Annotated in this window: 61 protein-coding genes (1 of these 61 running past the window's edge); 26 read left to right on the top strand and 35 right to left on the bottom strand. The window is 69.7% G+C overall.

Features of this window, described 5'->3' with window-relative positions; genetic code table 11:
* Positions 1–792 carry the final stretch of an AMP-dependent synthetase/ligase gene (locus G398_RS0100315; RefSeq protein WP_026852099.1) on the top strand. Its footprint begins 1008 nt before the window's first position, so only the last 792 of its 1800 coding nucleotides appear in the window; the start codon falls outside the window, past its left edge; it ends in the stop codon at positions 790–792.
* A gap of 13 nt (positions 793–805) precedes the next feature.
* Here G398_RS0100315 and G398_RS0100310 read toward each other — a convergent pair whose 3' ends face one another.
* A complete protein-coding gene (locus G398_RS0100310) occupies positions 806–1210 on the bottom strand; it encodes a VOC family protein (protein ID WP_026852098.1) in 405 nt (134 codons plus the stop codon).
* Between the two features lie 97 nt (positions 1211–1307).
* Positions 1308–1928 carry a hypothetical protein gene (locus tag G398_RS0100305; RefSeq protein ID WP_026852097.1) on the bottom strand — a complete coding sequence of 207 codons (621 nt, stop codon included), beginning with the start codon at positions 1926–1928 and terminating at the stop codon, positions 1308–1310.
* A 192-nt stretch (positions 1929–2120) separates the two neighbouring features.
* On the opposite strand from G398_RS0100305, the gene G398_RS0100300 reads away from it, so the two are divergent.
* Complete coding sequence (locus G398_RS0100300) at positions 2121–2471, top strand: hypothetical protein (RefSeq protein WP_211229017.1); 351 nt, start codon at positions 2121–2123, stop codon at positions 2469–2471.
* Here the strand turns inward: G398_RS0100300 and G398_RS15095 are convergent.
* On the bottom strand, positions 2468–3109 hold the full coding sequence (locus tag G398_RS15095) for a CGNR zinc finger domain-containing protein (RefSeq protein ID WP_052570988.1): 642 nt from the start codon (positions 3107–3109) through the stop codon (positions 2468–2470). The two genes, G398_RS0100300 and G398_RS15095, sit on opposite strands and share 4 nt — an antisense overlap.
* An 84-nt stretch (positions 3110–3193) precedes the next feature.
* On the opposite strand from G398_RS15095, the gene G398_RS0100290 reads away from it, so the two are divergent.
* Positions 3194–3706, top strand: coding sequence for a DinB family protein (locus tag G398_RS0100290; RefSeq protein ID WP_026852095.1), 513 nt, complete (start codon positions 3194–3196; stop codon positions 3704–3706).
* Complete coding sequence (locus G398_RS0100285) at positions 3703–4680, top strand: SpoIIE family protein phosphatase (protein WP_026852094.1); 978 nt, start codon at positions 3703–3705, stop codon at positions 4678–4680. Before G398_RS0100290 ends, G398_RS0100285 begins: the two co-directional genes overlap by 4 nt.
* A gap of 4 nt (positions 4681–4684) precedes the next feature.
* Here G398_RS0100285 and G398_RS0100280 read toward each other — a convergent pair whose 3' ends face one another.
* The 11 genes from G398_RS0100280 to G398_RS0100230 all read right to left on the bottom strand — a co-directional run bounded on the left by G398_RS0100280 (position 4685) and on the right by G398_RS0100230 (position 11271).
* Positions 4685–4930, bottom strand: coding sequence for a DUF4342 domain-containing protein (locus G398_RS0100280; RefSeq protein ID WP_026852093.1), 246 nt, complete (start codon positions 4928–4930; stop codon positions 4685–4687).
* Positions 4927–5571 carry a sensor domain-containing protein gene (locus G398_RS15090; RefSeq protein WP_052570986.1) on the bottom strand — a complete coding sequence of 215 codons (645 nt, stop codon included), beginning with the start codon at positions 5569–5571 and terminating at the stop codon, positions 4927–4929. Before G398_RS15090 ends, G398_RS0100280 begins: the two co-directional genes overlap by 4 nt.
* Before the next feature lie 105 nt (positions 5572–5676).
* On the bottom strand, positions 5677–6036 hold the full coding sequence (locus G398_RS0100270) for a YciI family protein (RefSeq protein ID WP_026852092.1): 360 nt from the start codon (positions 6034–6036) through the stop codon (positions 5677–5679).
* Positions 6037–6077: 41 nt separating this feature from the next.
* A complete protein-coding gene (locus G398_RS0100265) occupies positions 6078–7295 on the bottom strand; it encodes a DUF6596 domain-containing protein (RefSeq protein ID WP_052571057.1) in 1218 nt (405 codons plus the stop codon).
* A gap of 108 nt (positions 7296–7403) precedes the next feature.
* Complete coding sequence (locus G398_RS0100260) at positions 7404–7823, bottom strand: VOC family protein (protein ID WP_026852090.1); 420 nt, start codon at positions 7821–7823, stop codon at positions 7404–7406.
* A gap of 42 nt (positions 7824–7865) precedes the next feature.
* Complete coding sequence (locus G398_RS0100255; protein WP_026852089.1) at positions 7866–8291, bottom strand: YciI family protein; 426 nt, start codon at positions 8289–8291, stop codon at positions 7866–7868.
* 121 nt (positions 8292–8412) lie between these two features.
* The gene (locus G398_RS0100250) at positions 8413–9945 is read right to left on the bottom strand and encodes a M14 family metallopeptidase (protein WP_211229016.1); all 1533 of its coding nucleotides are present in this window, start codon (positions 9943–9945) and stop codon (positions 8413–8415) included.
* 49 nt (positions 9946–9994) lie between these two features.
* Positions 9995–10375 (bottom strand): Rid family detoxifying hydrolase, encoded by a 381-nt coding sequence (locus G398_RS0100245; RefSeq protein WP_026852087.1) that lies wholly within the window; start codon positions 10373–10375, stop codon positions 9995–9997.
* A gap of 17 nt (positions 10376–10392) precedes the next feature.
* Entirely contained in the window at positions 10393–10596 is a 204-nt protein-coding gene (locus G398_RS0100240) for a hypothetical protein (RefSeq protein ID WP_026852086.1), read from the bottom strand.
* 7 nt (positions 10597–10603) lie between these two features.
* Positions 10604–10972 carry a 5-carboxymethyl-2-hydroxymuconate Delta-isomerase gene (locus G398_RS0100235; protein WP_026852085.1) on the bottom strand — a complete coding sequence of 123 codons (369 nt, stop codon included), beginning with the start codon at positions 10970–10972 and terminating at the stop codon, positions 10604–10606.
* A gap of 8 nt (positions 10973–10980) precedes the next feature.
* Entirely contained in the window at positions 10981–11271 is a 291-nt protein-coding gene (locus G398_RS0100230; protein ID WP_026852084.1) for a DUF2164 domain-containing protein, read from the bottom strand.
* Positions 11272–11366: 95 nt separating this feature from the next.
* Here G398_RS0100230 and G398_RS0100225 point away from each other — a divergent pair, with 95 nt between their 5' ends.
* The 3 genes from G398_RS0100225 to G398_RS0100215 all read left to right on the top strand — a co-directional run bounded on the left by G398_RS0100225 (position 11367) and on the right by G398_RS0100215 (position 14282).
* Positions 11367–12623 (top strand): MFS transporter, encoded by a 1257-nt coding sequence (locus G398_RS0100225; protein ID WP_052570984.1) that lies wholly within the window; start codon positions 11367–11369, stop codon positions 12621–12623.
* A 61-nt stretch (positions 12624–12684) separates the two neighbouring features.
* On the top strand, positions 12685–13299 hold the full coding sequence (locus tag G398_RS0100220) for a hypothetical protein (RefSeq protein ID WP_026852082.1): 615 nt from the start codon (positions 12685–12687) through the stop codon (positions 13297–13299).
* 116 nt (positions 13300–13415) lie between these two features.
* Positions 13416–14282: a hypothetical protein gene (locus G398_RS0100215; protein WP_026852081.1), complete on the top strand. Its 867-nt coding sequence runs from the start codon at positions 13416–13418 to the stop codon at positions 14280–14282.
* A 47-nt stretch (positions 14283–14329) separates the two neighbouring features.
* Here G398_RS0100215 and G398_RS0100210 read toward each other — a convergent pair whose 3' ends face one another.
* The 6 genes from G398_RS0100210 to G398_RS0100185 all read right to left on the bottom strand — a co-directional run bounded on the left by G398_RS0100210 (position 14330) and on the right by G398_RS0100185 (position 19861).
* A complete protein-coding gene (locus G398_RS0100210) occupies positions 14330–14881 on the bottom strand; it encodes a hypothetical protein (protein WP_157492217.1) in 552 nt (183 codons plus the stop codon).
* A 495-nt stretch (positions 14882–15376) separates the two neighbouring features.
* Positions 15377–16141: an alpha/beta fold hydrolase gene (locus G398_RS0100205; protein WP_026852079.1), complete on the bottom strand. Its 765-nt coding sequence runs from the start codon at positions 16139–16141 to the stop codon at positions 15377–15379.
* 38 nt (positions 16142–16179) lie between these two features.
* The gene (locus G398_RS0100200; RefSeq protein ID WP_026852078.1) at positions 16180–16635 is read right to left on the bottom strand and encodes an aminoacyl-tRNA deacylase; all 456 of its coding nucleotides are present in this window, start codon (positions 16633–16635) and stop codon (positions 16180–16182) included.
* A gap of 82 nt (positions 16636–16717) precedes the next feature.
* Positions 16718–19036 carry a collagen-like domain-containing protein gene (locus G398_RS21755; protein WP_052570982.1) on the bottom strand — a complete coding sequence of 773 codons (2319 nt, stop codon included), beginning with the start codon at positions 19034–19036 and terminating at the stop codon, positions 16718–16720.
* On the bottom strand, positions 19015–19239 hold the full coding sequence (locus tag G398_RS15080) for a hypothetical protein (protein WP_052570980.1): 225 nt from the start codon (positions 19237–19239) through the stop codon (positions 19015–19017). Before G398_RS15080 ends, G398_RS21755 begins: the two co-directional genes overlap by 22 nt.
* A gap of 31 nt (positions 19240–19270) precedes the next feature.
* Positions 19271–19861: a hypothetical protein gene (locus G398_RS0100185; RefSeq protein ID WP_026852077.1), complete on the bottom strand. Its 591-nt coding sequence runs from the start codon at positions 19859–19861 to the stop codon at positions 19271–19273.
* A gap of 321 nt (positions 19862–20182) precedes the next feature.
* Here G398_RS0100185 and G398_RS18970 point away from each other — a divergent pair, with 321 nt between their 5' ends.
* Positions 20183–21196, top strand: a complete 1014-nt coding sequence (locus tag G398_RS18970; RefSeq protein WP_026852076.1) for an oxidoreductase — start codon at positions 20183–20185, stop codon at positions 21194–21196.
* 373 nt (positions 21197–21569) lie between these two features.
* Here G398_RS18970 and G398_RS0100175 read toward each other — a convergent pair whose 3' ends face one another.
* The 4 genes from G398_RS0100175 to G398_RS21750 all read right to left on the bottom strand — a co-directional run bounded on the left by G398_RS0100175 (position 21570) and on the right by G398_RS21750 (position 25407).
* Entirely contained in the window at positions 21570–22091 is a 522-nt protein-coding gene (locus G398_RS0100175) for a DinB family protein (protein WP_026852075.1), read from the bottom strand.
* Positions 22092–22146: 55 nt separating this feature from the next.
* On the bottom strand, positions 22147–22956 hold the full coding sequence (locus tag G398_RS0100170) for a ferredoxin--NADP reductase (RefSeq protein ID WP_026852074.1): 810 nt from the start codon (positions 22954–22956) through the stop codon (positions 22147–22149).
* Positions 22957–23652: 696 nt separating this feature from the next.
* Positions 23653–24369, bottom strand: a complete 717-nt coding sequence (locus G398_RS0100160) for a DUF4386 domain-containing protein (protein ID WP_026852072.1) — start codon at positions 24367–24369, stop codon at positions 23653–23655.
* A 912-nt stretch (positions 24370–25281) separates the two neighbouring features.
* A complete protein-coding gene (locus tag G398_RS21750; RefSeq protein ID WP_281173039.1) occupies positions 25282–25407 on the bottom strand; it encodes a hypothetical protein in 126 nt (41 codons plus the stop codon).
* On the opposite strand from G398_RS21750, the gene G398_RS20555 reads away from it, so the two are divergent.
* Entirely contained in the window at positions 25396–25554 is a 159-nt protein-coding gene (locus tag G398_RS20555; RefSeq protein ID WP_157492216.1) for a hypothetical protein, read from the top strand. The two genes, G398_RS21750 and G398_RS20555, sit on opposite strands and share 12 nt — an antisense overlap.
* 225 nt (positions 25555–25779) lie before the next feature.
* Here the strand turns inward: G398_RS20555 and G398_RS20060 are convergent, their stop codons facing one another.
* The 3 genes from G398_RS20060 to G398_RS15065 form a co-directional block, all read right to left on the bottom strand.
* Positions 25780–28449: an N-6 DNA methylase gene (locus tag G398_RS20060; protein ID WP_084511801.1), complete on the bottom strand. Its 2670-nt coding sequence runs from the start codon at positions 28447–28449 to the stop codon at positions 25780–25782.
* 363 nt (positions 28450–28812) lie between these two features.
* Positions 28813–31272, bottom strand: coding sequence for a type I DNA topoisomerase (topA, locus tag G398_RS0100135; RefSeq protein ID WP_026852069.1), 2460 nt, complete (start codon positions 31270–31272; stop codon positions 28813–28815).
* Positions 31273–31424: 152 nt separating this feature from the next.
* Positions 31425–32279, bottom strand: a complete 855-nt coding sequence (locus G398_RS15065; protein ID WP_052570978.1) for a DNA-processing protein DprA — start codon at positions 32277–32279, stop codon at positions 31425–31427.
* A 134-nt stretch (positions 32280–32413) separates the two neighbouring features.
* On the opposite strand from G398_RS15065, the gene rpmB reads away from it, so the two are divergent.
* From rpmB to G398_RS0100070, 12 genes are all read left to right on the top strand, one after another.
* Positions 32414–32605 carry a 50S ribosomal protein L28 gene (gene rpmB / locus G398_RS0100125; RefSeq protein ID WP_026852068.1) on the top strand — a complete coding sequence of 64 codons (192 nt, stop codon included), beginning with the start codon at positions 32414–32416 and terminating at the stop codon, positions 32603–32605.
* A gap of 188 nt (positions 32606–32793) precedes the next feature.
* Positions 32794–33042, top strand: a complete 249-nt coding sequence (locus G398_RS0100120; RefSeq protein WP_026852067.1) for a hypothetical protein — start codon at positions 32794–32796, stop codon at positions 33040–33042.
* A gap of 6 nt (positions 33043–33048) precedes the next feature.
* Positions 33049–33336 carry a type II toxin-antitoxin system RelE family toxin gene (locus G398_RS20055; RefSeq protein ID WP_026852066.1) on the top strand — a complete coding sequence of 96 codons (288 nt, stop codon included), beginning with the start codon at positions 33049–33051 and terminating at the stop codon, positions 33334–33336.
* Positions 33337–33460: 124 nt separating this feature from the next.
* Positions 33461–34171 (top strand): tRNA (adenosine(37)-N6)-threonylcarbamoyltransferase complex dimerization subunit type 1 TsaB, encoded by a 711-nt coding sequence (tsaB, locus tag G398_RS0100110; protein ID WP_026852065.1) that lies wholly within the window; start codon positions 33461–33463, stop codon positions 34169–34171.
* Positions 34168–34593, top strand: a complete 426-nt coding sequence (locus G398_RS15060; protein WP_084511762.1) for a GNAT family N-acetyltransferase — start codon at positions 34168–34170, stop codon at positions 34591–34593. Before tsaB ends, G398_RS15060 begins: the two co-directional genes overlap by 4 nt.
* A gap of 95 nt (positions 34594–34688) precedes the next feature.
* Positions 34689–35141 carry a hypothetical protein gene (locus G398_RS20550; protein WP_026852064.1) on the top strand — a complete coding sequence of 151 codons (453 nt, stop codon included), beginning with the start codon at positions 34689–34691 and terminating at the stop codon, positions 35139–35141.
* Positions 35142–35199: 58 nt separating this feature from the next.
* Complete coding sequence (locus G398_RS0100095; protein ID WP_084511758.1) at positions 35200–35712, top strand: RNA polymerase sigma factor; 513 nt, start codon at positions 35200–35202, stop codon at positions 35710–35712.
* A complete protein-coding gene (locus G398_RS0100090) occupies positions 35709–36311 on the top strand; it encodes a hypothetical protein (protein WP_026852062.1) in 603 nt (200 codons plus the stop codon). Before G398_RS0100095 ends, G398_RS0100090 begins: the two co-directional genes overlap by 4 nt.
* 119 nt (positions 36312–36430) lie before the next feature.
* Complete coding sequence (locus G398_RS18965) at positions 36431–36907, top strand: RrF2 family transcriptional regulator (RefSeq protein ID WP_052570976.1); 477 nt, start codon at positions 36431–36433, stop codon at positions 36905–36907.
* Between the two features lie 38 nt (positions 36908–36945).
* Complete coding sequence (locus G398_RS0100080; protein ID WP_026852061.1) at positions 36946–38265, top strand: cytochrome ubiquinol oxidase subunit I; 1320 nt, start codon at positions 36946–36948, stop codon at positions 38263–38265.
* An 11-nt stretch (positions 38266–38276) separates the two neighbouring features.
* Positions 38277–39302, top strand: a complete 1026-nt coding sequence (cydB, locus tag G398_RS0100075; RefSeq protein WP_026852060.1) for a cytochrome d ubiquinol oxidase subunit II — start codon at positions 38277–38279, stop codon at positions 39300–39302.
* A gap of 96 nt (positions 39303–39398) precedes the next feature.
* A complete protein-coding gene (locus G398_RS0100070) occupies positions 39399–40010 on the top strand; it encodes an OmpW/AlkL family protein (RefSeq protein ID WP_026852059.1) in 612 nt (203 codons plus the stop codon).
* Between the two features lie 55 nt (positions 40011–40065).
* Here G398_RS0100070 and G398_RS0100065 read toward each other — a convergent pair whose 3' ends face one another.
* From G398_RS0100065 to G398_RS0100050, 4 genes are all read right to left on the bottom strand, one after another.
* On the bottom strand, positions 40066–40791 hold the full coding sequence (locus G398_RS0100065; RefSeq protein ID WP_026852058.1) for an oxygen-binding di-iron domain-containing protein: 726 nt from the start codon (positions 40789–40791) through the stop codon (positions 40066–40068).
* A gap of 32 nt (positions 40792–40823) precedes the next feature.
* Positions 40824–41264: a cupin domain-containing protein gene (locus G398_RS18960; protein ID WP_052570974.1), complete on the bottom strand. Its 441-nt coding sequence runs from the start codon at positions 41262–41264 to the stop codon at positions 40824–40826.
* A gap of 59 nt (positions 41265–41323) precedes the next feature.
* Entirely contained in the window at positions 41324–42160 is an 837-nt protein-coding gene (locus G398_RS0100055) for a class I SAM-dependent methyltransferase (RefSeq protein WP_026852057.1), read from the bottom strand.
* A 258-nt stretch (positions 42161–42418) separates the two neighbouring features.
* Positions 42419–43642 (bottom strand): DNA methyltransferase, encoded by a 1224-nt coding sequence (locus G398_RS0100050; RefSeq protein ID WP_026852056.1) that lies wholly within the window; start codon positions 43640–43642, stop codon positions 42419–42421.
* Positions 43643–43682: 40 nt separating this feature from the next.
* Here G398_RS0100050 and G398_RS0100045 point away from each other — a divergent pair, with 40 nt between their 5' ends.
* Together G398_RS0100045 and G398_RS0100040 are read left to right on the top strand one after the other, a co-directional pair.
* The gene (locus G398_RS0100045) at positions 43683–45758 is read left to right on the top strand and encodes a sensor histidine kinase (protein ID WP_157492215.1); all 2076 of its coding nucleotides are present in this window, start codon (positions 43683–43685) and stop codon (positions 45756–45758) included.
* A gap of 153 nt (positions 45759–45911) precedes the next feature.
* Positions 45912–46826 carry an NAD-dependent epimerase/dehydratase family protein gene (locus tag G398_RS0100040; RefSeq protein ID WP_043482825.1) on the top strand — a complete coding sequence of 305 codons (915 nt, stop codon included), beginning with the start codon at positions 45912–45914 and terminating at the stop codon, positions 46824–46826.
* A gap of 128 nt (positions 46827–46954) precedes the next feature.
* Here G398_RS0100040 and G398_RS0100035 read toward each other — a convergent pair whose 3' ends face one another.
* Genes G398_RS0100035 through surE form a run of 3 tightly spaced genes read right to left on the bottom strand, consistent with a single transcriptional unit; the run spans position 46955 to position 48508 of the window.
* A complete protein-coding gene (locus tag G398_RS0100035; RefSeq protein ID WP_026852053.1) occupies positions 46955–47479 on the bottom strand; it encodes an adenine phosphoribosyltransferase in 525 nt (174 codons plus the stop codon).
* 2 nt (positions 47480–47481) lie between these two features.
* Positions 47482–47754 (bottom strand): acylphosphatase, encoded by a 273-nt coding sequence (locus tag G398_RS0100030; RefSeq protein ID WP_026852052.1) that lies wholly within the window; start codon positions 47752–47754, stop codon positions 47482–47484.
* Between the two features lie 4 nt (positions 47755–47758).
* Positions 47759–48508, bottom strand: coding sequence for a 5'/3'-nucleotidase SurE (surE, locus tag G398_RS0100025; protein ID WP_026852051.1), 750 nt, complete (start codon positions 48506–48508; stop codon positions 47759–47761).
* A gap of 84 nt (positions 48509–48592) precedes the next feature.
* Here surE and G398_RS20545 point away from each other — a divergent pair, with 84 nt between their 5' ends.
* The 3 genes from G398_RS20545 to G398_RS15040 all read left to right on the top strand — a co-directional run bounded on the left by G398_RS20545 (position 48593) and on the right by G398_RS15040 (position 53202).
* Positions 48593–49165 carry an RNA polymerase sigma factor gene (locus tag G398_RS20545; protein WP_211229014.1) on the top strand — a complete coding sequence of 191 codons (573 nt, stop codon included), beginning with the start codon at positions 48593–48595 and terminating at the stop codon, positions 49163–49165.
* Positions 49162–50277 carry a hypothetical protein gene (locus tag G398_RS15045; RefSeq protein ID WP_043482823.1) on the top strand — a complete coding sequence of 372 codons (1116 nt, stop codon included), beginning with the start codon at positions 49162–49164 and terminating at the stop codon, positions 50275–50277. The genes G398_RS20545 and G398_RS15045 overlap by 4 nt, the downstream gene beginning before the upstream one ends.
* Before the next feature lie 507 nt (positions 50278–50784).
* Positions 50785–53202 carry a VIT and vWA domain-containing protein gene (locus tag G398_RS15040; protein ID WP_052570972.1) on the top strand — a complete coding sequence of 806 codons (2418 nt, stop codon included), beginning with the start codon at positions 50785–50787 and terminating at the stop codon, positions 53200–53202.
* Here G398_RS15040 and G398_RS0100005 read toward each other — a convergent pair.
* On the bottom strand, positions 53199–53522 hold a 324-nt coding region (locus G398_RS0100005; protein ID WP_026852049.1), incomplete at its 5' end, for an integrase core domain-containing protein. The two genes, G398_RS15040 and G398_RS0100005, sit on opposite strands and share 4 nt — an antisense overlap.

The following is a 53522-nucleotide window of genomic DNA, read 5'->3' as shown; positions in this document are numbered from 1 at the left end:
GGCGGGAACATCCGCTTCGCCATCAGCGGCGGCGCGCCCCTGGCGCCCAAGGTCATGGCCTTCTTCTGGGCCGTGGGCCTGCCCATCACCGAGGGCTACGGCCTCACGGAGACCAGCCCGGTGGTCTCCTTCAACCGCTTCGGCGAGGTGACGCCCGGCAAGGTGGGGCGCCCCATCTACGACACCTGGGACGGCAGGCCCTACGTGAAGATCGCGCCGGATGGCGAGATCCTCGTCCAGGGCCCCAACGTGATGAAGGGCTACTGGAAGAACCCCGAGGGCACGGCGGAGTCCTTCGACGCCGACGGCTACTTCCGCACCGGCGACATCGGCGAGCTGAGCGACCGGGGCCTGCTGAAGATCACCGACCGCAAGAAGGAGATCATCGTCACCAGTGGCGGCAAGAACGTGGCCCCCCAGCCCATCGAGGAGCTGCTCAAGACCGATAAGTTCATCACCCAGGCCGTGCTCCTGGGCGATAAGCGCAACTTCATCTCCGCCCTGCTCATCCCCAACTTCGACAGCCTGCACCGCTGGGCCCACCAGAAGAAGCTCACCTTCTCCAACAACCGCGACCTGGTGGCCCGGCCCGAGGTGCATGAGCTGATGATGGAGCGGGTGGAACTGGTCAACCAGCAGCTCTCCAACTTCGAGCGCGTCAAGAAAGTGGCCATCCTCGACCACGAGCTGAGCCTGGAGACGGGCCAGCTCACCCCCAGCCTCAAGGTGAAGCGCCGGGTGGTGAACGAGATGTACGCCACCCTCATCGAATCGCTCTACAAGGGGGCCTGAACCCCGCCAACCCTCAGTCCGCCGAGGGCCCCTTCAGCTCGATCACGTTGCCCTCCGGGTCCCGGAGGTAGACGGACGGGCCGGTGCCCTCGGCCCCGTAGTTGTCGTGGACCTCGCTCAGCTCGACGCCGTGGGCGCGGAAACGCGCCCGCAGGTCGGCCTCGTCGAAGGGGTCGATGCGCAGGCAGAAGTGGTCCTGGTTGCGGCCCTCTGGCCCCGGCGCCGCGCCTCCGGAGGCGCCCAGCTTCCCGGCCACGGAGACCAGGTCGAGCATCGAGCGCCCCGCCCGGAGGTGGACGAGCCCCAGGTCCGGCACCCGCCGGTCCAGGCCGAGGCCAACCGCCCGCGTGTAGAAGTCGGTCATGGCCTCCAGGTCGGCGACGCGGAGGACCAGGTGGTCGAGGGCGAGGATGCGCATGGCTGGTGGACCTCCCGGCCCACCAGCATAGCCGGGCACTCCCGGGGGAGGGCCCCCGCGCGGGCGCTGGCACCGGGCGGGGGCTGCGCTGATGGCGTCAGAACCGGACGCCGGCGTAGAGGCCGAACTGGCTCTTGGGGGCCATGGCCTTGAGCGCATCGGCCGTGCTGGCATTGATGTCCACCCCGCTGCCCTTGGTGGTCAGGGGGAAGGCCACCTCCAGGCCCACGAACGGCTTCACCACCGGTGAGGGGATGGCGAACCCGGCGTTCACCCGGGCCCACACCCGGTTGTAGGTGGTGCTGTCGCCGAAGCCGGAGAAGGTGGCGGAAAGCCGCTCCGACCGGAACTCCACCCCCGCGCCGATGGCCACGAAGGCCTTGAAGTTGAACATGGCGCCCGCGGACCAGTGGTTCTCCTTGAAGTCGCCCACCTCCACCGCGGGGATGCCGGGCAGGGAGGCCTTGACCGTGGCCTTGGCCTCCGGCTGGTAGCCGGCGGTGAGCTGGAGGAGCGCCGGGCCCAGGTCCACCACCGTATAGCCGAAGCGCGCGGCGAAGACCGTCTTGTTGTCGGTCTCCATCCGCAGGCTGGTGCCCGGCGCCACGTCCGTGTGGATCGAGGGGTACTGCTGCTGGCCGAGGAAGAGGCCCACTTCGAAGGACTGGGCGGCCAGGGGGGCGCCGAGGGCCCAGGCAAGCGCGATGGCTTTTTTCATGGTTGTCTCCTGATGGAAAAGGGAAAGGCGGCCCATCCTTTCACTTCCATCCCGGAAAATCAAGATGATCTAGGTGTCATCAATTTTCGACGGGCTCCCGCATCGCTCGGGTTCAATTTCTAACCTGTCAAATAGCATTGGCAGGTTAGAATTGAGCCTCTCTGCTGAAACCCCATGTCAAGGAGGACCGCCATGCCGACGCTCATCGAACGCCTCTTCGCCCTCGCGCCGGAGATCCGCTACGTCGCCACCTACCTGGAGGGCGTCCACCGCTCGGCCCAGCGCCCGGGGATCGAAGGCGCGAGCAGCTCCGAATCCGACAAGTACGAGGAGCTGATCGTGAATCCGACCCTGCTGAAGCTCGTCACGCAGCGCGGCAACATCGACTGCGGCGGGGCTGGCTGGGTCGTCATCCGGTACGGCCACTTCTACGAGCTGGTCGTGCCCGTTCCGGAAGGCCACCTGTCCCTCGGTATCGAGCTGTCCGGCCAGCCCCTCGCCATTGCCGAGAAGGTGCTCGCCGTCTCCGGGCAGGAAGGCTAGGAGGCCCCGCGGGCGGTCCCGCCCCGGGCCGCCTTCCGGACCCGGTGGTAGTGGCGCCGGGCCTTCTCGCGGTTGCCGCAGCTGGTCATGGAGCACCACCGGCGGGAACGGCCCCGGCTGAGGTCCAGGAAGAGCCAGGTGCACTGGGAGCCTTCGCATTCCCGGATGGGGACCGGAGGCTCGCGGGTCAGCAGTTCCGCCGCGGCCCGGGCGATGGGCCAGAGGGGGGAGCCCGGGTGGCGCTCCCCCTCGAGCCACTGCCAGGCAGATGCCCCAGGGCCCTCCAGGCCCAGGTGGGAGAGGGCCTCCCGGAGCACCTGATTCAGGCGGGCCAGGTCCCGCGGAGGGACCTCCCGTCCCTGGATCCGGGCCGAGAAGAGGCCGTACAGGGCCTCCCGCAGCCCCCGCGCCGTCCGCAGGACGGCCTCGGCGGCCGGGGTTCCCGTCTGGGCGGCCAGGGCTTCCAGGGTGCCCGGATCGAGCAGGCCCGCCTGGCGTGCGAAGGCCAGAAGGGCTCCGTAGGAATCCAGGCCGTCCGTGTCCGGCCGGCCTCGGTCCCCCCAGGTGTTCACGAAATCGAGGCAGAGATCCCCTCCCGAGAGTTCGAAGGGGCCTGGGGAGGGGGAAAGGGGGTCCATGGGGAATTCTAACCCGCCATGATCGGTTGACAGGTTAAAGATGTACTCCATACTAACCTGAATCAAGTATCATGGAGGTTAGATATGGCTCAGACCCGGAACTCCGCCCCCGCCCGGCTGGCGGATCAGCTGGAGCGGGCTTTCAGGGGAGGCGCCTGGCACGGGCCCGCGGTGATGGAGCTCCTCTCGGGCATGGACGCGGCCCTGGCCCAGTGGCGCCCGGGAGCGCGCGCCCAGGGCCCGGCCCACACCATCGCCGAGGGCGTGGGGCACCTGGCCCATGTGATGGAGGACGCGCGGCGCCAGATCCTCGGTGAGCCCTCCCCGGCTCCGGCTGCGGGCGCCCAGTGGGGCCCCCCAGAGCTGCCTTCGGAAGAGGCCTGGCAGGCCCTGTGCGCGGCCCTGGAGGAGTCCCACGGCCGCTTGCGGGCCGCGGTGCTGCGGCTGGAGGAGAGCCAGCTGGACCTGGCGCGATCCGGTTCCGATACCACCGTGCGGGGGCTTCTGATGGGCGTCCTGCAGCACACCGCCTACCACGCGGGCCAGATGGCCCTGGTGCGCCAGCTGGGCGAGGCGGCCCAGGGGAGCCGGCCATGACGCCCCTGGAGGCCCGGACCCTCGAGCGGCTCGTGACCCGGCGGAACCACTTGGCCCGCCTGACCTCCGGGCGGAAGGAGCACCGGTGGGCGGACCTCATGCGCCGCGTGGACGCGGCCATCGGGGCCATCGAGGTGGGCACCTGGGGCCGCTGCGCCGTCTGCGGCGATTCCATCAGCCCGGCCAACCTCGCGGAGGACCCCCTGCTGCGCGTCTGCCTGGAGTGCCTGTCCGAGGCCGAGCGCCGGGACCTGGAACGGGACCTCCGGGCCGCCGGGAAGGTCCAGCGCGCCCTGCTGCCGCCCGCCCACCTGGTCCAGGCGGGCTGGGAAGTGGCCTACCACTGGGAACCCCGGGGCGTGGTCTCGGGCGACCACGTGGACCTCATCCCCTCCGCGCCCGGCGAGCCCTTCCACCTGGTGCTGGGCGACGTGTCGGGGAAGGGCGTGGCCGCGGCCCTGCTCCAGTCCCACCTCCACGCCCTCTTCCGGGCCCTGGCGCCGGCCGGGCAGTCCCTCCCGGACCTCTTCAGGCGGGCCAACGAGCTCTTCGCGGAGGCCACCTCATCGGTCACCTACGCCACCCTGGCGGCCCTGCGCCTGGCTCCGGACGGCAGCCTTTCCATCGCCAACGCCGGGCACCCGCGCCCCCTCCTGGCCGACGGCCGCGGCGTGAGGCCCATCGAGGGCGGCGGCCTGCCCCTGGGCCTCTTCTGCGATTCCGTCTACACCGAGCGGGAGCTGCGGCTCCGCCGGGGCCAGACCCTGCTCCTCTATACAGACGGCTGGACGGAGAGCGCCCGCGAGAACCGGGAGTTCGGCATCGGCCGGGCCGCCGCCTCCCTGCGCCGGGGCGCCGCCCTGCCCCTCCCCGACCTGCTGGCCGCCTGCCGGGCGGACCTGGAGCGGTTCCTGGGCGAGACCCCCCGCGGGGACGACCTCACCCTCGTGGCCCTGCGGCGCCTGGCGGCCTGAGCGCTCAGTCCTCCACCCGCTCCACGGCGATCACCAGGCGCGTGGCCACGGCGGCCAGCGCTCCGACCGCGGCGAAGACCGGCAGCAGGGCCGCGCCCACCAGGCCCAGGGTCAGCGGGATCTCGATGAGGGTCTTCCCCTCCTCGTTCTTCAGCGTGATCCGCCGGATGTTGCCCTGGTGGATCAGGTCCTTGATCGTGTCGAGGACCTTGCCGCCTTCGATCTTGAGCTCCTCGGTGCGCGGGCTCATGCGGTCTCCTTCAGCAGCAGGTGGCCGGCCAGCCAGACCTGGAAGCGGCCCAGCAGCAGGGCCAGGTGGAGGGTGAGGGGGGCCAGGGCGAGACCCGCCAGGCCGCAGAGGACCACCGCGAGGCCCGGGTTCGAGGTGATCCAGGCGATCCCGGCCACATCCCCGGTGAAGCTGGCCCCCAGGTGGAGCAGGCGCAGCACGGGCACGGCCAGCAGGCTCACGGAGAGGGTGAGGAGGGTGACCATCAGCGTGAAGTAGAGGACGCCCAGGGGGAGGAGGAGCACGAAGTAGAGCAGGCTGCTCCAGGTGCGCGGATCCGCGATCAGGCCCTTCAGGCGGGCGCCCCAGCTTCCGGCGGGGAGGATGGCCGGGATGCGGATCTCCTCGGCGCCCAGCAGCAGCCGCAGCAGGCCCAGCTCCGCCGCGGAGAGGGCCCGCGTGCCGAGCAGGAAGGCCAGGGCGATCGGCAGGCCGATGATGAGGATGGCCAGGCCCAGGCTCAGGGACAGTCCGGTCACGGCATAGGTGAAGGCCAGGATGCCCGTGACCAGGGAGAGCAGCAGGTAGAGCAGCGTCGTGTAGGCCTGGCGCGTGGCCAGGACCTCGAAGAAGCCGGGATGGGGAGGGGGCTGCGGGGGCATGGGATCTCCAAGGCGCACCCTCAAATCTAGGGTCGCTTCCGCATTGCCGGGGAGGGAACCGGCGAACGGCGGGCCCGGGCCGGCGAATGCCCCGCGGCCGGGCCCTCAGGCGCCTTCGAAGCAGGGGCCGGTCTCGCGCACCTCGATGGTGGCCCACTCGGCCGCCGGGCAGGCCCGGGCGATGGCCACCGCCTCCTCCCGCGTGGCGCAGGTGAGGTGGAAGAAGCCGCGAACCATCTCCTTGGATTCCGCGAAGGGGCCGTCAAGCAGTGAGGCCCTGCCCTCCCGCACCTCCACGCGGACGCCTTCGTGGTCCGGCCGGAGCGAGCTGGTGGACACGAGCAGGCCCCGCGCCTGGAGATCCTCCGCGAAGCGCACCATCCGCTCGTAGACGGCGCGTCCCGCCGCCTCCCCGCGCTCGGCGCGCTGCCCGCGGGGTTCCATGATCAACAGCACGTAGGGCATGGTGCACTCCTGGAGAGATTCATTCCGGGGGTCTGACCCCTTCAGGCGCCGTGGCAGGCGGCGGCCCGCTGGAGCAGGAAGTCGCGCTCCCGGGCGTTCCCCGTGAGCGCCGCGGCCTTCTCGAAGGCGGCCCGCGCTTCCTCGCGGCGGCCGACCTTGGCCAGAAGGTCGCCGTGCACGCTCGGGAGGAGGTGGTAGTCCTTGAGGGAGGGCTCCGCCACCAGCGCCTCCACGGCCTCGAGCCCCGCCGCGGGGCCGTAGGCCATGCCGAGGGCCACGGCGCGGTTGAGCTCCACCACCAGGGAGGGACTGGCGAGGGCGAGGGCGTCGTAGAGGGCCGCGATGCGCGCCCAGTCCGTGTCTGCGGCGGTGCGGGCGAGGGCATGGCAGCTGGCGATGGCCGCCTGCAGGACATAGGGCCCGGGCGCGCCGCCCAACTGGCTGGCCCGGTCGAGGGCGGCGAGGCCCCGGCGGATGAGGAGCTGGTCCCACTTCCCGCGGTTCTGGTCGGGCAGCAGGATGGGATCCCCGGACGGCCCCACCCGGGCGGGCAGGCGCGAGGCCTGGAGTTCCATGAGCGCGACGAGGCCGTGGACCTCGGCTTCCCTGGGGGCGAGTTCGGCGAGGATGCGGCCCAGGCGCAGGGCCTCGTCGCAGAGGGCGGGCCGGATCAGGTCCTCGCCGGCGGTGGCCGAATAGCCCTCGTTGAAGATGAGGTAGATCACCTCCAGCACGGAGCCGAGGCGGACGGAAAGGTCTGCGCCGCGGGGCACCTCGAAGGGCACCCGCGCCTCGGCCAGGGCGCGCTTGGCCCGCACGATGCGCTGGGCGATGGTGGGCTCCGCACAGAGGAAGGCCCGCGCGATCTCCCCGGTCGTCAGCCCGCCGAGCAGGCGCAGGGTGAGGGCCGCGCGGGCCTCGGGAGAGAGCAGGGGATGGCAGGAGATGAAGATGAGCCGCAGCAGGTCGTCGCCGATGGGATCGTCGAGCCCGGCCTCGAAGTCCACGGCAGCCTCCTGCAGAGCCTGCAGCTCGCGGCCCAGCTCCTCGTGCTTGCGCTCCATCAGCTTGAGGCGGCGCAGGCGGTCGATGGCGCGGCGCTTGGCGGCGGCCATGAGCCAGGCGCCGGGACGATCGGGAACCCCGGAGCCGGGCCATTGCTCGAGCGCGGCGACCAGGGCGTCCTGGGCCAGCTCCTCGGCGAGGCCGATGTCGCGCACGAGCCGGGTGAGGCCGGCGATGAGCCGGGCGGATTCCATGCGCCAGACGGTGTCGATGGCCCGATGGGTGTCGGATGTCGTCACATGGAAATCAGAGCAGGTCCGCCCGCGGGCCGCAACCTCCGAGGCCCGCGCGCGGGCGAAGGCTCAACTTGGTTGATGGCCGGGGGGCATGGCCGCTGGATCCATCCAGAACGGCCCCCAGACGTGTCCGTCGGGATCGGTCAGGTCGCGGCCGTACATGAAGCCGAGGTCCTGGACGGGGTTGATGTCGGCCACGCCCCCATTCGCGGCGGCGGCGGCGTTCATCGCGTCGACCGCCTCGCGGTTCTCGCACGAGAGGGCGAGCGACACCTCGCTGGAGGTGGGCGGGGGGATCTCCCGCGTCGTGAACGTGCGCCACTTGGCATGGGTCAGGAGCATCACGTAGATGGCCTCGCTCCAGACCATGCAGGCCGCCGTCTCGTCCGTGAACGCGGGGTTGTTGGTGAAGCCCAGGGCCGCGTAGAACGCCATCGACGTCTTGAGGTCGGTGACGGGGAGGTTCACGAAGATCATCTTGGACATGGGGGTCGCTCCTTGGGTGGTCCTGCCGGGTGGAAGGAAGGTCTAGGCGTGGCGGGCGATCTCGGCGCGCAGGCGGTCCTCCTGCTCCCGCAGCTCGGGCGTGAACGCCTCGCCGAAGTCCTCGGCCTCGAAGACCCGCCGGATCTCGATCTCGGATTCCGCGCCCGTGGGGTTGGGGCAGCGCTTGATCCACTCGATGGCCTCGTCCATGGAGCGCACCTGCCAGAGCCAGAACCCGGCGACCAGCTCCTTCGTCTCGGCGAAGGGCCCGTCGATGACGGTGCGCTGCGCCCCGGAGAAGCGGACGCGCACGGCCCTGGAGCTGGGATGCAGGCCCTCCCCCGCGAGCATGATGCCGGCCTTGACCAGCTCGTCGTTGTAGCGGCCCATGTCGGCCAGCAGCTTCTCGTCGGGAAGGACGCCGGCTTCGGTGTCCCGGGTGGCCTTGATGAGGATCATGACGCGCATGGGGGTGCCTCCTTCGAGCGGGCATCCGGCCTTCGGAGCCCTCGCTCTACCCATGCGTCGAACGGGGCGGGCGGGAATCGACATGCCCCGGACCTTTTTTTGAAAAATCTCCGCTGGTGCCTCAGCCCAGGTCCGGCACGCGCCAGAGAGCCAGTTCCTCGCCCAGGGCGGGGGCGGGCAGGAGGCCGTTCTCCACGGCGCCGTCGTCGCTCTCCGCCTCGCAGAGGTAGGCGGCGATGGCGCCCAGGGGCTGGTCCGTGGGCACCAGGGACCAGCCGGCGGGGGCCTTCCGGGGCCCGCGCCGCCAGGACACGCTCAGCTCGCCCACGGCGGCGGCCTCCAGGATGGCCCGTCCGCCCTCGGTTTCCAGGGCCTCCACCACGGGCACCTCCGCCTCGAAGGTGCCCAGGGCCTCCTGCGTGCCCAGCCCGTGCAGGCGCAGGTGGGCCGCCACGGAAGGCGGCACCAGGTAGGCCGCGGGGCGGTCCACCACCAGGCTGCCCACGAAGCGGCCCAGGTGCGGGAGGGTCACAGAGGAGGGCGCGCCCTCCAGGGTGCGGGGCGTGCGGGTGAGGATCTCCACGGGCCGCTCGAAGGCCTTCAGGTCGTAGCGCACGGCGATGCGGCTCCGGGGCGTGCGGCTCTCCGCCACGGTCTGCACCACCTCGTCCTTGTGGGCGGCCACGTACTTGAGCGTCTCCAGCATGAAGGCGTAGGCCGTGCGGACGCGCTCCTCGAAGGTGATGTAGGAGTAGCACTCCAGCAGCAGGTCCATGCGGCTGGTGAGGCCCCGGTAGTTGCTGCCGAAGCGGGGGTGGTGCGGATAGGTCATCCACCCTTCGCGCACGGGCGCGCCGGGCTCGGCGTCGCGGTCCGCGTCCAGGGCCCGCTCGTCCTCCACGAAGTTGCCGTACCAGCCCGCGTCCAGGCCGTGGTTGCGCTTCAGGGCCGCGGTGACCGGCGGCAGCAGGCGGTTCCGCATGTACTCGATGGGCTCGCCCCGGCCGCTCTCCACGGTGTGGGGGATGTCGTAGGTCATGGAGAAGCGGTGCACCGAGCCGTTGGTGGCGTGGTTGTCGATGGTGAGGTCCGCCGCCCAGGGCTGGCACACGCGGGTCTGCAGCAGGCGCATCTCGGCGCCTTCGTATTTCAGGTAGTCGCGGTTCAGGTTGATCTTGGCGGCGTTCACGCGGGTGCCCACGCCGCTGTCCGGGCCCAGCTGGCCCGTGAGCTTGGGCAGGTGGAGCTTCCGGTTGCCGGGGTCGATGGCGTCGTTGCCGTCCGGGTTGAAGAGGGGCGCCACCACCAGCGTGAGGCTCTCCAGGATCTGGCCCGCGTCCAGGCCCGGCCTGCCGTCCAGCAGGTCGCGCACGAGCATGAGGCAGCCCTCCTTGCCCTCCACCTCGCCGGCGTGGATGCCGCTGATGACCAGCACCACCGGCAGGTCCAGGGCCCGGGCCTCCTCGGGCGTCTTCGCGCCGCGGGCGGAGAGCACCAGCAGGGGCAGCTCCCGGCCCTGGGGGCTCGCGCCGAAGCTGGTCACGTGCAGCCGCCGGTCGCCTTTGGCCTGAAGGGCGGCGATGAAGGCCATCACATCGGCGTGGCGGCTGGTCTCCTCGTAGCGGGTGGCTTCGGCGCGGGTGAGCGGGGTCATGTCGGCTCCGGGGTGGGAGGGCATTCTCGCGCTGGAACGGCGCGAGGTGTCAGCGTTTCGCCACGAGCTCGATCTCCACGGAGGCCCCCAGGGGCAGTTCCGCCACGGCGACGGTGGTGCGGGCGGGGTAGGGCGCGTGGAACCGGGCTTCGTAGGCGGCGTTCATGGCCTGGAAGTGGGCCATGGTCGTGAGGTAGACGTTGACCTTGATGACCTGGTCCATCGCCAGTCCGGCATCCCCCAGCACGGCCTCGAGATTGTCGAAGGCCCGGTGGGTCTGGACCGTGATGTCGCCGGGCACCAGGCGGCCGGTGGCGGGGTCGATGGGGGTCTGGCCCGAGAGGTAGAGCAGGTCGCCCGCCCACACGGCGCGGGAATAGGGCCCGATGGGCGCCGGCGAACCGGGGGCGGCGACGGGAAGGCGGGTCATGGGGTCTCCGTGGGGGGCTACATCCGCTTCAGCACTTGCTGCCCCATGTGGGACACGCGGTAGTGGCCGATGGCGCCTTCGCGGATGAGGTCGTGGCGCTCGAGGTAGGCCAGGTCGGCTTCCGCGGCACCGGCCTTCAGCAGGTGGTCCCGGGCCACGTCCGGATGCTTGGCCACCAGCTGCAGCAGCAGCTTCTGGCGGGGGGTGATGGGCTCGGCCATGGGCCTCCTAGGGGGTGCTGGTCTGCCGCCGGTAGCTGGCGCGGTGCAGCTCGCTCACCTGCACGGTGAGGTTCAGGCGCATGGCCGTGGTGGTGCGTGGGAAGGCTCCAGCCAGGACGGCCATCAGGGCTTCGCTGAGCTGGGCCTTCACCTCGTCCTCGCGGCCCTCCATGATCTGCAGGTCCAGGGTGACGAAGGCCCGGTCGGGGGCGCCGTCCGCCACGCGGAAGGTCCGGTGCAGGATGACGCGGCTCTTCAGGTCCTCCTCCTTGAAGAGGCCCGTGGCCACCAGCGTTCCGTGGAGCTTCTCCAGCAGGGCCTCCCAGTCCGGGGCGTCCAGCAGGTTGTCCGAGGTCTCGAGGATGCAGTGGGGCATGGGGGATTCTACCGCCGTCCCGCGGGCTTCCTCGCCACGCCGCGCTTCGCGCCCTTGTCCCAGTAGCCGCCCTCGTCGGCGAAGCAGATGTCCCCCAGCTCGCTCACGCGCGCCTGCATGCTGGCCTGGGCGTCGGCCACGCCCTGGTTGTAGATGGCGGGGCCGATCTCCGCGAGGCAGAAGCGCAGGAAGGTGCCCGCCCCCAGCTCGCCGAGGCTCGTGCCGTACTCCTCGGCCACGAAGCGCTGGATGGCGCCATGCAGGCCCTTCTCGATGTCGGGGGTGAGCTGGATCTGCACGGCGGGCCTCGCCCGGCCATGTAACCACGTTCCCCCGCCGCGCGGAAGGCGCCCCCCGGATCGAGCGGCGGTACAGTGGATGGCCCGGAGGCGCCATGCCCGAAGCCCGATCCGTCCGCCCGACCTCCGGCCGACCGGCTTCCGGAGGCGACGGCCGGCTGCTCTTCCTGACACGGGCGGCCCGCATGTGCTCCTACGGGTTCCTGTCCGTGGTGCTGGTGCTGTACCTCGCGGGGCTGGGGTTCAGCGAGGGGCGCATCGGGCTGCTGCTGACGCTCACCCTGGCGGGCGACACGCTCATCTCGCTCTGGATCACCGTCCACGCGGACCGCTGGGGCCGCAGAAAGATGCTGGTGGCGGGGGCGGGGCTCATGCTCCTCGCGGCCATCCCCTTCGCCCTCAGCGGGAACTTCCTGGTGCTGCTGCTGGCCGCCACCCTGGGGGTCATCAGCCCTTCGGGCAACGAGGTGGGGCCCTTCCTGGCCATCGAGCAGGCGGCCCTCTCCCAGGTGCTGCCCGAGGAGCGGCGCACGGGCGTCTTCGCCTGGTACCAGCTGGCGGGATCGTTCGCCACGGCCCTGGGCGCCCTGGGCGGCGGCTGGGCGGCCCAGGCCCTCCAGGGCGCCGGGCACTCCCCCGTGGCCAGCTACCGGGCCCTGGTCTTCGCCTACGCCGCCGTGGGGCTCCTCCTGGCGGGCCTCTTCACCCGCCTGTCGCCGGCGGTGGAGGCCCCGCCCACGGCCGCCCACGCGAACCGCTTCGGGCTGCACGCCTCCAAGGGCGTGGTGCTGCGCCTCTCGGCCCTGTTCTCGCTGGACGCCTTCGCCGGGGGCTTCGTCATCCAGAGCATCATGGCCTACTGGTTCCACGTGAAGTTCGGCGTGGCGCCGGGAGCCCTGGGCTCCATCTTCTTCGCGGCCAACCTCCTGGCGGGCCTGTCCAGCCTCTACGCCGTGAAGCTGGCCGACAAGATCGGCCTCATCCGCACCATGGTCTTCACCCACATCCCCTCGAACGTGCTGCTGATCCTCGTGCCGCTCATGCCGACCCTGCCCCTGGCCGTGGCCATGCTGCTGCTGCGCTTCAGCATCTCCCAGATGGACGTGCCCACCCGCCAGGCCTACACCATGGCCGTGGTGGCGCCGGACGAGCGCTCCGCGGCGGCGGGCGTCACGGGCATCGCCCGCACCACCGGTGCCGCCATCTCGCCCTCCCTGGCGGGCCCGCTGCTGGCCGTCCCCGCCCTGGCGGGCCTGCCCTTCCTCCTCGCCGGCGGCCTGAAGATCCTCTACGACCTGCTGCTCTACCGCAGCTTCAAGGCCTCGGACATCGGCGGCTCGGGCCAGAGGTGAATTGGACAGCAGCTGTCCATCGGGTGGCGGAAGACTGGAGCCTGCCACCCCTGGAGGTTCCGTGCCCGCGATCATCCTGGACTACTTCGGCGACTGGAGGACCCGCCAGCTCACCTGCCCCGGCTGCGGCTGGACGGGCACTTTCGAGGAAGGCTGGACTGAGCTGTACGACGCCCTCCAGGACTGCCAGTGCCCCGGCGACCACGGCCTCTCGGACCGCCCCATCCTGGCCGTCGTGCCCCACCCCACCCTGGAGGAGTGGCAGGCCCACGCCGCGGGCCTGTCCCCGGGGGAACGGACCTACCTCGGCCGGATCGAGCGCGGCCGGGAGCGTTTCAACCGCCTGAAGCTGTGCCTGGCGAGCCAGCTGCCCGACCTGCCGGATCCCGTGCTGGACCTGCTCTGGGACCAGGAGGGAGAGGACCTGGTGATCCGCCTGGGGGGCCGCGAGGTGTGGCGGGAGCCGGTGCGCTACGAGGCCCTGTGGCGCTTCGAGCAGGTCCTGACCCTGCTCCGGGAGAAGTACGGGGTCCGTCTGCGGGACCTGGCGCCCACGCCCGCCGCCGAGTACCACCTCTACGGCGACCAGACCGCCGCGCCCGCCGCGGTCCGGCGCCTGCGTGGGCGGCTCCTCCGGGCCTGGATGGCCGCCAGCCAGTCGGGTCAAACACCCTGAGTACCTAGATAATGATGATGAAAAAACGATCAATAAACACTGTTACAACATAAAAAACCCATTCCAATGATGGGAATGGGGCTACCCTCGGGTCCGCCCTCTGGAGGTGGGCTTCCATGAAGCATTCCCTCTTCTTCCCGTCCCCCGCGTTCCGCCTGGCCTTCGTCGCGGTTCCGGCCCTGCTGGCCCCGGCCTTCGCGCCCCTGCGGGCCCAGGGAGGTCCCCAGCCGCCGCCCCCGCTCATGATGTTCTACCGCGAGGAGGTCAAGCCGGGCCAGGGCGCGGCCCACGCGGCCACGGAAGCCGCCTGGGGCCGCACCCTCACCAAGGGCAAGTCCACGGAGCACTACCTCGGGATGAGCTCCCTCACCGGGCCCTCCGAGGCCTGGTTCATCATGGGCTACGGCTCCTTCGCGGACTGGGAGGCCCGGCAGAACGAGATGGACAAGAACCCGGCCCTGAAGAAGGAGGTCGATGCCATCTCGCAGAAGGACGGCGAGCACCTCAGCGGCTCCCGCAGCTTCCTGGGCGTGCTCCGCAAGGACCTGAGCTTCGGGCCCCCCGTGGAGATCGGGAAGATGCGCTACATGCGGGTGCGCACCTTCCGCGTGAAGCAGGGCATGGGGAAGGCCTTCGAGGAGGGCGTGAAGATGGCCCTCGCCGCCTACGAGAAGAGCCGCTTCCCCTTCTCCTTCGCCTTCTACGAGGTGGAGGCGGGCACCTGGTCGCCCACCTACGTGGTGCTTCGGCCCATGAAGTCCCTGGCGGACATGGATGGCCTGGAGGCCGCCGACAAGGCCTTCATGGACGCCCTGGGCGACGGGGGCCAGAAGGCCATGCAGAAGACGTTCATGGATACGGTCAACGGGGTGGAGAACCAGCTCTTCGCCTTCAGCCCCAAGCTGAGCTACCCCAGCGCGGCCGTCATCGCCAGCGATCCCGCCTTCTGGGCGCCCAAGCCTCCCAAGGAGGCCGCGAAGTAGCTCCTACCTGAAAAGCCGCCACGGACGGGCGCGAGGCCCATCCGTGTTCATCCGTGTTCATCCGTGGCGGATTCCTTCTTTTCCTCCGCCGGCTTGGCGAAGCGCTGGGCGCGCAGGTGGAAGTCGTCGGTGAAGGTGCGGCGCACGGGGGGCGGCGGGGCGGCGTCCGCGGCCCGCTTCGCCTTCCCCACACGCCACAGGCCCCAGGCCGCAGGCAGCAGCAGGAGCGCCGGGTATTCCAGCAGCACGCGCAGGAGCGTCAGGCGGAACTGAGTGGGGCGAAGGCCGTCCGCGTACCAGGCGTCGAGGATCCACACCTCGTCGTCCGGGCGCAGCTCCGCGGCCTCGTCCTTGGCGAGGTTGAGCACCCGCTCCGCATCGCCGTGCTTCACGCTCACGAAGTCCGTGATCTGGCTGTCCTGGTTGCGGTCCACGCTCACCACCTGCACCCGCGCCACGCCCGGCGCCTGGAGATGGCAGAAGGGGTTGAGCGCCAGCAGGAAGACCTGCACCAGCACGATCCACAGCACCGCGCCCACCAGCGCCCAGAGGGCGATGAGCAGGGACCAGCGGACCGCGGGGCGGGCGAGCATCGGCATGAGGGGGAGTATCCCAGGATCCAGGGCCCGTCCTGAGGGAAAGCCGGGGGGTGGCCATAGATTCCGGTGACCTGCGTGCCGGCGAACCTCAGACAAAAAAATGAGGAACCGCAGAGACGCCCTCTGGGCGCGCGGAGAGCGCGGAGGGGACTCAACCCACCGCGCGCGGGCCCGCCGAAGGCGGCCTCCGGCATGGCCGGAGGTCATGGGAGTGCCAGGGCCGAGCTCCTTATGGGGTGCGCGGCTCTGGCGCTCCCATGGAGCCCACGCTTGCGAAGCGGCACCCCCAAACCAGCCACAGCCCCGTTTTCAATCCGTGCAAACCCGCGGAACCTGTGGACCCGCAGCCTTTTCTCCGCCATCTCCGGCTCCAGCCTTTTCATCTTGCGAACATGGGGCTGGGTCTGGCCGATACGCCGGTCCGGTGTTTTCAGTGATGCCGCCTCGGGCGGGCTCGTGCGCGAGGTAGGCGGCGCCCATCACCGGAATCGGCGTCTAAAGCACCTGCCCGCCCACCTCCACCTCCTCGGCCCCGGGCGCGGCCTCCGCGGGCTTCGGCAGTCGGGCCAGGAAGGCACTGATGGCCTGGACGCAGGCCCCAGGTCGGGCCTGGAGCAGCCAGTGGGGGCCCTGCAGGCGCGAGATGTCCAGGTTCGGCAGGTGAGCGCGGAGCCAGGCCGTCGCGGAAGGGGGCACCAGGCGGTCCCCTGTGGCGACCAGGGCCAGGACCGGCATGCGCATCCGGCCCAGCAGCGGGGTCTGATCCACGGCCACCACGGCGCGCAGGCGGGCTTTCATGGTGGCGGGCGGCACCTGCGGGAGGAGGGTCCGCGCCAGGTCCATCAGCGGCTCCGTGGCCCAGCGGCCCAGGAGCAGGAAGCGGACCGCGGCCAGCGGCAGGCGGCCCGGCAGGAGGGGCAGCAGGGGCGCCAGCCGGCCCAGGCCCGGTCGCGGGTTCCGGGCGAAGGTGCCGCAAAGCACCAGAGCCACCAGGTTGTCCGGGGGCTCCGCCGCCAGGGCCAGCGCCACGGGGCCCGAGAAGGATTCCCCCAGCAGGAGGAAGGGCCGGTCCCGGGGCAGCAGCGTGCGGGCGAAGTGGGCGCAGGCGGGATGGGACACCAGCGCCGGGGGATAGCGCACCACCCGGGCCTCGAAGCCCGCGGCCTCCAGGGCCGCCACGAAGGGTCCGAACATGAGCCCCGTGCCGTCCAGGCCGGGCAGCAGGACCAGCAGCGGGCGTTCCCGGGCCGGGAGGGGCATGGGGGAGTATCCCAGATCCCGGCCCGGCAGGTGGGGTCCTACATGTCCACGAGCTTCGGGTGGGTGAGCCGCTCGAAGTCCTTGTAGGACATGCGGATCAGCTCGGTGTGGGAGCCGGCGTTGAAGGCGATCTCCGCATCGGCCGCCAGGTGCGGCTCCACGTAGACGTCCATGCCGTAGAGATTCCCGAAGGGCGGCATGGCCCCGGGCTCGCACTCGGGGAAGTCGCCCAGGAACTCGCGCTCGTCCGCCAGCTCCGCGTTCACGGCGCCCGTGGCCTGGCGCAGGCGCTCCAGGTCCACCTTGCGGTCGGCGGGCACCACGGCCATGGCCAGATGGCCGTCCAGGTTCACCATGACGGTCTTGGCCATCTCACGGCCCTTGATGTGGGCGGCCCCGGCCACCGAGGTGGCCGTGAAGGCCAGCGGGTGCCGGATGATCTGGTGGACCACCCCGTTCTGGTTGAGGAATTCCTCCAGCTTCGTCGTGGCCATGGCAGCCTCCTCGGAACGAAAGCGACCCAAGGATGGGTTCCCGGGAGGCTGGAGGCCAAGGAATTCCGGCCCCCCGGTCCGCCTACTGCAGCTTCAGCGGGGCGACGACGGAGGCGGGCAGGCCCAGGGCCGCGTTGGTGATGGTCTTCAGCAGCCAGCCGCTGACGGAGCCTCCGGAGGCGTAGCAGGTGGGGTTGTCGATGCCCTGGCTGGTGAAGGACACCGAGGTGCTCATGCCCGCGGCGTTGACGGTCGAGGGGACCATGAAGCTGCCCTTGGAGCCCACCCAGTAGGCCGTCTTGCCCCAGAGCAGGGAGCCCGGGTTGCCGCCGTCGTTCAGGTAGACCGTGCCGCTGCACACGCCGCCGCTGAAGGTCGTGAAGTAGGCCTGGGCGGGATAGACGGTGCCGTCCCAGGACATGTCCAGCAGGTAGCCGGTGGAGGTCAGGACGGTGTAGCCGTTGCTGTCGGCGCGGGTCACCTTGCCCAGCACCACGCTGTTGGCGTCCAGGACCTGGAGCCCCGTGCCCGAGGCGCCCTGGGGGATGGTGAAGTTCAGCACGGCGGCGCTGGAGGTGCCGGAGTTGGTGACCGAGGCGGCCGAGCCCGCGGCGCCCGTGCTGGTGGTGCCGACGGCGACGGTGGCCGCCGCGCCCGCGGGGCCGGTGAGGCCCTGGAGGCCGGTGGGCCCCTGGGGACCCGTGGCGCCGGTCGCACCGGCCGGGCCTGTGGCACCCGTAGCACCGGTCGGGCCCGTGAGCCCGATGGGGCCCTGGGGCCCCGTGGCCCCCGTCAGGCCGGTGGGACCTTGAGCGCCAGTCGCTCCGGTGGCGCCGGTGAGTCCGATGGGGCCCTGCGGTCCGGTGGCTCCGGTGAGGCCGACGGGGCCCTGGGGGCCCGTGGCTCCGGTTGCGCCCTGAGCCCCCGTCGCGCCGGTGGCGCCGGCCGGTCCCACGAGGCTGGTGCCGGGGGCGGGCCAGGCGCCGGCGGTGACGGCGCCCTTGGGGCCGTAGAGCACGCTGGCGGCGGTGTCCAGGTAGAAGTCCCCGTCCACGCCCTGGGCAGCGGTGGGTGGGACAAGGCCGCTGAGGAGGGTCTTGCCCGCGGTGCCGGGGAGGCCCTGGGGGCCCGTGGCGCCCGTGGGGCCGATGGGGCCCTGGGGCCCCGTGGCCCCCGTCAGGCCGGTGGGACCTTGAGCGCCAGTCGCTCCGGTGGCGCCGGTGAGTCCGATGGGGCCCTGCGGTCCGGTGGCTCCGGTGAGGCCGACGGGGCCCTGGGGGCCCGTGGCTCCGGTGGCACCCTGAGCCCCCGTCGCGCCGGTGGCGCCGGCCGGTCCCACGAGGCTGGTGCCGGGGGCGGGCCAGGCGCCGGCGGTGACGGCGCCCTTGGGGCCGTAGAGCACGCTGGCGGCGGTGTCCAGGTAGAAGTCCCCGTCCACGCCCTGGGCAGCGGTGGGTGGGACAAGGCCGCTGAGGAGGGTCTTGCCCGCGGTGCCGGGGAGGCCCTGGGGGCCCGTGGCGCCCGTGGGGCCGATGGGGCCCTGGGGCCCCGTGGCCCCCGTCAGGCCGGTGGGACCTTGAGCGCCAGTCGCTCCGGTGGCGCCGGTGAGTCCGATGGGGCCCTGCGGTCCGGTGGCTCCGGTGGCGCCGGCCGGTCCCACGAGGCTGGTGCCGGGGGCGGGCCAGGCGCCGGCGGTGACGGCGCCCTTGGGGCCGTAGAGCACGCTGGCGGCGGTGTCCAGGTAGAAGTCCCCGTCCACGCCCTGGGCAGCGGTGGGTGGGACAAGGCCGCTGAGGAGGGTCTTGCCCGCGGTGCCGGGGAGGCCCTGGGGGCCCGTGGCGCCCGTGGGGCCGATGGGGCCCTGGGGACCGGGAATGCCCGGGAGGCCCGCGGGTCCCTGGGGCCCGGTGGCGCCCATGGGCCCGGCGGGGCCTTGCGGACCTTCAGGACCCATGGGTCCCGCCGCCGTGGAGGGGGCCCAGGTGGAGCCGTTGAACACCAGCGCCTGGCCCGCGGCGGGGGCCGCGGAGTCGAGGGGGATGCCGTTGAGGCGCAGCACCACCGTGGCGCTCTGGGTGCCGGTGACATCGCCGGCCAGGGGGCCCGAGAACTCGAAGGCGCTGCGGGCCTGGAGGGCGGGCACCAGGTCCGTGTCCGGCGTGAGCGTCACGCCGTTGATGGCCACCCGGAGCTTGAGGTGGGGCGTGCCCAGCAGGGAAGTAGGAATGGCGGGCATGCCCGTGCCGCCCAGCACGGCCGCATAGAGGCCGCCGTTCACGGAGACGTCCTGGGGGCCCGAGGTCCAGAGCTCCGTCCCCTGGCTGTCCAGGATGGCGAAGGCGAAGCTGCGGGTGCCCGTGACCGGCAGGCCGGCCTCGGTCAGGCGGCCCTGGTAGGCCACCTGGGGGGCCGGGGCGGCGGGGGGCGGCGCGGGGGGGGGCCGGGGGGGGGGGGGGGGGGCGGGGGGTGGTAGGCCACCTGGGGGGCCGGGGCGGCCGGAGCCGCTGCGGCGGCCGCCGTCTGGGTCAGGGCCTGGGCCTGGAGGATGGTGGAGGCCAGTCCGGCGGCCAGGGCCAGGGTCAGGAGGGAGGGGCGGAAGGGCATGGCGTCTCGCGCGGAATGGGGGTGGTTGGGATCAGTTCGACGGGGTGGACGGGTGGAAGCCGTGGCGCAGGGTCTGCACCTGGGCGGCGTCCGCCGCGGGGGTGGCGGCCACGGGCTCCTGCACCACCGGCATGTTGGCGTAGGCGCCGCCCTGCTGCGCCTGGCCGCTGGCCTGCACCAGGTCGGGGCGGAGCTGCCCGGGGGGGAGGGCCGGGGCGATGGTCAGGTCGAAGGCCGCCATCGTGGCCTGGCCCGCGGCGGCCACCTTCACCCGGAGGCCCTGGAGCACCTGGGGCGCCACCGAAGGATCCACCCAGAGGGACAGGGTCCCCGTGGAGCGGTCCGCGGGAATGGACCCGCTGCCGGTGACGCCGGCGGGGGCCTGGTCCAGGGTGAGGGTCAGGGGGCCCTGGAGGCTGGGGACATGGGGCAGGACGCGGGCCGCCGTCACCGAGACCTGGCCGCTGCCACCGGCGGGGACGCCCAGGCTGCCGGGGCTCACCTGGGCCCGGAAGACGCCGCTGGCCGAGGAGGCCTGCCGGCTGCCGCCGAAGCAGGCCAGAAGGGGGAGGAGCAGACCGGCAACCAGACTGCCGCCCGCAAGGCGATGGCGTGTGCGCATAGACATCTTTCAGCAGTGGAAAGCCTTATTTTTCCTAGATCCATTGGAGTATGTCAAGACGATTAATGACATTTTTTTAATAGTTGAATTCAACAACAACGCATTTCTGTGAACGGAATGTGACGGGCAGATCACAAGGTCTAATATTGGCGAATTGAGGATGTGGTCGTCGGCAGGTGCAGGGCGGGAGGGCCCTGCCTCCCGGGGAGGGCCCTGGCGCGGGGCCATCCCCGACCCCACCCTGGCGGCGCCCCCGCCGGAGGCGGCGCCGGGCTGTGCGTGGACAGGGGGTTGCCATCCTGCCGGTCCGAGGAGCCGACCATGACCAGCCGCCAGACGCCCCTCCCCTCCCGGTTCGGCCCCGCCACCACGGCCCGGGAGGCGCTGCGGGGCCTGGATCTCCACGGCCGCGTGGCGGTGGTGACCGGCGGCGCCGCGGGCCTGGGCCTGGAGACTGTCCGGGCCCTGGCGGAGGCCGGCGCCGAGGTGGTGGTGGCCGCCCGGGACCTGGAGAAGGCCCACGGCGCCCTGGCGGGGCTGGCCGGGGGCGGGATGCGGGTGGAGGCGGCCCCCATGGACCTGCTGGACCCGGCCTCCATCGAGGCCTTCGCCCGGGCCTTCCTGGCCACGGGCCGGCCCCTGCACATGCTCATCAACAACGCCGGCATCATGGCCACGCCCCTCCAGCGGGGCGCCCGGGGCTACGAGAGCCAGTTCGCGGCGAACCACCTGGGCCACTTCCAACTCACGGCCAGGCTCTGGCCCGCGCTCCGGCGGGCGGGCCAGGCCGGGGGCGCGCGGGTGGTGGCCCTCTCCTCCCGCGCCCACCAGCGGGCGGGGGTGGACTTCGACGACCCCCACTTCCACAGCCGCCCCTACGACCGCTGGCTGGCTTACGCCCAGGCCAAGAGCGCCAACGCCCTCTTCGCCGTGGCCCTGGACCGGCGCGGAGAGGGGGAGGGTATCCGCGCCTTCGCCGTGCATCCGGGCCTGATCCTCACGGACCTGGGCCGGCACATGACCGAGGAGGACCGGCGGGCCGCGGGCCTGGGCCCGGAGGACGGCCCGGGCACCGTGCCCGCGGGCCGCTCCGTGCGCGAGGGCGGCGAGTTCAAGACCACCGAGCAGGGCGCCGCCACCGCCGTGTGGTGCGCCACCAGCCCCCAGCTCGCCGGCCTGGGCGGCGTCTACTGCCAGGACTGCGACGTGGCCCCGGTGCTGCCGCCCGGAGCCCCCGGCACCATCGGCGTGCGCCCCCACGCCATCGACCCCGACGCCGCCGAGCGCCTGTGGGCCCTGAGCGAGCAGCTCACGGGGGTGCGGCTCGAGGGGTGAGCGCCTCCGTGGAACCGGAAAAGCGGTTGAAGCCACGGATGAACACGGATGAACACGGATGAAAGACGAAGGCGGGGGATGGCTGCCACATCCCCTTCATCCCTTGAATCCCTGTGAATGTTTTTCCTGCTTATCGGCGAACCTCAGGCAAAAAAGCGGAACGCAGAGAACACAGAGACGCCCTTCGGGCGCGCGGAGATCGCGGAGGGGGTTCGACCCACCGCGGACATCCTTTCTCGGGCGGCGGCCCGGATGTCCTGGCCTGGCCGCCTCTGCGCGCTCTGCGTTCTCCGCGGTTCCAGGCCATTCAGGCTGAGCTTGGCCGCTCAGCAGGCAGCTGTCTTTATCCGTGTTCATCTGTGTTCATCAGTGGCTAAAAAAGGCCTTTCACCCGGGATGCCGCCGCGACCTGCTCTTCGGTGAGGCCGAAGAGGGGCGCCACGCTACGGCCTCGCAGGCTGGCCATGAGGTAGAGCTGGCCGCGGTGGTGGGCTTCGTGTTCGGCCATGGCGCGGAGCCACTTCCAGGTGGCCATGGGGGCTCCGGCGGGCGTCACGCAGGGCGCCAGCAGGTCCGCGTCGGTCAGCGTGGCGAAGATCGCCAGCGACTCGGCGTGGCAGCGGTCCAGGTAGGCGCGCAGGCCATCCAGACCCGCGTCCGGTCCTCCCGAGAGCTCGGCCCCGTGGCCCGGATAGAGGCTGGGGCGGCCCTGCACGTTCTCCGCATACATGAAGCGCTCCAGCCCCGCCAGATGGCGGAACAGGTCGCCGAAGGTGAAGGCCCCGGGGGCCGGCGCCCAGGCCAGGTCCCCGGGCTCGAGCGCCTCCAGCACCCGCACCGTGCGGGCCCGCGCGTTGCGCCAGTAGGCGAGGAAGGAGGGCGTGTCCTGGAGCATGGGGCAGTATCCCAGAACCCCGGGCGCCGTGGCGGAACCGGGGGCGGGCCGGGCCCTACCAGTACTTCTCCAGATGGATCTCGCCCGGGGCCTGCCTGGTGTGCTCGCGGAAGCCCTCGGCTTCGAGCTGCTGCTGCATGGCCTCCAGCATGCCGGGGTTGCCGCAGAGGAAGATGTGCGTGTCGGCGGGGCTGGGCCGGAAGCCCCAGGCCCGCGCCAGCGCCCCGTCGGCCCAGTAGGCCGGGAGGCGGCCCGTGGCGCCCGTCCAGGGCACCAGCTCCGCCTCCGGGCGGGAGAGCACGGGCAGGTAGGTGAAGTGGGGCGCCAGGCGCTGCATCTGCACCAGCTCGTCGCGGTAGCCCAGGTCCCAGGAGTGCCGGGCCCCATGGAGCACCGCCAGGCGGCGGCTGCCGTCCCGCTCCAGGTGGGTGCGCAGCATGGACATGTAGGGGGCCAGCCCCGTGCCCGTGCCGATGAAGGCCACGTGCCGGTCCGGCGGCACCTCGTCCAGGGTGAACAGGCCCGTGAACTTGGGCCCCAGCCACAGCTTGTCGCCGGGCTTCAGCGCGAAGAGCCGGGGCGTCAGGGCGCCGCTCTGCACCTCCACCAGGTAGAACTCCAGGTACTCGCGCTCCCGGGAGGAGGAGGCGATGGAGTAGGCCCGGCGCAGGAAGGTCTCCGACGGCATGGGCGGATCCTCGGGCTCCGCTTCCACGCTCCGCGGCGCCGAGGCCGGCAGCCCCAGCACCGCGAACTGCCCCGGCCGGAAGGCCGGCAGCGCCCACCCCACCGGCGCCACCCGCAGCGTCATGAGGCCCGGCGCCGTGTCGATGCGGTGGGTGACGAGGGCGTTGAGGGTGGGCATGGGAGGTTCCTCCCGATGGGACTCCGGCGTGGGGCTCCGAGGGGTCCCATCATGGCGCCGATCGGAGGGCGGGGGTCCATGGAAAAAACGCAGAACACGCGTGGTCGAAGGGCGAGCGCGGAGAAAGAGAAAGGCTTATTTGGCCACTGATGAACACGGATGAACGCTGATGAAAGATGAAGGCGGTCCGGGGTATTGCTGTGCCATATCCCCTTCATCCCTTGAATCCCTGTGAATGGCTTTCCTGCTTATCGGCGAATCTCAGGTAAAAAAGCGGAACGCAGAGAACACGGAGACGCCCTTCGGGCGCGCGGAGAGCGCGGAGGGGGCTCGACTCACCGCGGACATCCTTTCTCGGGCGGCGGCCCGGGCGGCTTCCAGGGGCCGCCATGGCCGCCGCCCGAGAAACGGACCGCGCCATGCGCGGCCCGGGGCCGCAGGCCCGGATGTCCTGGGACCTCAGCACCTGTGCTGGTTTTCGCGTCCTTCAGCTTTCCCGGCATCCGGGAACACACCCCGGCTTCCAGTCGACCCTCATGGATGCCACCGGGCCCATCTCCGCCATCTCCGTTCATCTCCGGCTAAAGCAGTTTTTCCTTCGCGTGCTTCGCGTCGGCTCTTGACGTCCTCAGGCTGGGCCTAGCCGATCAGCAGGCGGCCTATTGGGCAGGGATGCGGGAGCTGCTTCGGGCCGGATCAGGGCCCGGTCGTCGCGGGGACCTTCAGGCCGCGGATGAGGAGCCAGAAGGCCAGAACCAACTCGAAGAGGCCCAGGGGCACGTCGAAGGCCCAGAGGCCCACGGCCTTCTCGAAGGCGGGGTTCAGGATGAAGGCGAAGGCGCAGAAGGCCGCCCAGGCGGAGGACAGCAGCCCGGCCAGCGCGAGGCTCCGGGGGATGTAGCGGGAGCGCCACCACAGCGCGCAGGCCACCGTCGAGCCCAGGCCCCAGAACAGGAGGCCGAGGTAGTACTGCTCGAAGCGGGCGCTGAGGAGGTAGCGGGCCAGGGCCTGCACCCGGGGCGGCTCCAGGGCCGCCAGGAAGGGGTAGGGGCCCAGCAGCCGCAGGGCCTCGAACAGGTTGAGGGTCATGCGGATCCAGGCGAAGGCGTACACCGCCCGCCAGGCCGCCGCCAGCAGCGCATAGGTGCGGTGGACGGGCTGGAGGATGGTGTAGAGCGCCACGGTCAGCGCCAGGAGGGCCGCGCAGTGGACCAGGTCGAACGCGATGCCGAGCCGGAAGAGGCCCGCGTGGGCGAGGAGGTTCCGGGCCGTCGCCGCCGCGTCCCCCGCGACCACCAGCCGGTCCTGGATGGCGAAATTGGCATAGACCACCAGCGGCCAGCTCACCAGCAACGCCAACCCCGCCAGCCGGGCAGCCTGCTGCTGGGATCCATCGGGATGGGGGTCGGTCATGGGGGTTCCTTCAGGGGTGTGAAAGCAGGCTACGACACAGGACCTGCGACGGGTTATCAGAAGGCCAGGAGACTGGGATTTTATCCCCTTCATCCCCTGAATCCCTGTTCATGAAGGTTTGAAACAGGGATTCAGGGGATGGAAGGGATGCCGAAGGTCGTGCCTCCACGCGCCTGGACTGCCCCGTTTGCCCCGCGTGAGCGGGAGAGAGGCCAAGGCAGGAACACCGATGAACACCGATCAAAGCTGATGAACACCGATCAAGATGAACGGCTGTTTTGCCGCTGATTTCGGTGATTCCAGTGATTTTCCTGCGACGAGGCAGCATGGGCGGAGGCGGGGGCGCCGTGGCCGTGCCTTCTGGGAGCGCGGCCACGGCGCCCCCGCCTCCCTTCCGGCCAGGCCGGAAGCCGCCTCCGGCGGGCCCAGGCGGGAAGCTCACGGCGCGCCATCACCGTGCATCACCGGTTCAAGTTTTTAATCCGTGTTCATCCGCGGCCAGGAAAAGCGCACGTAAGCGGAGGGAGGCAGAGGCGCGGAGGGAGCGGAGCAAAGCCGAACATGGCCCTGTCTTTCTCCGCTGTCCTCCGTTCCTCAGCCTTCCTCCGCTTACAAAATTCTTTTCCGGAAGAGAAGCCGCCTCCGAGAGGGTGCCGAAGATGGCCAGCGCCACCCCGTGGCCCGGGAACACGCTGGGGCGGCCCTGCACATTCTCCGCGACCATGAAGCGCTCCAGCCCCAACCGGTGGCGGAACAGGTCGCCGAAGGTGAGGGCCCCGGACACCGGCGGCCACTCCAGATCCTCGGACCCCAGCGCCGACCGCACCCGCACCGTGTGGGACCGGGCGTTGCGCCAGTAGGCGAGGAAGGAGGGCGTGTCCTGGAGCATGCGGAAGGATCCCAGAATCCGGGTCAGGGCTCGGTCGTCGCGGGCGCCCCCAGCCCGCGGATCAGGAGCCAGAAGGCCAGAACCAGCTCGAAGAGGGCCAGGGGGATGACGAGGCGTTCGCTCTCTTCCAGAAGAACGTGAAGGACCACCCCGCCTCCTGGAACACCTACGACGACAGTCTGGCCGAAGCCTACGCCGTCAAGGGCGACAAGGGCCAAGCCATGGCCTTGTACCAGAAGGCCAAGGCCATGGTGAAGCAGGACGACCAGAAGAGGAGAATTGATGGGGAGTTATAGAAGCTGCAGTAGACCGGGATTTGGACTTGAAATGAAAAATAAGATAAGCGGAGGAAAACCGAGGGGCTGAGGAAAGCGGAGAAGAACAACGAGTCATGTCTTTTCCCACGCTTTATTCCCTAAATCCGCTCTCCTCTGCTTATATGATTCTTTTCTAAGAGCCCCGTTTTTGAGGCCGCCGCCAGTTCCTGCTCGGTGAGTCCGGAGAGCGGCCCCACTCCAAGCCTACTCAATACGCGCACCTTTGCTCACAAGCCCAAGCTCAATGATTCGCAAGCGGGTATTCTCAAAACGATTTAGGGCGCCTGATATTTGCTTCTGAAGATCGAGATCGAATGTTCCATCGTCTTTCACCGGAATATTGATATTGAGGGTGCGAACACGGCCAGGGAATAGTTTAGCTTCGTAGAAGTAGCCCCCATGTTGAATTGCACTGTCAAGCTGGTGGGCAATGTAGTCGATATCCAAACTTGCGTTGAGTGGCTCAACAACCGTTACATCATCAGTGATGGCGCATCGGTTACGGCGGACGTGGACTGGACCAACGACACCGTTAGCGCTGATCGTAATAATCGGCGTACTGTAGATACGGAATTTCTGTTTTTTTATCCATTTTTCGTCCACCTTTCCCTTCTCTGTCTCTTCGTGGATGTAGCACGAATATACAGGAAGCGTCCCCGGATTTTCCCGAATATGCGCTCCCGTAATACGGTCCCCATTCGACACTTTAAATAAACCTGCGTCTGAGAGGGCGAGCGAAACCGTGGGGCCGGAAGTAAGGCTGGTTAGCTCTTGGCGAGCTGTTTCAAGCTCAGTGGTGATCTGGTTGATGGCGGCGGCTGTCTCATCGATGAAGTCAAGCCTTCCCACTGCCGGTTCCGTAACACCTAGCGCTTCTTGCTCGTCTGTAGGCCAGAACCGGTCAATGTCCCACCTAGCTGTCGAGGAGAACTCTGATGAATCTATCATCTTTGTGATGGGCAATTCATCGATCAGCGTTGTGTCACCAGAGGTCGCAGCGATGAATGCGTCAGTGACATCACTTAGATCATTGATATCAGGGGTCGGGATCCGTCGATAGTCGAGGCTTTCACCGATTGTCCGGACCCATGCGCACATAACCTTGGGGCGCGGATCGGCTTCAGTGTGGCGCTTTTCAAGGATCAAAATGTACGTCTTTTGTGAAGTATTGAAAAATGTGCCGCGTGGGAGCCTTATTGAAGCGAGAAGATTGCACTCTTGAAGCACTTTGGTTTTAAAACCGGCCTCAGTCCTATTCAAGAGCCCAGTGGGGACAATGACAAAGGCTTTTCCTCCTGGTTTAAGTGCGCCTGAAATGTACCTAAGAAAGAATGACTCTAGTCCAAGCCCGACGTTCGCATAGTAATCCTTCAAGTCGGTGCCATTCTTTGAACCTTTTACGTTTGCAATTTCTTTCTGGTATCCGGCGGAACCCTTGGTAACGTAAGGTGGATTTGTCAAAATTACATCGACAGAATTTCGTGGTGGATATAGTAAAGATCCCAATTGTGTATTATCATTCATAAGTATGAATGTATTAGCCATGGCCTGATTGACAGCCGGAAGGGTAGTCTCGGGGCGGGTGAGAGCCTCCGCAAGGTGAATGAGCATGTTTGCCTTCGCAAGGATATGAACGTCTATGTCCATGTCCACGCCGATGGTTCTAACACGCCTAGATGAGTCACCTTTTGCAAATGCCACGTTATTCATAAGTGAGTCTTTGAATAGCAGTGGCTCAAGGATGAATCCACCGACACCGACAGCAGGATCAAGCACAACTGATCCGTCAGGCAGTTTACCTAACTCCGCCATTCGAATCATTTGCCGTACAACGTTGCGCGGTGTAAAGAACTGGCCAAGAGCCTGTTGCTGGACCGATTGGCGAAGGAAGGTCTCGTACAGTCGAAGTTTAAACTGGGGGTCTATGCGTGTCAGTGGGCCAAAATCGGAGAACGCTTGAAGAACCTCAAGAAAGACACGGTTGTAACTTGCCAAGGATTGCTGTGAATTTCTTAGAAAGGCGAAACCATTGATGATAGAAGTTTTGGAGACGATGGTTGACATACCGAATAATTGAGCCAAGCCGGATTCTTTAGCAGCGACATTGTCTGGAAACAATGTTTTAATTCTTGGTCTAATTTGAGATACATAATATTCAATAGCGGTCATGCCATTTTGATTTTCAAACTTCTTTACATCCTGAAGAAGAGTATCGAACCGATAGGCAATCGGAAGGTCCTGTCGCCTGAGATTGTCTGATAGAAATTTGAGAACGAATATTTCCACAAACGTGAGAAGGCAGTCCTTCGGCTCGGCTTTCGTCGCCTGCCATACTATTTGCCAAACTTTTTCCGCAAGAGGTTTGGGATCCCGAACAGTATTCGTATCCTTGTGAAGAAGGTTTTGCAACACACTTGGATTTAACTGACGCGGTTCATCTAGTAACGAAAGCTTTTTTGTGGCTAATGACACGGGAACATCGATGTAGATGTAATTATGGCCATTGGTCGCTATTGCCAGGGAAACACCGAGCGTGGCGCCGTGATAGAGCGCTTGTTCTGCTGCTTTTTGGCGTTGGTCAGGAGTGTCAAGTTTCGTGCTTGCCTTGTGTTCGCAAACGGCGACAGGAAAAAGTTCCGTGGAAGTCCGAGCGAGATAGACACGATCAGGCTTAGCATTGGCCGGGTTCTTAGGAGACTTGTACAGCTCAAAAGGAAAGTCGATGACAGTCGGGATGGTGAACTTGACGCCCTGAGCAACAAGTTCGCGCGCCGTTGTGGCTCCGACGTTGAGCAGTTCATATGGGCCAAACACCTCGCCCACTAGCGACCCAGTAGCTAGGTATCCGTTTTGCGACAATTGTTCGTTGGACATATCGATAATGCTCCTAAATGCCTCAGCTAACTGCGAAAAATCTCATCGGCGAAATGAAAGGACGCCTCACAGCGCATGGCGGCAAGCAGGCCCAAGGTCGCCGATTCAATGTACCACCAGTCCTTCCTCCAGGACTGCCTAGTCCAAGGGGAGAGCTATGGAAAGTTATGATGGATGAACTGACAACAGGTGTTCCTATCGCTTGGCACAGACGGGCTTGTCCCAGGCGATGAAGTGGCCCTCGGGGTGTTTCACACCGCCTCATGTCGAGAATGATTTCGAACCCACCCCATCCTGACTGACTCCCAGTGGGGCCCCGCTTCGTAGGCTGCCCCGCAGCCTACTCCGCGACCCACTTGGTCGTCACCCCATCGGCTCTTCATGCCCGCACTTGGGGCAGAGCAGCACCTGGATGGGGTCCTTGCCGCGCGGCTTCCGGGTCTTCTCGCCCATGTACGGGTTCTTGCAGCTGGGGCAGGTGACGGGGACGGGCTTGTCCCAGGCGGTGAAGTCGCACTTGGGGTAGTTGGTGCAGCCGTAGAAGACCTTGCCGAAGCGGGTCTTGCGGGGGCTGAGGCCGCCGCCGCACTTGGGGCAGGGGACGGCGAGGATCTCCTTCTTCACCGTCTTGCAGGTGGGGTAGTCGATGCAGCAGATGAACTCGCCGTAGCGGCCGTGGCGCTTCACGAAGTCCTTGCCGCAGTTGGGGCACTTCTCGCCGATGGGCTCGTCCGGCGGAACCGGAATGCCTTTCGGGTCGGCCTTCACAATGCCCTTGCACTTGGGGTAGTTGGGGCAGGCCCAGAAGGGGCCCCACTGGCCCTTGCGCAGGTTCATGGGCGTGGTGCCGCAGAGCGGGCACTCGGGCGCGTCCTCGGGCTCCTCCATCTTCTCGAGGTCCGCCGTGTAGTCGCACTTGTCCTTCTCGGCTTCGGCGCTGTAGTTGGTGCAGCCCACGAAGAGCCCGTTGCGGCCGATGCGCTTGAGCAGCATGCCCGGGTGCTTCTTCCGGTCGCCGCACTTGGGGCACTTCTCCCCCGTGGGCACGCCGGCCTTGAGGTTCTGCATGTCGTGCCCGGCGGCGGCCAGGGCCTTTTCGAAGGGGCCGTAGAAATCGGTCATGGCCTTCTTGAAGGTGAGCTTGCCGTCCTCGATGAGGTCGAGGTTGCCCTCCATGCCCGAGGTGTACTTGCTGTCCATGAGGCGGGGGAAGCCCTGGATGAGCAGCTCCGTGACCGTCATGCCCAGGTCCGTGGGCTTGAAGCGGCCCTCGTGCTTCTTCACGTAGTCGCGGTCCTGGATGGTGCTGATGATGCTGGCGTAGGTGGAGGGCCGGCCGATGCCGTCCTCCTCCAGCTCCTTCACCAGCGTGGCCTCGTTGAAGCGCGCGGGGGGCTTGGTGAACTGCTGGTCCGTGTCGAGCTGCTCCAGCTTGAGCGCCTCGCCCGCCTTCAGGGCCGGGAGCTGGGACTCGTCCTCGTCCTCCTCGTCGCCCTTGGTGGCGTCGGCGATGGACTCGGCGTCGGCCTCGGTCTTGTCGGCGCGGTAGACCGCCAGCCAGCCGGGGAAGCGCTCGATCTCGCCCTTGGCCTCGAAGAGGGCGATGTCCTTGCCGACTTCGGCTTCCGTCTGCACCACGGTCTCGTCGAAGCGGGCGGCCTCCATCTGGCTGGCCATGGTGCGCCGCCAGATGAGGGCGTAGAGGCGGAACTGGTCGGGTTCCAGGTGGCCGCGCAGGCTCTCGGGCGTGCGGGTGATGTCCGTGGGGCGGATGGCCTCGTGGGCGTCCTGCGCCCCGGCCTTGCCCGTGTAGATGCGGGCCTTGGCGGGCAGGTACTCCTTGCCGTACTTCTTCCCGATGAATTCGCGGGTGGCGTCGATGGCCTCCGGGGCCATGCGGGGCGAGTCCGTGCGCATGTAGGTGATGAGGCCCACCGGGCCCTCGCCGAAGTCCAGGCCCTCGTAGAGGCGCTGGGCGTTCTGCATGGTGCGGCTCACGCTCATCTTCAGCTTCTGCGCCGCCTCCTGCTGGAGCTTGGCGGTGGTGAAGGGGGCGGCGGGGTTGCGCTTCTTCTCCTTGGTTTCCAGGCTCGTCACCTTGTAGGTGGCCTTCTCCAGCTTGGCCTTGAGGTCCTTGGCCTGGGCGGCGTCCGCCACGCGGCGCTTGGCCTCCTTGTTGCCAAGCTGCACGGCCTCGCCGCCCAGCTTCACGAGCTTCATCCAGAAGGACGGGGGCAGCTTGGCGGCGAACCGGCCCTTCACCACCCAGTACTCCACGGGCTGGAAGGCCTGGATCTCCTTCTCGCGGTCCACGATGATGCGCACGGCCACGCTCTGCACGCGCCCGGCGCTGAGCCCGCGGCGCACCTTGTCCCAGAGCACCTGGCTCACCTTGTAGCCCACGAGGCGGTCCAGAACGCGCCGGGCCCGCTGGGCGTCCACCAGCTTCTTATTAATGGTGGTGGGGGCGGCCATGGCCTTCTGGATGCCCGCCGGGGTGATCTCGTTGAAGAGCACCCGGCTCACGGGCAGGCTCTTGGGCGGCTTGATGGCCTCCAGCAGGTGCCAGCTGATGGCCTCCCCCTCGCGGTCGGGGTCGGTGGCGAGCACCAGCTCGGTGGCGGTCTTGGCGGCGGCCTTCAGCTCCTTGACCACCTTCTCCTTGGCCGGGCTGATCTCGTATTCCTCCTGGAACCCGTTCTCGATGTCGACCCCCAGCTTGCGCGGAAGGTCCCGGATGTGGCCCACGGAGGCCATGACCTTGTACCCCTTGCCGAGGTACTTGGTGATGGTCTTCGCCTTCGAAGGGCTTTCGACGATCACGAGCTTGGATACGGAAAAACTCCTAACGGTAGGGCTAAGCCGCCCTCAACGAACCATGGTTGCGTCTCAAATCCCGGGGGGCGGCATAAGGGGCCGTAACAGGGCCGCCAGAAAAAACGCTGTCCGCCCTGAACGGCCCCTAAGGATGGATCCTACTGCCGGAGGTTTGTCAAGGGACCCAGGTCCTCCAGGAGGTTCTCCGGGGATAGGCAAATTCGTGCAGCCCCTTCCCTTAGCAAAAAGTTCGGCCCGTCGGCGGAAGGATCCTCCGGGGAGCCGGGGCAGACCCAGAGCTCCCGGCCCAGGTCCAGGGCCAGGCGGGCGGTGACCAGGGAGCCGGACTTCAGGCGGGCCTCCACCACCAGGACGCCCTCGGTCCAGGCCGCCAGCAGCCAGTTCCGCCGGGGGAAGTGCCACTTCCGGGGCGGGGCCTCCGGCGGGAAGGGGGTGATGACGCCGCCTCCAGCCGCCACCATGCGGTCCATGAGGGGACCGTGCTCCGGCGGATAGGGGTGGTCCAGGCCCGAGCCCAGCACCCCCCAGGTGGGCCCGGCCTCCAGGGCCCCCGCGTGGGCGGCGCCGTCAATGCCCCGGGCCAGGCCCGAGAGCACCGCCACGCCCGCCTCCGTGAGGGCCCGCGCCCAGGCCCGGGCCCGCTCGCGCCCCCGCCGGCTGGCCTCGCGGCTGCCCACCAGGGCCACGCGGGGACCCCGACTCGGGTCTGGCGGCGGCAGGGCCCCCCGCACCCACAGGGCCACAGGGTAGGGCAGGGGCGCCAGCAGGGCCTCCAGGGCCGGGTCGTCGCCGGGCAGGAACAGGCGGGCGCCCCGGTCTTCAGCCTCCTGACGGCGCCGGGGGAGGTCAGCCTCCAGGCGCGCCAGCTCTCCGGCCAGCTCGGGCACCAGGGCGGGCGCCACGCCGGCCTGGAGGGCCGCCCAGGCCTCGGCCTTCCGGCGCTCGGGCCAGTCCAGGACCGTGAAGGCGAGGGCCCAGAGGGCGAGATCCATGGGGGTTCCAGGTGGGCTGCCGCTATCCTGGGAGTAGGCAGGCGCACAGTGCAAGCCCTTTCCCCTTGCATTTTGTATGCACACGACTACACTGGTTCTCTTGGCTATTTTCCTTTTCGGCCCGTGAGGTTCCCATGTCCCGTCAGTGCGAAGTCTGTGGCAAGAAGCCCCAGTTCGGGAACAACGTCTCCCACTCCAACAATGTCACCAAGCGCCGCTGGAACCCGAACATCCAGCGCGTCCGCGCCCTGGTGGGCGGCGCCCCCCGCCGCCTGCGGGTCTGCACCTCCTGCATCCAGGCCGGCAAGGTCCTGAAGGCCGTCTAAAAAGACCGCGCTCTGCTCGGTTCCGAAGCGGCGGCCATCTGGCCGCCGCTTCGCATTGGCCAGGCTACGAAAACCTTTGATCCGACGCACTCCCAATGACGGATGACTTGATCCGTGCATCATACTTTTGTCCATGCGGATTTCCGCCGATTCGATACCATGGGCGAAGGTCCAACCTTGGAGAAATCATGAACGCGCATGCTGCCTGCCTGGCTGGCCGCGCCGAATTCAACTTCGGCCCGCAGTCTGCTGCCCCAGTCATGGCTCGCGAGTTCTTCACTCCCGGCGGAGTTCCTTCTGCTCCACCCATCATCCAGGCCGACCTTCGGGCGCTGGAGGACCTGGTTGATGCGCTTTTGGCTGAGAAGCTGCTCGAGGCAAGCCGGCCCGAGGACTACATCTCCCTCGACGAGTTGAACAACTCCCTCGGGGATTGAGGCTGAATGGCCTATGCGGTGGAGGTCCACAAGCGGGTCCGGAAACACTTGCTTGGCCTTCATCCTCATGACCGGAAGGCCATTCTTGCAGCCATCAATGGGTTGAAAGAGGATCCTCGGCCACCATCCGCCGTTGGTCTCCATGGCAGGAAGTACAAAGACCTTATGAAGCTCAGGTTGGGCGACTACCGCATCCTGTACAAAACCATCGATGGCCAAGGGGCTGTGGTCGTGATGTTGACCGGCCATAGACGTGAGGTCTATGCGCTCTTAGAAAGGCTGCTCAACGGTTAGTCCGCACAGGTTAGTCCCTGGAGTCTTTCAATCCTGGGGATGCGGTGCAGGTACCCAGAATCGCACCCCTTGGAATCTTGCGGCTCAAGCCCAGCCACCAGCCCCCAGACGATAGACTGGCCCCATGCTGCTCGCCCTCGACACCACCACGGAGATCCTGCACCTGGCGCTGATCCGGGGGGACCGGACCTGGACGCGGCGGGTGGTCTCGGGGGTGGGGCGGGGGCACAGCGAGCGGCTGATCCCGACGCTGGACGAGCTGATGGCCGAGGCCGGGGCCGCTCCTGCGGACCTCACCGGCGTGGCGGCCTGCCTGGGGCCCGGCGGCTTCACCAGCCTGCGCATCGGCGTGGCCACGGCCGAGGGCCTGGGCCTCGCGGGCCTGCCCACCTGGGGCTTCTCCGCCTTCGCCCTGCGGGCCGAGGCCCTGCGCCAAGCCCGGGGCCAGGCCGGGATCGCCGGGCCCTTCTGGATCCTCCTGGACGGCCAGCGGGGCGAGGCCTTCTACCAGCGCTGGGCGGCGGACGGCCCCTCGGAGGCCGCGGCCAAGCACCCCCTGGCCGCCCTGCCGGAGCGGCTCGGCGCCGAGCCCTGGTGGGCGCCGGCGGCCTTCGCGCCCAAGGTCGAGGCCGTGCTGCCCGCGGGCCGCGTGACCTTGGCGGATGAGGGCGCGGCCACCCTGGCGGGCCTGGTGGCCCTGGCCCGGCGCGTGTCCCAGGGCCCGCCGGAGGCGCCCCTGACGCCCTTCTACCTGCGGGAGACGGATGCGGAAGTGAACTTCCCCCACGCCGCCGCGCACCTGCCGGAGGCCCTGCGCAAGGGCGTGGCGCGATGAGGGCCGAGCCGGTGGACATCCTCCGGCTGCCCGAGGGCGAGCCGCTGCCGGCGTGGGTGGCCCGGCTGGACCGCCTGGCCTTCGGGGACGCCTGGACGGGCCTGGCTCCCCATGAGGCGCTGTGGGGGATCCCCGACCTCGCCTTCGCCCGCTGGTCGCGGGTGCCCGCGGCGGGGGAGGCGGAGCTGCTGCGCATCGCGGTGGCGCCCGAGGCCCGGGGGCGGGGGCTGGGCCGCCAGCTGCTGGAGGCCTGCCAGCGCGACCTGGCCGAGGAGGGCCTGGTGTTCCTCTTCCTGGAGGTGCGGCCCACCAACGCCCCCGCCATCCGCCTCTACGAGGCCTGCGGCTGGGAGCCCTGCGGCCGCCGGCTCCGCTACTACGGCGACGGCGAGGACGCCCTGCTCTTCCAGCGGGTGGGCTGAGCGGATGCTTTCGGCCCATGGGAGGGAACAAAGGGCCCCCTCGTGCATCCCTTCCTGTGAGCCGCTGAATTCGGCCGGTCTCACTGGGAGATGCCATGAACAGGATTCGAACCTCGCTCGCCTTGCTGGCGCTGGCCCCGTTCACCACCGCCTTCGCCGGAGCGCCGGGCGCGCTGCCCGCCCACCGGGCCACGGCCTGCCAGGCGGCCTCGTGCACCATGGACATGGCGGACATGGCGAAGGCGGCCCACGACGCGCCGGCCCCGGCCACCTCGAGCTCCTGGTACTTGCCGACCTGGGAGGACGTGAACACGGGCACCGCGGCCTGCGATGAGGCGGGAAGCGCCATGGCCCCGGCGAAGCCGGACGGCGCGGCCGCCGCCAGGACGACCCCCTCCTCCTGGTACCTGCCGACCTTGGAGGAAGCCGCCGGAACGGCCGCTGCGTCCATGGCCTGCTGCGAGACGCCCTGCCCCATGGAGCAGGACAGCCACGCCAAGCCCGCCCCCGCCGGGAATCCCGTCGACTCCTGGTACTTGCCGTCCTGAACGGTCCCGTGCTTTGGTGGAACAGCCCGCTCTGCGGGGCTGACATGCGGGACATTCCTTGGATCTGACGTGTGAATCCCTCGTGGAGGCGCATCTTGATGCGGTGCATGCCTACGCCCGGGCGAGGCTCCGCCAGGAGGACCTTGCCCGGGAGCTCGTGCAGCGGACCTTCCTCAAGGCCTTCGAGAAGCTCGGACAGCTTCGGGACGCCCTGGCGGCCCGGGGCTGGCTGCTGTCCATCCTCCGCCACGAGATCGCCATGGAGTTCAGGTCCAGTGCGCGGTTCGAGGTCTGGGACGAGGAGGCCTTCGAGAACCTTCCCGGCCCCGACGCCGACGAGGCCGTGGATCCCTCGCTGCTCTCGGCGCTGTCCGCTGCCCTCGACCGGCTTCCGGAGGCGGCGCGGTCCATCCTGCTCCTGCGGTACCAGCAGGAGCTTTCCTACGACCAGATCGGGGAGCTCCTGGACCTTCCCCTGGGCACGGTCCAGAGCCGGATCCACCGGGCCAAGGCGGCCCTGAAGGCCGCCATGGCGGTGGAAGGGATCCCCGTGACGGGAGGTGCGGTATGACCAGGGACACGGCTTCCACCTCCGGCTTCGACCGTCAGCTCAAAGACGCCCTGCGCCCCGGCGCCGCGCCTGACGACCTGCGACGCAGCCTGCTGCGGGCGGCGGGGAGGCGCCGCTTCCTCTGGACGTGGCCGGCCCTCGGCATCGCCGCCCTGCTGATGGTCCTCCTGGGCGGGGGGACCTGGGGGTGGATGGTCCGCGGCCAGGAAGGTGCGCGGCTCAGCCGGGCCGCGATCCGGATGTTCATGGAGGCTCCGGGCATGGCGTTCACCGCGGAGGCTTCGGACCTGGATTCCGGGGAGCAGGGCCGGCGCTGGTCCGCCCAGGCCGCCGGATTCTCCGCCGCGCTGCCGAAGTGCCTGGCCGGGCAGGCCATGAAGGGGGGCTGCGTGTGCGACATGGAGGCCTGCCGCGCGGTCTGCTACTACCTCCAGGATGGCCGTGCCATCTACGTCTTCGATCGCACCCTCCGCGGGCTGCCCTTCGATCCGGCTCAGCCCCGCCGGCTTGCCTCCGAGGGGCACCGGGCCCAGGCCTGGAACGAGAATGGCCGCGGGTATGTCCTCGTCGAGCCCCCAGGGTGGGGCGGGCAGAGCTGACCGGGCCATCCCGGCGTGGTGAGAAGCGGACTCATTCATCCGTAAAATTGTTGACCTATGGGTATTGACCAAGGTGACTGATGGGGTAATGTTATCTCCACGGTCACATTCGAGGTCCCATGGTCGGCATCTCCAGACAGACGGATTACGCGGCGCGGCTGGTGCTCCACCTGGCCTCGCTGCCGGAGGGGACGCGCGCTTCCATCGCGGAGATCGCGGAGGCCCGCCTCCTGCCCGCGCCCTTCGTCCGCCGCCTCATCGGCGGCCTGGCCAAGGCGGGCATCCTCCAGACGGTGCGGGGCACGGGGGGCGGCATCGCCCTGGCCCGGTCCGCCTCGGAGGTCTCCCTCCTGGACGTGGAGACCGCCCTGGAAGGCCCCATCGTCCTCAACCAGTGCCTGGACGGACACCACCACTGCCCGCTGGCCCACGGCTGCCCCATCCAGGCGGCCTGGGCCGAGGCCGCCCGCACCCTGGAAACCCACCTGGCCGCCGTGCGCTTCGACGCCCTGGCCCGCTCTCCGGAGACCCACCTCGCCGCCCACCTGCGCTGCCACACGGCGCTCAAGGCCAAGGCGGCGTCGAGCTGTTCCTGATCCCCTAAGCCCCACACCCCCCCCGAAAGGAGGACACCTTGGATGTCCTAGCCCTGTCGCGCCTGCAATTCGCGGTCGCCACCTACTTCCACTTCCTGTTCGTGCCCCTGACCCTGGGCCTCTCGATGCTCGTCGCCCTCATGGAGACGCAGTACGTGCGCACCGGCGACGAGGACTACAAGCGCATGACGAAGTTCTGGGGGAAGCTCTTCCTCATCAACTTCGCCATCGGCGTGGTGACGGGCCTCACGCTGGAGTTCCAGTTCGGCACGAACTGGTCGCGCTACTCCGCCTACGTGGGCGACATCTTCGGCTCGCTGCTGGCCATCGAGGCCACGGCGGCCTTCTTCCTGGAATCCACCTTCATCGCGGTGTGGTTCTTCGGCTGGGAGAAGCTCTCGAAGAAGGCCCACGCCACCAGCATCTGGCTGGTGGCCATCGCCTCGAACATCTCGGCCTTCTGGATCCTGGTGGCCAATGCCTGGATGCAGCACCCCACGGGTTTCGTGCTGCGGAACGGCCGCGCCGAGCTCTCGGACTTCTTCGCCGTCATCACCCAGCGCTTCGCCCTCCTGGAGTTCATCCACACCCTGGGCGGCGCCTACATCACGGCGGGCTTCTTCGTGCTGGGCATCTCCGCCTGGCACCTGCTCCGCAAGCACGAGGTCGCCTTCTTCAAGAAGTCCTTCCGCCTGGCCGCGGCCTGGACGCTGGTCTTCGCCCTCTTCGAGATCGCCCAGGGCCACATGAACGCCGAGATCCTCAGCAGCACCCAGCCCACCAAGCTGGCGGCCATGGAGGCCCACTGGGAGACGGGCCGGAACGTGCCCATGCACCTGCTGGCCTGGCCCGACGCGGCGAACGAGCGCAACGCCGTGCAGTCGCTCTCCGTGCCCAGCGGCCTCAGCCTGCTGGCCACCTACTCCGCGGGCGGCGAGGTGAAGGGCCTGAAGGACTACCCCGCCGACCAGCGCCCGCCGGTGCTGCCGGTGTTCCTGAGCTTCCGCGCCATGGTGGGCCTGGGCGTGCTGTTCCTGGCCCTGGGCCTCTGGGCCTTCCTGAAGCGCCATGAGATCGAAGGGCAGTCCCGCTTCCTGAAGGTGCTGCCCTGGCTCATCCCGCTGCCCTACCTGGCCAACGAGCTGGGCTGGACCATCGCCGAACTGGGCCGCCAGCCCTGGATCGTCTACGGCCTGATGAAGACCTCCGACGCGGTCTCGCCCCTGGCGACCTCGCAGGTGGGCACTTCGCTCGTGGCCTTCTTCCTCGTCTACGCGCTGCTGGGCGCCGTGGACATCTACCTGCTGTTCAAGTTCGCCCGCAAGGGCCCCGAAGCCGCGACCGCGGCGGCGAAGTGAGGGAGGCGACCATGCTGGAATCCATCTGGTTCGTGATCTGGGGCGTGGCCTGGGCCGTGTACCTCATGCTCGACGGCTTCGATCTGGGGCTGGGCACGCTCTTCCCCTTCCTGGCCAAGGACGAGACCGACAGGCGCATCCTCGTGAACGCCATGGGCCCCTTCTGGGACGGCAACGAGGTGTGGCTCATCACTGCGGGCGGCGTGACCTTCGCGGCCTTCCCCCGGGCCTACGCCATCATGTTCTCGGGCCTCTACACGCCGCTCATGCTGCTGCTCTTCGCGCTGATCCTGCGGGGCGTGGCCTTCGAGTTCCGGGGCAAGGTGGACAGCGCCCGCTGGCGCGCCACCTGGGACGCCTGCCTGGTCGCGGGCTCCTTCCTCCCGGCCCTGCTGCTGGGCGTGGCCTTCGCCAACATCTTCCAGGGCCTGCCCCTGGACGCCGCGGGGCTCTTCCACGGCAACCTCCTCACCCTGCTGAACCCCTACGGTCTGCTGGGCGGTGTGCTCTTCGTGGTGATCTTCGCCGTGCATGGCGCCCTCTGGTTGGCCACCCGCACCGAGGGCGAGCTGCAGGCCCGGGCGGGCCGCATGGCGACGGCCCTGTGGTTGGCGGAGGCCGTGCTGGCCGTGGCCTTCCTGGCCATGACGTGGTTCAGCACGCGGCTATGGCAGCACGTGCTGGCGAAGCCTGCGCTTCTCGTCCTGCCCCTGCTGGCGGTCGCCGGCCTGCTGCTCACACGCCTCTTCGCGGCGCAGGGCGCCTGGTGGAAGGCCTGGTTCGCGTCGTCCGCCCTCATCCTGGGCGCCGTGCTCTTCGGCGTGGCGGGCCTCTTCCCCGACCTGCTGCCCTCCAGCCTCGACCCCGCGGCCAGCGTGACGGCCTTCAACGCCGCCTCCAGCCCGCTCACCCTGAAGATCATGCTGGGCGTGGTGCTCTGCTTCCTGCCCGTGGTCATCGGCTATCAGCTGTGGGTGTACCTGACCTTCCGGGATGCGGTGACGGCGGAGAGCATCGCCCGCGGACCCTCCTACTGACCTGATCCCTCGCGTCTGAACCGGCCCCCGCCCCGGGCGGGGTGGGGGCCTTTCTGTCCCATGCCCCGCTTCGGGGCGCTTCCAAGGAGAACTCCCATGAAGACCTTCATCCTGCCGGTGGCCCTGGCCGCCGGATGGCTGGCCTCTGCCCCGCTCCAGGCCCAGGAGGGCCCCTGGATGGTGCGCCTGCGCGCCGTCTCCCTCCAGCCCGCAGACAAGTCCGACGCGGCCCCGGGCCTTCCGGCGGACGCCATCCACGTCAGCTCGAAGACCATCCCCGAGGTGGACATCAGCTACTTCTTCACCGCGAACCTGGCCGCGGAGCTGGTGCTGACCGTGCCCCAGGAGCACGACGTCACCTTGGCCGGCGCGAAACTCGGCACCTTCAAGGAGCTGCCGCCCACCCTCACGGCCCAGTGGCACTTCCTCCCTGGCCAGAGGGTGGATCCCTACGTGGGCCTGGGCCTGAACCTCACCCTGATCTCCGACGTGAAGCTCGCGGATGGCGCCCTGGACCTGGACAAGACGAGCGTGGGCCTGGCGGCCCAGGTGGGCGTGGACTTCAAGGTGGCGAAGCAGTGCTTCATCAACCTGGATGCCAAGTACGCGCAGATCCGCAGCGACGTGAAGACCGCCGCGGGCGCCAAGGTCACCACCGTGAAGGTGGATCCCTTCCTGTTCGGCGTGGGCGTGGGCTACCGGTTCTGATCCCGCCGGGGCGCCCCATGCCGGGGCGCGGCCGAGCCGCGCTCTGGCATGGGGCTCAGGGAGGGTCCGCGGGCGCGGACAGGGCCTTGGCCAGCGCCCGCAGCAGGGCCGCGCCGTCGCCGCGGAAGGAGCTGCCGTGCATGGTGGCGAGGGTCCGGGGCTGGAGGTCCGCCAGGCGGGCCAGGGTGGTCCGAGCCTTGTCGCGGCAGGCGAAGTAGTCCATGCCGCCGCGCATGGCCTCGCTGGGGCCCAGGATGTCCCCCTCGGTGACCGGCGGCAGCTCCGCCCCGGGCTGGGTGAACAGGTCGCCGCAGAAGAGGGTGCGGGCGGTGGGCGCCCAGATAAGCCCTGCGTCCCAGCCGTGGGGCACATGGGGGGTGTCCAGCCAGCGGATCCGGTGGCGCCCCAGGTCCAGCTCCTCCCCGTCCCCCAGGGCCCGGGGCGGCCGGTCGGCCACGTCGCCCATGGACACCATGGCGCTCACGCGGCTGCACAGGGGGACGGCGCCCGGGGCCGCCGCCAGGAAGGCGTTCATGGCCCCGCACTCGTCCGCCTCGAAGTGGGAGTAGGCCAGGTAGCGGAGCGAGGCCACCGGCAGCACCCGCTCGATGGCCGCCCGGGTGGCCTCGAAGTGGCCCCGCAGGCCGGTGTGGAACAGCAGGGGGGCCGCGTCCCGGATGAGGATCTGGTTGAAGGTGAAGCCCCCGGGGAGGGCTGGCAGGGGAATCGAGGTGCTGATGCGGAAGATGCCGTCGGCGATTTCGTCAACGCGGGTGGGCATGGGGGCCTCGTAAGTCGGCGACGGGGGCCGGATCAGGGCTTGGCCTGGGGCACCACGTCCCACTTCCCGCGGACGTCCATGGAGATCACGCAGTCGGCGCCGGGCATGCACCTGGTGACGTGCTCCTTCTTCCCGCGGAACACGAAGACCGAGCCGGCGGGCAGCAGGGTCTCCTTGCCGTCCACGGTGAACGACAGGGTCCCCGAGAGGACGGTGCCGAAGTGGTCGGAGGTGTGGTGGTGCAGGGGCACCACGAGCCCCTCCTTGAGCTGGACGAGGAAGTGGCAGGGCCCCTTGGCGGGATCGCCGTCCACCACCGCCATCCGCACGCCCGGATGCTCGGGGTCGTCGGTCCAGATGAGGTCCCCGGCGGGGAAGAGGCTCACGGCGGGGGGCCTCTTCCCCTCCTTCGCCGGGGCGGAGGCGGCGAAGATCAGCGCCAGGGCCGGCGCCAGCAATGTGCGCGTGTTCATGGGATCCCTCCTGTCATTGGGACGCTTTCACTTCAACGCAACGGCTGTGGCGCCGGAGGCTATCCCCGCACCGCCACCACCTCCAGGTACTCGGCCTCGACCTGCGTGGTGCCGTCCTTGGCCTGGTTGTGGTCGGCCCAGACCTGCTCCAGATCCCGGTGCAGGCCGGTCTGCCCCTCCGCGTCCAGCGCGGCGAAGGCCCGGTTGACCGGGCCGTAGTAGGCCTGGAAGAAGTCCACCACGTCAGAGGGCGGGAAGGGATAGCGCATGGGGTACATCCGCTTCCGGGTCTCCAGGCTGGAAGCGCCCTCCCGGAACCGCTCGCGGACCGTCGCGTCGTCCCCCCACTGCACCGGCGGCGCCATGAGCGGGGACGGCGGGACGTGCTTCCCGACGACCTTGAACATCTGGCCCACGAAGCCCTGGGGCGTCCAGTTCGCCATGGCGATGCGCCCCCCCGGGCGGCAGACGCGCACCAGCTCCGCGGCCACCCGTTCGGGCCGGGGGGCGAACATGGCGCCGATGAGGCTCACCACCAGGTCGAAGGCGCCGTCCTCGTAGGCGATGGCCTCCGCGTCGCCCTCCTCGAAGCGGGCATCGAGGCCTTCGGCCCTGGCCCGGGACCGCGCCGCCTCGATGGAGTTGGTGGCGATGTCGATGCCCGTCACGTGCACGCCGGTCCTGGCGGCCGGGATGGCGATCTGGCCCGCCCCGCAGGCCACGTCCAGCATCCGCGAGCCGGGCTCGGGTCCGATGCTGTCCAGGAAGGCCAGGGCCCCGGGCTCCAGGTAGGTGGCGAAGTGTCCGTAGTCGCCGGCCATCCAGATGGTCTTGAGGCGGGCCTTGAGGGTGGCCATTTCGGGCGTCATGGAATCCAGGGAGAGTGTGGTGCCCATGGTGTCTGCTCCTGAGGGAAGGGGCCTCCGGGCGGCGGGGCTTCCCCAGGCACGCGCACCCTCCCCCTCCACCTCGGAACGGCGGCTGCGCGGCGTCCTGTGGGGATCGGGCCAGAGCCTCCGGGCGGCCGAGGACGGTATCCCAGGATCGGCTTCTGCGACTCTGTGTCAATGTCTCAAAAATGAATTTTAATGTCTGTTTTTGACCATAGGTGGCTAGGCGGACAGACAGCTGGACCTGTGCTGGGCCGGGGTGGTTCAGGCCCTCTCGAACAGCACGATGCGGTTGCTGTTGGTGCCCTTGCCGTTGTTGTCCACGCCCCAGATGTGGGCGGTCTTGGTGAAGACCTGGGTGTTCACCAGCACGCCGTGGGCGCGGAAGCCCGCGGCCAAGCCCAGGGGCAGGGCCACCTCGTCGAGCTTGAGCTTCCCGCCGCGCACCTCGCCCACCTCGAAGGCCACGAAGCCCCCGGGCCGGGTGAGGCGGAACAGCTCGGCGAAGACCTCGCCCATGGCCTGGGCCCAGGCCTCCACCGTGCGGTGGGTGCTGAGGCCCTTGCCGATGGCTTCGGCGTCCAGGCCGTTGAACCAGCAGCGCAGCCAGTTGTCCCCCGCGTAGTCCACCACGTCGAGGAAGGGGGGCGAGGTGACGGTGAGGGCCACGGAGCCGTCCGCCAGGGCGGGCGTGGACCGGGCCTCGCCGGTGAGGAAGAGGGCATCCTCGGCGGCGGTGGCCAGGTTCCCCAGGGCCAGGGCCTCCAGGCCGGCGAGCAGCTGCTTCGTCTTCTTCAGGATGAGCGCGTGGGTGTCGCGGTAGGCGGGCACCTGGTTCCGCTTGGCGTTGATCTGGCGCTGCTTCTCGGCGCTGACCGCCTGGTTGGGCGGCAGGGTGTAGACGGAGAAGAAGCCGGGGCTATGGCCCGTGAGGCGGTTGGTGGCCACCATGCGGATCCAGGCGTCCAGAGGATCCAGCTCGCCCGCCGCCTCGCGCTCCAGGCACCAGCTCCGCAGGCCGCGGATCTCGGCTTCGGTGTCGGCATGGAAGAACATGGACAGGTCCAGGCCGTCGGAAGCCCCCATGCGCGGGATGGCCTTCAGACGCCGGGCCACCTCCGCGGGATCGGGCGGCGTGAGCCGGGGCTCCGCCAGCAGCCGCGACAGGGGGTTGAGGTCGTTGGCGGCCACCCGGCGCCCCATGAGGGCCGCTTCGAGGGCCGTGGTGCCCCGGCCGCTGAAGGGGTCGTAGACCCGGTCCCCGGGCAGGGTGAGGCGCTCGATGAAGTGGCGGGGGAGCTGGGGCTTGTAGCAGGCCCGGTACGAGATCTCGTGGAGGTTGGCGGCCTGCCGCTGCCGGGAGGTCCAGAACTCGGCGGACAGGCGGGGGCGCCGGCCGGAGGCGGTCTCCACCTCGTCCCAGGCCGCATCCTCCACCGGGGCGAGGTCGGCCAGGAAGGCCCTGCTCGCGGCTGTCTGGGCGTCCATGGTCTGCCTTTCGCGGAGCATCCAGGATAGCCTGCTGGGAATGGTCCCCTCCCGGCCCAAGCGCCACCCGGAACTGACCCGCCTCTACGTGGCGGTGGCGCTGGGCGTGGTGGTCATCATGATCATCCTGGCCTACAAGGCCGTGGGGAACCGCGTGGCCGAAGGGGGGCTGGACGCGCCCTCCCGCTGGGCCCTCATCGCCCTGGGCCTGGCCAATGTGCTGGCCATCGGCACCCTGCTCTTCATCGTGGCCCGCAGCCTGGCCAAGCTCTACTTCGAGCGCAAGAGCGGCATCCTGGGCTCCCGCCTGCGCACCCGCATGGTGCTCACGCTCTTCATCGTGGGCATCCTGCCCAGCCTGATCCTCTTCCTGGTGGGCCGGAACTTCATCAACAAGAATGTGGAGCGCTGGTTCAGCCCCGAGACGGAGCTGGCCATCCGGGACGGCCAGAAGGTGGCCGCGGACCTGAGGGCCGCCGCCAAGGCCCGCCTGGACTTCGGCGCGAGCCGCCTGGCGGCCTCGCCCTCGGCGGAGCTGCCCGCCCTGCGGGTGGCCACGGACCTGGACCTGGTGGCCTTCCTGGATCTCAAGGGAGAGGGCGTGAAGGGCCTGGAGCTGCGGGAGGGCATGACGCCGCCGGACCTGACCGGCTCCGGGCCCGAGACCGGCCAGGAAACCCGGGAGGGCCTCTGGCTGCTGCGCCGGGTGGCCCGGGGGGACGGGGTCTGGGTCGTGGGCATCCACATGCCGCGGGAGACCCTGGACCGGGTGCTGGCCCTGGAGCAGCGGTACCGCGAGAGCCAGCAGATCCAGGCCGCCCGGGACACGCTCCAGACCCTGCCGCAGAGCACCTTCCTCTTCCTCACCCTGCTGACGCTCTTCTTCGCCGTGTGGTCGGGCCTGGCCCTGGCCAAGTCGCTGAGCGAGCCCATCCGCGCCCTGGCCAAGGCCGCCCAGCGCGTGGGGAGCGGCGACCTGGAGGTGCAGCTGCCGGAGATGGGCGAGGACGAGCTGGCCTTCCTGGCCCGCACCTTCAACGCCATGATCCGCGACCTTAAGGCCAGCCGGGCCGCCATCGAGGCCCAGGCCAGCCGCCTGGACCAGCAGCGGGCCTACCTGGGCCAGATCCTCGCGGCCCTGCCCGTGGGCGTCATGAGCTGGCGGGCGGATGGCGAGTTGCGCACCTTCAATGCAGCGGCCAAAACCTGGATGGGCCTCGAATCCTTCGATCCCTCCGAGGACAGCTGGGGCGCCGTGGTCTCCCTGCCGCGGCTGGGCCGTCTGCCGGAGCTGCTGGCCGCCGTGCGCGAGTCCGGCCGCGGCGTGCAGGAGGAGCTGCGCCTGGGCGGCGAGGGCGAGGGCCGGCCCGTGCGGGCCATCCTCGAGCCCCTGCAGGGCGGCGGCGTCCTGGCGGTGCTGGAGGACCTCTCCCTGCTGGCCCAGGCGGAGAAGCGCGCCGCCTGGCAGGAGGTGGCCCGGCGCATGGCCCACGAGGTGAAGAACCCCCTCACGCCCATCCAGCTCACGGCCCAGCGCCTGCTGCGCCGCACCCGCGAGGGGCGCCTGGACCTCGTGGCCGTGCAGGAGGGGGCCGAGACGATCCTCACGGAGGTGGCGAGCCTCTCGCGCCTGGTGGACAGCTTCAGCCGCTTCGCCCGCCTGCCCTCGCCCCAGTTCGCCCCCTGCGATCCCGCGGAGCTGCTGCGGCAGGTGCTGGCGCTCTACGAGCCCAACCAGCCGGGCATCACCTGGTCCATCCGCTTCCAGCTGGAGCCCCTGGGCGTGGTCTGGGACGGCGACATGGTGAAGCGGGCCCTCATCAACCTGGTGGACAACGCCGTGGCCGCCGTGGACGGCAAGGGCGCCGTGGCCCTCTCGCTCACGGGCGAGGACGGGAACCTGCGCTACGACGTGGAGGACGACGGCACGGGCGTGCCCGAGGCGGACCGCGACCGGCTCTTCGAGCCCTACTTCTCCACCAAGTGGAAGGGCACGGGCCTGGGCCTGGCCATCGTGCGCCGCATCGCCCAGGACCACGGCGGCGACGCCCGCTACCAGCCCCTGGAGCGCGGCAGCCGCTTCACCCTCACGCTGCCGAGGGCCCCGAAGGGCTGATCAGCCCCGCCGGCGCCGCAGCCAGAGCCCCAGCGGTCCGATGACAAGCCAGGCGAGCACCACGACCTTGAACAGCGGGGACAGAGGACCTCCGGGAAGCCGGAACCAGCCTCTCATGGCCGGGCCGCGGGATGGGGACGCTATGCTGGCCCCATGAAGCGCGGAAGCTCGGCGGGTCCCTGCCTGCTCGTGGGATGCGGCTACACCGGCCTGCGGCTGGCCCGGCGCCTGGCGGCCCGGGGGCCCGTGCCCGGCCAGGTATCCGGCCTGGTGCGGTCGCCTGCCTCCGCCGCGGCGCTGGAGGCTTCCGGTGTTCCGGCCCGGGTGGTGGATCTGGACGGAGCCGCGGCCCTCGATCTGCCCCGGGACCTGGCCTCCGTGGTCTACCTGGCGCCTCCGTCCGCGGAGGGCGAGGGCGATCCGCGCCTCGGGCGCTTCCTGGAGGGCCTGGGCGGGCTCCGGCCCCGCGTGCTGGTCTACCTCAGCACCACGGGCGTGTACGGGGACACGGGCGGCCTGCCGGTGGATGAGGCCTCGCCCACCGTGCCCGGAGACGCCGCCTCCCGCCGCCGCCTGGCCGCGGAGAGGCTCGTCGGCTCCTGGTGCGGCGCCGCCGGCGCGCGCGGCGTGATCCTGCGCGTGGCGGGCATCTACGGGCCGGGCCGCCTGCCCCTGGACCGCCTGCGGGCGGGGGAGCCGGTGCTCCGGCCCGAGGACTCCGGCCCCGGCAACCGCATCCACGTGGACGACCTGGCCGCCGCCTGCGAGGCGGCCCTGGACCGGCCCCTGTCCGGCGCGTTCAACGTGGCGGACGGGGACCACCGCAGCATCGGGGCCTTCATGGAGCTGGTGGCCCGGCAGGCGGGCCTGCCGCCGCCCCGCCGCGTGACGCGGGAGGAGGCCCGCCGGGAGCTGGGCCCCGGCATGCTGGCCTACGTCCTGGCCTCGCGGCGGGTGATGAACCGGCGCCTGGTGGAGGACCTGGGCGTGCGGCCCCGGAATCCGGAGGACGGCGTGCGGGAGAGCTTGGCGGAGATGGGCCTCGAATCCAGGCGCGACCTCTCCTGAGGAGAAAAGCCAAGCCTCCACGAAGGACACGAAGGGGCGGAGCCGGAGGGAGCCAGCCGAACGCCAACCAAGCATTCTTCGTGTTCTTGGCTTTCCCTTCGTGCCCTTCGTGGAGATCCGTTCGGTCTCTAGTACCGCAGCACGCTGAACACCGGCAGCCCCTGGACCTTCTCGCGGCCGGGCAGGGAGGTCAGCTCGATGAAGACGGTGAGGGCGACGGCCTGGGCGCCGGTCTTCTGCACGAGGCGCTGGGCCGCGGCGGCGGTGCCGCCGGTGGCCATGACGTCATCCACGATGAGCACCCGGTCGCCGGGGCCGAAGGCGTCCTGGTGGATCTCCAGGGCATCGCTGCCGTACTCCAGGCCGTAGGCCTCCTTGTGGGTGGGCATGGGCAGCTTGCCGGGTTTGCGGGCGGGCACGAAGCCCACGCCCAGCTTCTGGGCCAGGGCGCTGCCGAAGATGAAGCCGCGGGACTCGAGCCCGAGCACATGGGTGGGCTGGAGCGTGAGCACGGGCTGGGCCATGGCGTCCACGGCCTCGCTGAAGGCCTCCGCGTGGGAGAGCAGGGGCGTGATGTCGCGGAAGAGGATCCCGGCTTTGGGGAAGTCCGGCACGTCACGGACGAAGGCGCTGAGAGAAGTCGTAAGGGTCATGGCTACCTGAGGATCTGGAAAGGAAGGGGAAGCGAGGATCGCACATCCTGGGCCTCCCAGTCCAGCCGTCCCACGGCGGCGTAGGCCGGGCCCTCCGCCAGCCGCGCGCGGAAGGCCTCCAGGGCGGCCTCGGGGCCTTCCGCCTCGCCGGCCACGGAGCCGTCCGGCTCGTTGCGCACCCAGCCCGCCAGGTCCAGCGCCCGCGCCTCGCGCTCGGCGAAGCGGCGGTAGCCCACGCCCTGGACGGCGCCGTGGACGCGGAAGCGGACCGTCACCTGACTACCCGTTGAAGGCCGCGTCGAAGTCGGCCTGCCGCGCCAGGGTCTCGGGGCAGCCCAGGTCCAGGCGCAGGGGGGTGATGCTGGCGTAGCCCTCGAATACCGCCCCGGCGTCGCTGCCGGGGGCCTTGGCGTAGGTGGGGCCCGAGTCGCCGCCGATCCAGTAGTAGGGCGTGTTCCGGGGATCCGCGCGGCGCTCCACCAGGTCGTGGTAGGCCCGGCTGTCCTGGCCCGTGAGGCGGAAGCCCTTCGGCTCGCCCTTGGGGAAGTTCACGTTCCAGATGCGGTTGGCGGGCAGGTCCATGGCCTCCCAGCGCTCCAGGAAGCGGGCGATCCAGGGCTCCGCCTGCTCCAGGGAGCCCCGCGGATCAATGGAGAAGGCCGCGGCCCGGGCGCCCTGGAGCCGGCCCTCGAAGGCCGCGCCCACGGTGCCGGAATAGAACACGTCCTCGCCCAGGTTGAAGCCGTGGTTGACGCCGGAGAGCACCCAGTCGGGTTTCCGGTCCAGGACCTCGCAGACCCCCAGCAGCACGCAGTCCACGGGGGTGCCGTCGCAGGCGTGGCGGTCGGGCCCGATCTCGTGCAGGCGGAGGATGTTGTGCAGGCTCAGGGCCGAGGAGATGGCCGAGCGGTTGCGGTCCGGGGCCACGGTGACCACCCGGCCGAAGCGGGAGGCCACCCGGGCCAGCGCCGCCAGGCCGGGGGCCCAGAGGCCGTCATCGTTGGTGAGCAGGATCAGGCGTTCGGACATGGAGCCAGTGTATCCCGTGGGTCCGGGCCGCATTCGCTGTCAGGATGGAATTCACCGTCCCGTTCCATGGATCCCGACCTGTCGATGACCTCCGCCCTTCCGGCTCCCGACGGGGCGGCCGGGGCCGCGGCCCTGTCCAGCGGCCGGATCGAGGTCCTGGCCCGTCTCCGTGAAAGGATCGTGGCCTTCGCGGCATCCCGGGGTGCAGGCGCCCAGTCGGAGGACCTGGCGCAGGAGGTGCTGGTGCTGCTCCACACGAAGTACGGCCACCTGGACGCGGCGGAGGACCTGGTGCCCCTGGCCTTCCGGATCCTGCGCTTCAAGCTGGCGGCCCAACGGCGCACGGCGGCCCGCCGCGGCGAGTACGACGCCGTGGACGTGGAGGCCTTCCCCCCCGCCTCGGACGCGCCGGACCCGGCGGCCGTGCTGGAGCGCAAGGAGCTGCTGGCACGGCTCATGGGCGGCATCGCGCGCATGGGCGAGCGCTGCCGCGAGCTGTTCCGCCTCAAGCTCCAGGGCCGCACGTTCGCGGAGATCCAGGGCCTCCTGGGCGCGGCCACCCTCAACACCGTCTACACCTGGGACCACCGCTGCCGGAAGGAGCTGCTGGCCTCCCTCGGCGGCGGCTGGGAAGGGCCGGGAAGGGGGGCTCCATGAGGCGCGCCGAGGTCCGGAAGCTGCTGGGCGGCCACGCCACGGGCACCCTCACGGAGGCCGAGCGGAAGGCCCTGTACGCCGCAGCCCTGGAGGACCAGGCGCTCTTCGACGCCCTCATGGACGAGGAGGCCCTGCGGGAGCTGCTGGCGGATCCCGCAGCCCGGGCCCAGGTGCTCGCCGCCCTCGCCCCGGCCCCGCCGAAGGTCGTCCCCTTCTGGCGGCGGCCCGGCATCCTGGGCGCGGCGGCCGGGGTGCTGATGGCCTCCCTGGCGGGCCTGACCTGGCTGCGGAACCCCCAGGCGCCGCCCGCGGTCCAGCAGGAGCGTTCGAGTCCGAAGCTCCTGTCGCTGCCGGAGGCCGCCGAGGCCCCGGCAGCCCCGGCGGAACCCCCGGCCGCCAAGCGCAAGCCCGCGCCCCGGCCGGCCCAGGAACCAGCGGCCCGCCCGGCGGAGGCGGCCCCCGCGCCGATGCCCGCCGCGCCCCGGGCCGACCAGGCCAGCCGCCTGGAGAAGGCCGCGCCGCCGGCTCCTGCCAGCGTGCCCCGTGGTGTGCCCGGCGGCGTGCCCGGTGGCGTGCCCGGCGGCGTGGTCGGCGGCGTGCCCGGCGGCGTGCCCGGCGGCGTGCCCGGCGGCGTGGTGGGCGGCGTGGTGGGCGGCGTGGTCGGGGGAGTCGTCGGGGGCGCCCAGGCTCCGGCCCAGGTCCCGGCGCGGGACCAGGCCCAGGCCCCGGCGCGGGACCAGGTCCAGAATCGGGCCCGGGAGGAGGCCCGGCGGGCCCCTGCGGCGACCGTGACCGCCGTCCTCGCCGAGGCCCCGGCTCCCGTCTGGCACATCGCCTTCCGGGCCGGGGACCTCGCGGAAGTCCTGGTCAGCGCCCCCCACGGGGCGCAGGTGGTTCTGCTCAGGCGCGGCCCCGCCGGGGTCGAGGTCCAGGCGGCCCGGGCCTCGGAGCCCGAAGGGAGCCGGGTGCGGTGGCGCTACCTGGTGCGGCTGGGGGCCAAGGACACCCTGGACCTCTACCTGCCGGCACACGCCGTTCCGGATCCCGGGGCCCTGCCCGAAACGGGGCCGGTGGATGGGTTCCGGGCGCGGATCTTCCCCGAGGCGAAGTAGGCGAGGCTCAGCCTGACCAGGGCCTCAAAAGCCTCCACGAAGGACACGAAGGAGCAGGCCAAGGCCACGAAGGCAGGCCTCGGCGTCCGGCCCAAGACATCCGGGCCTTCGGCCCCGGGCGCGCATTGCGCGACCGGCTTTGCGGGCGGCGGGCACGGCGGCTCTTGGAAGCCGCCCGGGGCCGCCGCCTGCAAAGGGATGTCGCGGTGGGTCGAAACCCATTCGTGCCCTTTTCATGCCCGGAAGGGCGCCTTCGTGTCCTTCCGTGGTGGTCTTTCCAGACTGAGGTTCGCCGATTATTCCTGAGATCCTGTGATTGCGGTGATAAGGCAGGTCGTGGTCGCATGCAGGTCGAGCCGGGCCCCCATCGTTGGAATCACTGTTCATCGGTGGCAAGATCGCTTTTCCTGCAGGGCGTCACCGGCGGACGGTTTTTCTGAAAGGGTTTCACCGGTGGCGGCATTCCCCCTGTGAACCGCGCCCTCGCGCGGCCCACGGGAGGATCCCATGTCGCACCGCGCCGCCACCCTTCTGCTCGCCTGCTGGTCCGGGCTCTCGCCCCTGGCCTCCGCCCGAAGCCGCCCCGCGGCCTTCCGCCCCGATCCCCAAGGTGAGGCCTCCGCGGACCGCACCCTGTCCCCCTACTTCTTCGTGAAGGGAGACGATGCGGCCCTGGACCAGCTCCCCCTGAAGGCCACCTCCGCCAAGGTGGCCATCGCCGGCGTCATCGCCGACGTGACGGTGACCCAGGTCTACCGGAACACCGGCACCAAGCCCCTGGAGGCGATCTACGTCTTCCTGGGCTCCACGCGCTCGGCGGTCTACGGCATGACCATGCGCATCGGCGAGCGGGTGCTGAAGGCCCAGATCAAGGAGCGCGGCCAGGCCCGCGCCGACTACGAGCAGGCCAAGCAACAGGGCCGCAGCGCCTCGCTGCTGGAGCAGCACCGGCCCAACGTCTTCCAGATGAACGTGGCGAACATCCTGCCCGGCGACGAGATCCGCGTGGAGCTTCGCTACACCGAGCTGCTGGTGCCCACCGACGGCGCCTACAGCTTCGTCTATCCCACGGTGGTGGGCCCGCGCTACGCCGGGAGGGCCGGCACGGCCTCGAGCACGGGCGAGACCTGGGTGGCCAACCCCTACACGTACGCCGGGGAGAAGCCCGCCGCCACCTTCGACCTGGAGGTGAAGCTGTCCGCGGGCCTGCCCATCCAGCGCATGGCCTGCGACACCCACAAGACCACCATCGCCTACGACGGCAAGGCCGAGGCCACGCTGAAGCTGGATCCCAGCGAGGCCCACGGCGGCAACCGCGACGTCATCGTGAAGTACCAGCTGGCCGGGAACGCCGTGCAGTCCGGCCTCCTGCTCCATCAGGGCCGCCGTGAGGGTCAGGCGGAGAACACCTTCCTGCTCATGGCCCAGCCCCCCAAGCGCGTCACGCCCAGGGACCTGCCGCCGCGTGAGTACGTCTTCATCATGGATGTCTCCGGCAGCCAGATGGGCTTCCCGATCGAAGTGTCCAAGGTGCTCATGAAGGAGATGATCCAGGGCCTGCGGCCCCAGGACCTCTTCAACGTCATGGTCTTCGAGGGCACCTCGGCCTTCTGGTCGCCCAAGGGGTCGCAGCACGCCACGCCCGAGGCCACGGCGCAGGCCCTGGCATTCGTGGGTTCCCAGCACGGCGGAGGCGGGACGGAGCTGGGCAGCGCCCTGAGGAAGGCCCTGGGTCTGCCCCGGGTGCCCGGCATCTCGCGCACCTTCGTGGTCTCCACGGACGGCTACATCAGCGCCGACGGCCAGGTCTTCGACCTCATCCGGAAGAACCTGGGCTCGGCCAACCTCTTCGCCTTCGGCATCGGCTCCTCGGTGAACCGCCACCTCATCGAGGGCATGGCCCACGCGGGGCAGGGCGAGGCCTTCGTCATCACAAAGCCCGAGCAGGCCACGGCCGAGGCCGAGCGCTTCCGCGCCTACGTGTCCTCGCCGGTGCTCACGAACCTGAAGCTCACCACCAACGGGTTCCACCTCCAGGACCTCGAGCCCCTGCAGCTGCCGGACGTGCTGGCGGACCGGCCGGTCATCTGCCTGGGCCACTGGACGGGCGAAGCCAAGGGCACCGTCACGCTCTCCGGCGTGAGCGGCGCAGGCCCCTGGAGCCAGACGTTCGAGGTGGGGAAGGTGAAGGACCGCGACCACGGCGCCCTGCGCCAACTCTGGGCCCGCCAGCGCATCCAGATGCTCTCGGACTACGACCAGTTCGGCGCCGACGAGGGGCGCAAGGCGGAAGTCACTCGCCTGGGCCTCGCCTACCACCTGCTGACGGCCTACACCTCCTTCGTGGCGGTGGACACCCAGGTGCGCAACGCGGGCGGCCGGAGCACCACGGTCACCCAGCCCCTGCCCCTGCCCGAGGGTGTCTCTAATGCGGCCGTGGGCGGCGTTCCGGGCGGCGTGGTCGGCGGCGTGGTTGGTGGCGTGGCCGGTGGCGTGGTCGGCCGCTCCGTGGCCTACGCCCCGGCGCCCCCGATGGCGATGGCGGAAGCCCCCGTCCAGGTCGAGACCCTGCGCCAGGACCAGGCCCAGCGCCGCAAGTCCGGCCCCAGTGAAGCGCGGGCGAAAGCCTCCCTGCGCATCCTGGCCTTCTCGGGCATCACGGGCACCTCGAATCCGGCCTCTCTCCGCGGCGAATTGGATGCCCGCCTGAAGGATCCGGCCCTCGTCGCCGCCCTGGCCGCCCTGCCCAGCGGCACGGACCTGGAACTCAAGGTGGACGCCTCGGGCCAGGTGGTGGCCGCGGCCTTCAGCCGGGTCTTCCCCGGAGACGCCAAGGCCAAGGCCCTGATCCTCACCTGGCGCCTGCGGGCCTGGACCGGCGGCCTGGCCGGCCAGCTCGAGCTCACCCTCGGCTTCCGGCCCTAGATGTCGCGGCCAAGGACGTTGTTCAGCTTTTGAGCGGGGGCGAGACCGCCGAGGGCTGAGTGGGACCTGTGGTGATTGTAGTGGTGGAGCCAGGCTTTGAGGGCTTGGCTCCGCTGTTCTGAGGATTGGTAGGCCAGGCGGTAGGCCCACTCGCGAAGGGCTGTCTGGATGAACCGTTCGGCCTTGCCGTTGGTCTGAGGGCGGTAAGGCCGGGTGAAGCTGTGCCGGATGTCTTGGGCCTCGCAGACAGCTTGGACCAGCTTCGAGTGGTAGCACATGCCGTTGTCGGTGAGGATGCGCTGAACCCGGACGCCCTGGCT

This window comes from Geothrix fermentans DSM 14018 (genome assembly GCF_000428885.1).
GTDB classification, from domain to species: Bacteria; Acidobacteriota; Holophagae; order Holophagales; family Holophagaceae; genus Geothrix; species Geothrix fermentans.
The sequence above is the reverse complement of the archived record's forward strand: the minus strand, read 5'-3'. Positions and strand labels throughout refer to the sequence as shown.

Coding starts and splice junctions, on each gene's coding strand:
- G398_RS0100310 (WP_026852098.1), bottom strand. CDS start 1,210: ATGCGCATCCTCGCCCTCGACCACCTGGTCCTCCGCGTCGCCGACCTG.
- G398_RS0100305 (WP_026852097.1), bottom strand. CDS start 1,928: ATGAAAAAAGCCATCGCGCTTGCCTGGGCCCTCGGCGCCCCCCTGGCC.
- G398_RS0100300 (WP_211229017.1), top strand. CDS start 2,121: ATGCCGACGCTCATCGAACGCCTCTTCGCCCTCGCGCCGGAGATCCGC.
- G398_RS15095 (WP_052570988.1), bottom strand. CDS start 3,109: ATGGACCCCCTTTCCCCCTCCCCAGGCCCCTTCGAACTCTCGGGAGGG.
- G398_RS0100290 (WP_026852095.1), top strand. CDS start 3,194: ATGGCTCAGACCCGGAACTCCGCCCCCGCCCGGCTGGCGGATCAGCTG.
- G398_RS0100285 (WP_026852094.1), top strand. CDS start 3,703: ATGACGCCCCTGGAGGCCCGGACCCTCGAGCGGCTCGTGACCCGGCGG.
- G398_RS0100280 (WP_026852093.1), bottom strand. CDS start 4,930: ATGAGCCCGCGCACCGAGGAGCTCAAGATCGAAGGCGGCAAGGTCCTC.
- G398_RS15090 (WP_052570986.1), bottom strand. CDS start 5,571: ATGCCCCCGCAGCCCCCTCCCCATCCCGGCTTCTTCGAGGTCCTGGCC.
- G398_RS0100270 (WP_026852092.1), bottom strand. CDS start 6,036: ATGCCCTACGTGCTGTTGATCATGGAACCCCGCGGGCAGCGCGCCGAG.
- G398_RS0100265 (WP_052571057.1), bottom strand. CDS start 7,295: ATGGAATCCGCCCGGCTCATCGCCGGCCTCACCCGGCTCGTGCGCGAC.
- G398_RS0100260 (WP_026852090.1), bottom strand. CDS start 7,823: ATGTCCAAGATGATCTTCGTGAACCTCCCCGTCACCGACCTCAAGACG.
- G398_RS0100255 (WP_026852089.1), bottom strand. CDS start 8,291: ATGCGCGTCATGATCCTCATCAAGGCCACCCGGGACACCGAAGCCGGC.
- G398_RS0100250 (WP_211229016.1), bottom strand. CDS start 9,945: ATGACCCCGCTCACCCGCGCCGAAGCCACCCGCTACGAGGAGACCAGC.
- G398_RS0100245 (WP_026852087.1), bottom strand. CDS start 10,375: ATGACCCGCCTTCCCGTCGCCGCCCCCGGTTCGCCGGCGCCCATCGGG.
- G398_RS0100240 (WP_026852086.1), bottom strand. CDS start 10,596: ATGGCCGAGCCCATCACCCCCCGCCAGAAGCTGCTGCTGCAGCTGGTG.
- G398_RS0100235 (WP_026852085.1), bottom strand. CDS start 10,972: ATGCCCCACTGCATCCTCGAGACCTCGGACAACCTGCTGGACGCCCCG.
- G398_RS0100225 (WP_052570984.1), top strand. CDS start 11,367: ATGCCCGAAGCCCGATCCGTCCGCCCGACCTCCGGCCGACCGGCTTCC.
- G398_RS0100215 (WP_026852081.1), top strand. CDS start 13,416: ATGAAGCATTCCCTCTTCTTCCCGTCCCCCGCGTTCCGCCTGGCCTTC.
- G398_RS0100210 (WP_157492217.1), bottom strand. CDS start 14,881: ATGCCGATGCTCGCCCGCCCCGCGGTCCGCTGGTCCCTGCTCATCGCC.
- G398_RS0100205 (WP_026852079.1), bottom strand. CDS start 16,141: ATGCCCCTCCCGGCCCGGGAACGCCCGCTGCTGGTCCTGCTGCCCGGC.
- G398_RS0100200 (WP_026852078.1), bottom strand. CDS start 16,635: ATGGCCACGACGAAGCTGGAGGAATTCCTCAACCAGAACGGGGTGGTC.
- G398_RS15080 (WP_052570980.1), bottom strand. CDS start 19,239: ATGCCCTTCCGCCCCTCCCTCCTGACCCTGGCCCTGGCCGCCGGACTG.
- G398_RS0100185 (WP_026852077.1), bottom strand. CDS start 19,861: ATGCGCACACGCCATCGCCTTGCGGGCGGCAGTCTGGTTGCCGGTCTG.
- G398_RS18970 (WP_026852076.1), top strand. CDS start 20,183: ATGACCAGCCGCCAGACGCCCCTCCCCTCCCGGTTCGGCCCCGCCACC.
- G398_RS0100175 (WP_026852075.1), bottom strand. CDS start 22,091: ATGCTCCAGGACACGCCCTCCTTCCTCGCCTACTGGCGCAACGCGCGG.
- G398_RS0100170 (WP_026852074.1), bottom strand. CDS start 22,956: ATGCCCACCCTCAACGCCCTCGTCACCCACCGCATCGACACGGCGCCG.
- G398_RS0100160 (WP_026852072.1), bottom strand. CDS start 24,369: ATGACCGACCCCCATCCCGATGGATCCCAGCAGCAGGCTGCCCGGCTG.
- G398_RS20060 (WP_084511801.1), bottom strand. CDS start 28,449: ATGTCCAACGAACAATTGTCGCAAAACGGATACCTAGCTACTGGGTCG.
- G398_RS15065 (WP_052570978.1), bottom strand. CDS start 32,279: ATGGATCTCGCCCTCTGGGCCCTCGCCTTCACGGTCCTGGACTGGCCC.
- rpmB (WP_026852068.1), top strand. CDS start 32,414: ATGTCCCGTCAGTGCGAAGTCTGTGGCAAGAAGCCCCAGTTCGGGAAC.
- G398_RS0100120 (WP_026852067.1), top strand. CDS start 32,794: ATGAACGCGCATGCTGCCTGCCTGGCTGGCCGCGCCGAATTCAACTTC.
- G398_RS20055 (WP_026852066.1), top strand. CDS start 33,049: ATGGCCTATGCGGTGGAGGTCCACAAGCGGGTCCGGAAACACTTGCTT.
- tsaB (WP_026852065.1), top strand. CDS start 33,461: ATGCTGCTCGCCCTCGACACCACCACGGAGATCCTGCACCTGGCGCTG.
- G398_RS15060 (WP_084511762.1), top strand. CDS start 34,168: ATGAGGGCCGAGCCGGTGGACATCCTCCGGCTGCCCGAGGGCGAGCCG.
- G398_RS20550 (WP_026852064.1), top strand. CDS start 34,689: ATGAACAGGATTCGAACCTCGCTCGCCTTGCTGGCGCTGGCCCCGTTC.
- G398_RS0100090 (WP_026852062.1), top strand. CDS start 35,709: ATGACCAGGGACACGGCTTCCACCTCCGGCTTCGACCGTCAGCTCAAA.
- G398_RS18965 (WP_052570976.1), top strand. CDS start 36,431: ATGGTCGGCATCTCCAGACAGACGGATTACGCGGCGCGGCTGGTGCTC.
- cydB (WP_026852060.1), top strand. CDS start 38,277: ATGCTGGAATCCATCTGGTTCGTGATCTGGGGCGTGGCCTGGGCCGTG.
- G398_RS0100070 (WP_026852059.1), top strand. CDS start 39,399: ATGAAGACCTTCATCCTGCCGGTGGCCCTGGCCGCCGGATGGCTGGCC.
- G398_RS0100065 (WP_026852058.1), bottom strand. CDS start 40,791: ATGCCCACCCGCGTTGACGAAATCGCCGACGGCATCTTCCGCATCAGC.
- G398_RS18960 (WP_052570974.1), bottom strand. CDS start 41,264: ATGAACACGCGCACATTGCTGGCGCCGGCCCTGGCGCTGATCTTCGCC.
- G398_RS0100055 (WP_026852057.1), bottom strand. CDS start 42,160: ATGGGCACCACACTCTCCCTGGATTCCATGACGCCCGAAATGGCCACC.
- G398_RS0100050 (WP_026852056.1), bottom strand. CDS start 43,642: ATGGACGCCCAGACAGCCGCGAGCAGGGCCTTCCTGGCCGACCTCGCC.
- G398_RS0100045 (WP_157492215.1), top strand. CDS start 43,683: ATGGTCCCCTCCCGGCCCAAGCGCCACCCGGAACTGACCCGCCTCTAC.
- G398_RS0100040 (WP_043482825.1), top strand. CDS start 45,912: ATGAAGCGCGGAAGCTCGGCGGGTCCCTGCCTGCTCGTGGGATGCGGC.
- G398_RS0100035 (WP_026852053.1), bottom strand. CDS start 47,479: ATGACCCTTACGACTTCTCTCAGCGCCTTCGTCCGTGACGTGCCGGAC.
- surE (WP_026852051.1), bottom strand. CDS start 48,508: ATGTCCGAACGCCTGATCCTGCTCACCAACGATGACGGCCTCTGGGCC.
- G398_RS20545 (WP_211229014.1), top strand. CDS start 48,593: ATGACCTCCGCCCTTCCGGCTCCCGACGGGGCGGCCGGGGCCGCGGCC.
- G398_RS15045 (WP_043482823.1), top strand. CDS start 49,162: ATGAGGCGCGCCGAGGTCCGGAAGCTGCTGGGCGGCCACGCCACGGGC.
- G398_RS15040 (WP_052570972.1), top strand. CDS start 50,785: ATGTCGCACCGCGCCGCCACCCTTCTGCTCGCCTGCTGGTCCGGGCTC.